The following is a 55,651-nucleotide window of genomic DNA, read 5'->3' as shown; positions in this document are numbered from 1 at the left end:
GCAGCGCTCTTCTGGTTCGTCGGGCGGCTCATCGATATTCTCGGAGCGATAAAGCCCGGGGCCGGCTGGAGCACGCTTCTTGACGCCCATGGCGGCGAGCTTTTCGGCATGCTGGCGCTGATCGGCATCGTCCGCTTCGTCGTTGCCTTCCTGATCGCGCTGATCGACCAGCAGGTCATCACGCCGGGTTTCTACAACATGGCGCGCTGGCAGTCCTATCTGCATGTGTCGCGCCAGTCGCTTGCCTTCTTCCAGAGTGATTTTTCCGGCCGCATCGTCACCAAGGTCTGGTCGGCGGGGCAGGCGACAGGCGATCTCGTGACGTCGCTGATGGAAAGCGTCTGGTTCGTTGGCATCTATGCCGTCACTACCCTCGTTCTGGTGGGGCAGCTCGATTTATCGCTCGCGGCGGTGGTTCTCTTCTGGCTGGTGGCCTTCGGCGTGCTTGCGCGCTATTTCGTGCCGCGCATCCGCTATCACTCGCGCGAGACTGCGGAAGCGGCCTCCCTGCTCAATGGCCGCATCGTCGATGCCTACAGCAATATCCAGACGTTGAAGCTCTTCGCCCGCGACGAAGAGAGCGACCGGTACATGCTCGACGGCTTCAATGCCTACCAGGAAACGGTGCTGAAGTTCACGCGCTTCATCACTGGCGTTCGCGCGTCAATGGCGCTGCTGTCGGGCCTGATGATCGTCACAATGGCAGGCATCAGCGTCGATCTGTGGCTGCGCGGACTGATCAGCTCGGGCGGGGTCGCCTTTTCGCTGACTCTGGTGCTCAGGCTGAACTTCCTGCTCGGGCGATTGATGACGCAATTCAACGGCATCATGCGCAACCTCGGAACCATCCAGAATGCGGCCGAACTGATTTCGCAGCCGCTGCATCTCGTCAACCGTCCCCATGCGAAGGAACTCGTCATCAAGCAGCCGGGCATCCGCTTCGAGAATGTTTCCTTCCATTACGGCAAGGAAAACGCAGTCATTGGGAATTTCTCGCTGACGATCCGGCCGGGCGAGAAGGTTGGTATCATCGGCCGCTCCGGCGCAGGCAAATCGACGCTCGTGAACCTTCTCCTGCGCCTTTACGATATTCAGGGTGGACGCATCCTTATCGACGGGCAGGATATCGCCGCCGTCACGCAGGAATCACTGCGCATGCAGATCGGCATGGTCAGCCAGGATACGTCGCTGCTGCATCGATCCGTGCGCGACAATATCCTGTTCGGCCGGCCAGATGCCGGCGAGGAGCGCCTCGTCGAGGCAGCCAGACGCGCCGAGGCGCTCGACTTCATCGAGTTGCTGCGGGACCAGCAGGGCCGCAAGAGTTTCGATGCGCATGTCGGCGAGCGCGGGGTCAAGCTCTCGGGCGGCCAGCGTCAGCGCATCGCCATTGCGCGTGTGATGCTCAAGAATGCGCCGATACTCGTTCTCGACGAGGCGACGTCGGCGCTCGATTCGGAAGTGGAGGAGGCGATCCAGTCGAACCTCAACCGCGTGATGGAAGGCAAGACGGTGCTGGCGATCGCCCACCGGCTTTCGACGATCGCGGCACTCGACAGGCTTGTCGTGGTCGACCGCGGCAAGATCATCGAAGAAGGCACGCATGATGCGCTTCTGAAACAGGGCGGGCTTTATGCAGAGCTCTGGGCGCGCCAGTCCGGCGGTTTCCTCGCCTCCGACGATGACGATACGCGCTCAGTATTCGCGAACGAAATCGCTGACTAGGCCATAATGGTTCGAGCCGAAGCTGTCTTCCAGCCGGCTCGTCGAGCGGATGAGCAGCGGTGGTCTTGCGAAGATATGGTCGATGCTGATGCCGAACGGCCCGGCGGAGACCGGCCAGGTCGTGGGTTCGGGAAATGCGGTGGTGAGGCCCGAACCGCGCAGTAGTTCCTGAATGGTTGGTGCGAGGATTGCGGAATTGAAATCCCCGGCAACCACCAGCGCACCGGTGCGGGACTGCATGATAGCCTTCAGCTCCACCAGTTCATCGGCCTGAAAATCGTCGAAATAAGGCTTGGTGAGGTGCGGAAACAGAAAATCTACCCAGGTTCCGTCAAAATCGATCTTGATCGAAACCAGCCTCTGCTTCCAGAGAGCGCCGAGATCGTAGACCTTGTGCGCGGCAAATGGACGTTTCGACAGCACGAGCGTATCGCAGGCGTCGCTCGTGTCGCAGCCGATGCGATATGGATAGATCTGTGCCAGCCGCGGCAATTGCGAGAAGACCGGTTGTGCTTCCATGATGTCGACCACATCGGCGCCGGATGCCAGCACGGCGTCGGCGATCTTCTCGCCGTTCCCGAAATTGTCGAACTCGATATTGAAGGACATCAGCCGGAAAAGGCGGGGGGCATCTTCCGCAGGCATTTTGCCGGCGAATTCGCGCAGCATTATGACGCCGTGGATATTCAGGAAGGTCGCCACTGCCAGCATCACGAAGCCGTACCAGTGCCGCTTGAAAAAGAGGGCAACGACCGCGCCAATGGCGCAGATGATGCTGAGATGAATCTGGAAGCTATAAACGAGCGAAAGCAGCCAGAAATCGGTGAAGTAGCGAAGCGAAACGAGAGCCAGAACGATGGTGATGAGGACGCTCAATACGCAGAAAACAGTATGCCTCATCGGCGCAAATCCAAATTCGTATGGCAAACTCACCAGCGCCTAACACGCCCCCTGCTTTGTTGCAATGCAGCAAAGTTGCAAGCCAGTGATTGCCTTAAAAAATTCACTGAAATTTCCCGCGACATTGTGCCCTCATCCCCTTGCCAAGGCTGGACATAATTTGCGATCAAGCATAGAACGCGCCGGATTGGTGGGGAATCTATGGCCGAAATATGTTGTGATAGATTCGCCGCCTCTKGAGGGGCAGGGCGGAATTCCGCGACAATTGCGCAGAGGATGGTTAAGCCGTGAGCGAACACTTAACGACAAGCGAGGCCRCAGAGCCCACTCGCCGTGATTTCCTTTATCTCACCACTGGCATGGCTGGTGCGGTCGGCGCCGTTGCGGTTGCGTGGCCGTTCATCGACCAGATGCGTCCGGACGCGTCGACGCTGGCGCTTGCTTCCATCGAAGTCGATGTTGCAAGCCTTACGCCCGGCATGTCGCTGACGGTAAAGTGGCGCGGCAAGCCAATCTTCATCCGCAACCGCACGCCGGAAGAAGTCAAGGCCGCAGCCGATGTGCAGTTGTCGGACCTCAAGGATCCGATCGCCCGCAACGCAAACCTTCCTGCCGATGCTCCTGCAACGGGCGCTGACCGCTCGGGCGGCAAAGATAAGGAAAACTGGATCGTCATGGTCGGCACCTGCACCCATCTCGGTTGCGTTCCGCTCGGTCAGGCCGGTGAATACAATGGTTGGTTCTGTCCCTGCCATGGCTCGGTCTACGACACGGCCGGCCGCATCCGCAAAGGTCCGGCGCCGCAGAACCTGGCGATTCCGACCTTTTCGTTTTTGTCCGACACGAAGATCAAGATCGGTTGAGGGGAGACTGATTAATGAGTGGCCATTCCAGCTACGAACCATCAACCGGCCTGGAAAAGTGGGTCGATGCGCGCCTTCCACTGCCGCGCATGGTCTATGACAGCTTCATTGCCTATCCGGTTCCGCGGAACCTGAACTACGCTTACACTTTCGGCGCCATGCTCGCCGTCATGTTGATCGTGCAGATCCTGACGGGTGTCACGCTCGCCATGCACTACGCCGCCGACACGACGATCGCCTTCAACTCCGTTGAAAAGATCATGCGCGACGTCAACCACGGCTGGCTGCTGCGCTATATGCATGCCAACGGCGCATCCTTCTTCTTCGTCGCCGTCTACCTGCACATCGCCCGCGGTCTCTACTACGGTTCCTACAAGGCGCCGCGCGAAATCCTCTGGATCCTCGGCGTCGTCATCTACCTCTTGATGATGGCGACCGGCTTTATGGGCTACGTTCTGCCTTGGGGGCAGATGTCCTTCTGGGGCGCGACCGTCATCACCGGCTTCTTCTCGGCCTTCCCGCTGGTCGGCGAATGGGTGCAGCAGTTCCTGCTTGGCGGCTTCGCCGTCGATCAGCCGACGCTGAACCGCTTCTTCTCGCTGCACTACCTGCTGCCCTTCATGATCGCCGGCGTCGTCGTCCTGCACATCTGGGCTCTGCATGTGGTCGGCCAGACAAATCCGACGGGGGTCGAGGTCAAGACCAAGACAGATACGGTTCGTTTCACGCCTTACGCAACGCTCAAGGATGCGCTCGGCGTCTCGATCTTCCTGCTCGTCTATGCCTACTTCGTCTTCTACCTGCCGAACTATCTCGGCCATGCCGACAACTACATTCCGGCCGACCCGCTGAAGACCCCGGCCCACATCGTTCCGGAATGGTACTTCCTGCCCTTCTACGCCATGCTGCGTTCGATCACCTTCAACGTCGGTCCGATCGACTCCAAGCTCGGCGGTGTTCTGGTGATGTTCGGCGCCATCCTCGTGCTGTTCTTCCTGCCCTGGCTCGACACTTCGAAGGTGCGTTCGGCGGTCTATCGTCCGTGGTTCAAGCTGTTCTACTGGCTGTTCGCGATCAACGCGATCATCCTGGGCTGGCTGGGTTCGCAGCCTGYGGAAGGCCTGTACACGACGATCTCGCAGGTCTGCACACTCCTCTACTTCGCCTTCTTCCTGGTCGCGATGCCGGTTCTCGGTCTGGTGGAAACACCGCGCCGCATTCCGAACTCGATCACTGAAGCGGTGCTCGAAAAGCGCAACAAGACTGCTGCGGCCAAGGCCTGAGCGAGCGACGGGAAGGACCAGAAATATGAATAAGCTTGTTGCAAGCATTCTCTCGCTTGCTGTCGTGGCCGGTCTCGGTGGCGTGGCTTTCGCCCAAGAGGCGGCTCCGGCCGCTCACCATGAGGAAAGTGCCACCCCGCACTATCCGCTGAAGGAGCCGAAGGAGATCGACTGGACCTTCGCCGGTCCGTTCGGCAATTACGACAAGGGCCAGCTGCAGCGTGGCCTGAAGGTCTACACTGAAGTCTGTTCCGCCTGCCACTCGATGAACCTCGTGCCCTTCCGCATGTTGAGCGAACTCGGCTATTCGGATGCGCAGGTGAAGACCTTCGCAGCCAATTACGAAGTCCAGGACGGCCCTGATGCCAACGGTGAGATGTTCACCCGCAAGGCGGTTCCGTCAGACCACTTCCCGTCGCCCTATCCGAACGCGGAAGCTGCCGCTGCCGCGAACAATGGTGCGGCTCCGCCGGATATGTCGCTGCTTGCCAAGGCACGCGAAGTCGAACGTGGCTTCCCACAGTTCGTTTTCGACATCTTCACCCAGTATCAGGAAAGCGGTCCGGACTATATCCACTCGCTGCTGACCGGCTACGAAGAGCCGCCGGCGGGCTTCCAGGTTCCGGCAGGCGCGCATTACAACCCGTATTTCCATGCCGCTGCCGTCCTCGCCATGCCGAAGCCGCTCTCCGACGACCAGGTCACCTATGACGACGGTTCGCCGCAGACGGTCGATCAGTATTCCAAGGATGTCTCGTCGTTCCTGATGTGGGCGTCCGAGCCGCATCTCGAAGAGCGTAAGCGCACCGGCTTCATGGTCATGATCTTCCTGCTGATCTTCACGGTACTGATCTACCTGACCAAGCGTTCGATTTACTCCCGGACTGATCACTAAGCGATCTTCATTCCCAAGGAAAAGGCGGCTTTACGGCCGCCTTTTTTATTTGGTTTGGTCCGGCGCAATTGATAGTGTGCGGCGCTTCATGCCCCTCGCAGATACGGATTTTCGATGAACAATACGCTTTCGGAGCTTGCGGCCAGCATCCGCTCCATTCCGGATTACCCCAAGCCCGGCATCATCTTTCGCGACATCACCACGTTGCTCGGCAATCCACGTGCCTTCCGCCGCGCTGTCGACGAGCTCGTGCAGCCCTATGCGGGCTTGAAGGTCGACAAGATCGCCGGCATGGAAGCGCGGGGCTTCATCCTCGGAGGTGCCGTCGCGCATCAGCTTTCCTCTGGTTTCGTTCCGATCCGCAAGAAGGGCAAGCTGCCGCATGAGACGGTGCGCATCGCCTACAGCCTGGAATATGGCGTGGACGAGATGGAGATGCACCGCGATGCCGTTCAGCCCGGCGAGAAGGTGATCCTTGTCGACGATCTGATCGCTACAGGCGGCACGGCTGTCGGTGCAACCCAGCTGCTTCGTCAGATCGGCGCTGAAGTGGTCGGCGCCTGCTTCGTCATCGACCTGCCGGATCTCGGCGGCCGCAAGAAGCTCGAAGATCTCGGTGTCGAAGTGCACACGCTGGTGGAATTCGCCGGCCACTGAGTGGGCCAGGTTAGTCGAATTCCAGCACGCTACTCTCGAAGCGGATGACTGCAATACCATTCTGGTTGACGCCTTCGCAGAGGATGGCGTTGAGATGCCAACCCGGCCGCGACGTGAGCGGCCGGCTGGAGAGAAAGGTCACCGAATAGGTGATCGTCTCGTCGACAAAGACCGGTTTTAGCCATTGCAGCTTCTGGAAGCCGGGCGAGGGACCAAGCTTTGGCGGCTCCATGCCCTGTTCCGACAGCCGGCGCATTTCTGCCATCCAGTGATCCAGAAAGCAGCGCATCCAGGCGGCCACCGTATGCCAGCCGGAGGCGCAGAGGGCGCCGAACATAGTGTCCTCCGCCGCCTGCCTGTCGATATGGAAGCGTTGCGGATCGTATTTCCTGGCAAAGCGGAGGATTTTTTCCTCGGTGAAGACGTAAGCGCCGATCTCGACCTTTTCGCCGGCGGCATAGAGTTCCGACATTCTCATGCGCCTGCCTCCGAAGTGTTGCGCATGCCGAAGATGACGGAATTTTCCGACAGGCAGACCAGTTCGCCGCGCTGGTTTTCCACCTCGTGGCGGAATTTGACGATACCGAGGCCCGGACGCGAGCGCATCGGACGTGCCTCCAGCACCGTCGAATGGCCGGAGAGCATGTCGCCCGCAAGCACCGGTTTGCGCCACTCCATGAAATCGACGCCTGGGGCGCCTTCGCAAAGTGAGTTCAACACGAAGCTGTCGGCCATCATGCGCATGAACATCGCCGAAGTGTGCCAGCCGGATGCCGCGAGGCCGCCGAGGATGCTGGCGCGGCCGGCGGCCTCGTCCAGATGCATGGGCTGTGGGTCGAACTCCGCGGCGAATTCGATGATTTCGGGTGCCGTTACCGCTTTCGGGCCGAGCGGAAATCGACGGCCGGGCTGGAAATCCTCATAGGCGAGCTTTTCTGCAGGCATCAGGGTCCCTCATCATAGGCAGGCCTCATTGCTTACAATAGCATCCGCGCGGGCTCAATGATTCCGTAGGGACGAACCAGGATGGCTGAACTAAGGTCGATACTCGATGAGGCGGCGCGCGAGGGGCTGATTACCACTGAGGCGAGCTCGCGGCTGGCGCCGTTTCTTGAGGCGCGCGGCGTGATCGTCGAGGCGCGTACGGCCGGGCCTTCGGAGCCGGCCTGGTCGGATACCGAGACGCCGCGTTTCGTGCGCGGCTTCCACGATGTGCTGATCACCATCGGCATTCTCATCGCACTTGCAGGACTCTGGGGGATTGCGTCACTCTATGCGGTGCTGCCGGCGATCCTGGTGCTAGCGGAAATCCTCATCAAGCGCCAGCGTCTCGCTCTGCCGGCCGTCGTGCTGACGCTGGCGGTCTTTGCCTGGACCTTCCGGATGATGCTGTCGCTCTATCCGTCCAATGCTGATCTGTGGCTCACCGGTGACGGTATCGACCGATTTATCGTCGCATTCCCCGTCATCATGGGGCTTTTCTATCTGCGCTATCGTGTGCCGCTTGCACTCGCGCTCTCCATCTTCTCCAGTCTTGCCCTCGTGCTGGCTCTTGTCTTCCGGATTCTCCAGTGGGCGAGCGGTGACGATGCCTTCATCCTCAATCATCCCACGCTCGTCTCGATCATCCTGTTTGCCTGCGCCGTCGGCCTGTTCGTCGCCGCACTCGGCTTCGACCTCAGCGACAGGTTCCGCCGGACGACGCGATCGGATGTCGCCTTCTGGCTTCATCTCGTCGCCGCACCCGCCCTGCTTTACAGCATACGGATATTGCTCTCGCTCGACGGCGGCTGGCTGGATATCATGGACGCCAATTCCTTCAAGACGCCTGTCGTCGTCGTAATCGTCGCGCTGCTGATGCTGGTCGGTCTCATCATCGACCGGCGCGCTTTCGTGACGTCCGGCCTGCTGACGCTGGGACTGGCGATCTATGGGATATTCCGGCAGGGGAGTGCGACCGTCGATACCTACATCTTCGGAACGCTTGTTATCGTCGGCGTGATCGTGCTCGTCATCGGTACGGGCTGGATGCCGCTTCGGCGCATCGTGCTGCGCGCCTTGCCCTCAGGCGTCGTGGAAAGGCTGCCGCCCGGCTGAGCGGCAGCTAAAAGCGTGTCGCGATCTTTCAGATCCGTTTCCCACGCTTCAGGCCTTGGTTTTCCGCATGTCGTTATCGCAAAACCGCTCCACAGTTTTGCGCGACATGTTTTGGTCAATCACGTGTTGAAGCGGAAGTGGATGACGTCGCCGTCCTGGACGACATATTCCTTGCCTTCGTCGCGTGCCTTGCCAGCTTCCTTGGCGCCGACTTCGCCGCCGAACTGGATATAGTCGTCGTAGGCGATGGTATTGGCGCGGATGAAGCCGCGTTCGAAATCCGAGTGGATCACGCCGGCGGCCTGCGGCGCCTTGGTGCCGCGCTCGATCGTCCAGGCGCGCGTTTCCTTCGGTCCGACCGTGAAATAGGTGATCAGGTGTAGCAGCTTGTAGCCGGCACGGATCAGGCGATCGAGGCCTGCTTCGTCGAGACCGAGTGCCGAGAGGAATTCCTTGGCCTCTTCATCCGGAAGCTGGGCGACCTCGGATTCTATCGCAGCCGAAATGGTGACGGTTTCGGCACCCTGAGCCTTCGCCATCGCAGCGACGGCCTCGGTATATTTGTTTCCGGTCGCGGCATCGCCTTCGGCGACGTTGCAGACATAGAGAACCGGGTGCGATGTCAGAAGGTTGAGGCCCTTCAGGATGTTGATCTCTTCGGCATCGAGCTTCGAAAGTAGCGTACGGACCGGCTTGCCGTCCTGCAGCAGCGCCAGCGAGGCCTCCATGATCGGCAGCATTGCCATGGAATCCTTGTCTTTGCTGGTGGCGCGCTTTCGCGTCTGCTCGGTGCGGCGCTCGAGGCTGTCGAGGTCGGCGAGCATCAGTTCGGTCTCGATCGTATCAGCATCGGCAACCGGGTCGATGCGGCCTTCCACGTGTGTGATGTCGCCGTCTTCGAAGCATCGCAACACATGCACGATGGCATCGACTTCGCGAATATTGGCGAGGAACTGGTTGCCGAGACCTTCACCTTTCGAGGCACCGCGCACGAGGCCGGCAATATCGACGAAGTTGATGCGGGTCGGGATGATTTCCTTGGACTTCGCGATGTTGGCAAGCTTCTGCATGCGTTCATCGGGAACAGCCACTTCGCCGGTATTCGGTTCGATCGTGCAGAAGGGATAGTTCGCCGCCTGCGCGGCCGCCGTCTTGGTGAGTGCATTGAAGAGGGTCGATTTGCCGACATTCGGCAGGCCGACGATACCGCATTTGAAGCCCATGGCTGAAACCTGCTGTTCTCTGGAAGTCCTTGGTCGTGGCTATGGGATAAAGGAGGGGAGCGGTCAAGTCTTAGAGAGCTTTTCTCGCTGCTCCCTTGCCGACAGGGCGTAGCAGCCTTATTCTTATGATAGTGGGATCCCCCCGGCACCAAGTGTCGAAATTCTGCAATCTAAAAGGTTTAGTTAGATCGAAACCCCTTCCCATGTCATCAACGGGCGGATTTCCGATGGTTGACAACGACATTGCCTTAAAACCCAAGACCAGAACGAAGCTCAAGCTGGACAAGCCGAAGCTTTACAAGGTCATCCTCGTCAATGACGATTACACGCCGCGCGAATTCGTCATCATGGTGCTGAAGGCCGTCTTCCGCATGAGCGAGGACACCGGCTACCGCGTGATGATGACGGCGCACAAGCTCGGCTCGTGCGTGGTCGTGGTCTGCACCAAGGACATAGCGGAGACCAAGGCCAAGGAGGCCATCGACCTTGCCAAGGAGATGGACTTTCCGCTGATGTTCACCACGGAACCTGAGGAATAGGGCCCGAGGAACAGGACGTGCGCGTCTCAAGACGCCCGGCGGATCTGATAGCCGGTCTTGTCCTGCACGAAGCCGCAATTTTCATAGAAACGCAGTGTTGCCGGATTTCTCGATCCGGTCAGCAGCATGATCTTGTAACAGCCGGCTTTCCAAGCTTCCGCAATCGCATGCTGGATGACTTTGCCGGCATAACCTTGCCTGCGGTGGTCGGCGTGGGTGACGACGTTTTCGATCAGCGCGTAAGAGGCGCCATTGCGCGTCAGGTTGGGCACGATGATCAGCGTTACGGTCGCAGCAGCAATCTCGCCGGCAACGCCGATGAAGATCGTCATGCCGGGCTGCGCCAGAATGGCGGAGAAACGTTCGATTGCCACATCAGGCGCGAGGACCGGATCGGTCGGGCTGAGGTGTTGGTAAAGGGTGATCAGGTTCTGCAGATCGCGGACAACCGCAGGTCGGATGCTTAAATCCCCGTCCGCCATGGCGTTCAGTCGCCCTTATTGCCGAACATCTTCTTCAGCATTTCGGCCATGGGGCCGGTTGTCGGAAGCTTCTGCTGGCTCTGATTGCGGGCCTGATGGATATGAGATTTCCCCGCCGGCTTCTTCTCCGGTTTCGGTTTTTCTTCTTCCTCCTTGCCACCGAGCGCCAGCGCGATCTTGTTCATCAGCTGGGAATCCTCTTTGCGGACCAGCATTTCGGCATTGTCGGCGAGCGTGTCGAGAAGCAGCTCCAGCCAGTCACTGTCGACCTTGGCGAAATCGCCGAGCACATGGTTATGCACCAGTTCCTTGACGCCGGGATGGCCGATTCCGAGGCGCAGGCGGCGGTATTCCTTACCGCAATGGGCGTCGAGCGATTTGATGCCATTGTGGCCGCCATGGCCGCCGCCGGTCTTCAGCCGCGCCTTGCCGGCCGGGAGATCGAGCTCGTCATAGATCGCCACGAGATCGGACGGCTGCAGCTTGTAGAAGCGCATGGCTTCGCCGACCGCTTCGCCCGACAGGTTCATGAAGGTCTGTGGCTTGATCAGCAGCACCTTCTCGCCGCCAAGCTCGCCTTCTGATATCTCGGCCTTGAACTTCTTCGACCAAGGCGAAAAGTCGTGGCGGCGGTAGATGGCATCCACTGCCATGAAGCCGATATTGTGCCGGTTGCCGGCATATTTCGCGCCGGGATTGCCGAGACCCGCGATGATCAGCATGGCCGTTTTCCTTGCAAGAGCTGTTGCCGTTCACCACCGCGAAACGGCGTTAAAGTCAAGTGGCAAAGGCGGGCGTGAACGACGGTGCGCCCATCAGTTCAGCAGATGCAGGCCATATTTGAGGAAAATCTGCTTCTGTTCGCCGCTGGCAATCAGCTTGTCCAGCGCGGCCTGCATGTGGCCCAGAAGATCGTCCGGGAAGTTCTTCTCGCAGGCGATACCCATCGGCTGGGAGGAGAGCACCGTTACCATTTCCAACGGCTGGTCGGCCTTCAGCTTGTCGAAATAGAGTTCGGAGATCGGCATCATGTCGATGCGGCCGCCGAGCAGCTTGCGCAGCGTCGCGTTGAAATCGCTGGCGACATCGAGCTTGGTGAAGCCCTTCTCCTTCAGCGTCACTTCCGTGTAATCGTCGCGCTGCGTGCCGATCACGTATTTCTTGGCGTCTTCAAGATTGGCTGCCGAAACGCCCGATCCCTGGCGGGTGATCAGGATGTTACGGTCGATGAGAAGTGGCTCGACCCATTTGAACAGACCGTTACGCGCGGCGTTATGGGCGGTCGCGAATACGCAGGTCATCGGCGTTGCGCGGGCGAGGCTGAAAGCACGAGCCCAGGGCATTACCTCGATCGTATAATCGATGCCAATATCGGCCATGACTTTCTCGACCTGGTCGACGGTCGCACCCTTGATGACCTTTCCGTCGCGGTAGTTGAAGGGGGCGTATTCCTCGGTCACGAAGGCTACCGCCTGGGCTGAAGCAGACGTGGCAAAGCAGGGTAGGGTAAGAAGTGCAAGAAGCAGCAGCTTTTTCATCGTATACCTCCCATATCTCGTCAGTTCATGAAGCACGCGCCACGTTCGGCAGCGAGATGCTCAATTCCTCGATCAGCTTTGCAGCGTTTTGCGGACGGTGGAACAGATAGCCCTGACCATAGTCGAGGCCCATTTGATGCAGTGTGCCGCATTCCTCCTCCGTCTCGATGCCTTCGGCGATGACGGTACAATTCATCTTGTGAGACAGCGTGGTGATGCCTTCGATCAGCATGCGGCTCTTCTGGCGCACGTCGTCGTCTGCATCATTGATGGCGCGGGTGAAGGACTGGTCGATCTTGATAATGTCGACCGGGAAGCGGTTGAGATAGCTCAGCGACGAGTAGCCGGTACCGAAATCGTCAAGAGCAATGCGGCAGCCGAAACGGCGAAGTTCCGTCACGATCATGCGGATCTGCGGGTTGTCGTGCATCAGTACGGCTTCAGTGATTTCGACGACGATACGATCCGGCAGGATGCCATGGCGGCCGAGGATAGCGGCAAGGCGGGCAGCGAGCGCCGGCTCGAACTGCAGCGGTGAGAAATTGATCGCGAGATAGGTGTCCTGCATGCCGGGCAGGCGGGAGATCTTCGCCAGATTGGCGATCGCCTTTTCCATGATGACATTGCCGACGCGGACGATCTTGGCGGTTTCTTCGGCCACGCTGATGATCTCGGCCGGCGGCATGAGACCCTTCTGGGGGTGGTTGAGGCGCATCAGCGCTTCGAAGCCGGCGATGCCGCGGCCGTTCAGGTTGACGATCGGCTGGAGATAGGCCTCGAACCAGTCGTCGGCGAGGCCGGCTTCGATATGGGCTTCGATCTCGGCGCGGCGGCGGGCGTGATCGAGCATGCCGCTATCGAAGATCTGCGCGCCATTCTTGCCGTCACGCTTCTTGGCGTACATGGCCATGTCGGACTTCTGCAGCAGTTCGGCAGCGGTCGCGGCGTGGTGAGGATAGATAGCGATGCCGACAGAGGCGCTCAGATGCATATCCGGGCCGAACGGCGTCTCGAAGATCGAAGCGATCTGGTCGCACATGGCGCGGGCGCGCTTTTCGGCATTCTTGGCCGGCAGCAGGATCGCGAATTCATCGCCGCCGAGACGGGCCGCTTCATCGGAGGGGGCAAGCAGGGTCTTCAGCCGCTCCACGAGCTCGATCAGGGCAGCATCACCGGCAGCATGGCCCATATTGTCGTTGATCCACTTGAAACGGTCGAGGTCGACGAAGAGGCAGGCGAGTTCCTGATCGGCGGCATCGGCGGCAGCAATCTTGCTGTCGAGCACGGCTTCGAAGCCCTGGCGGTTCAAGAGACCGGTCAGATGGTCTGATATCGCCTGGCGATGGTTGCGGTCTTCGGAGGCCTTGAGTTCCGTCACGTCGGTCATGACGGAGAGCGACTGACCTTCCTGTCCCTGGGTCGTGAGCGCCGATTCCATGATGAGGACGTCCATGATGCGGCCGTCCATGCAGACGAACTTGACGGTGACGTCGCCGGTGCCGTTTTCACGCTGGCTCTTGCGCTTGATGAACTTGTCGCGGGTGAAGGGGGTAACGAGATCGCAGAAATTCCGGCCGATGAGCGCGGCGCGATGGTAGCCGGTCGCAAACAGCCAGTAGTCGCTGACGGCGGTGATGCGGTCTTCCTCGTCGAGGGAGAAGAGCATGGCGGGCGTCAGGTTGTAGATGTCGGTGGTGCGGCGATGCGCGAGTTTCAGCTCGGTTTCCTCGTTTTCGAGCTTCGTCTGCATTTCGTTGAAGCTCTGGGCGAGCCGACCCATCTCGTCGTTCGATTGCCAATCGACATGGTGGCGGGAGCCGAGCTGACGTGTCGCCTCGATGGCGGCCGTCAGGCGCATCAGAGGCTGAATGACGAAGATGCGGTTGCCGATGAGAGCGGTCGCGAAAACGGCCAGCACCGCGAAAATGAAGATCGAGATGAAGACGACTTCCTCCTGCTTCAGGCCGGAGAACAGGCCGAGTGCCGGATAGAAGACGGAAATGCTGCCGAGGTTCTTCGGCCCATCGACGGTGTTGTAGATGATGGCTCGGGAAACCTGAACCAGCTTGCCATCGAAGGATCTCGGAATGGTCGACTGGCTCACATCGAGCTCGCCGGACTGGTCGCGGACTTCCACCTTGACGATGGCGCCCTGCGAAACGACCGTCGCGCTGATCTGGGTCACGCTATCGGCATCGAGATCCCAAAGCGGCTTGGCGAGCGCCTGAGCGTTGGCCACAAGAAGAACGGAGATATGGTCGCGTATTTCCTTGTCGGCGCGCTCAGAGGAAAGGAAAAGAAAAAGAACAAAGAGGGGAGCTACAAAAACAAGCAGCGCGCCGCAAACAATCGTAAAAAATCTGTTCTCAACGGAATTATTCATGGTTCCGTTTGCTCCACGGGGTCAAAATATTCTGCGGTCGCGCAGCAGGGCGGGACTTCGCAACCGGCCGGAGCATGCTTCCATGAATGTGTTAAATGTTGCTGAAATGGGCCTTTTTCGGCAATGAAAAAGCCCGCCTTCCTCACGGAAAACGGGCCTTATGCTTTACAAATTGGTAGAAGCGATCAGGCTTCTGCTTCGCCTTCGCCAGCAGCTTCGTCGATGCCGCCAGCCGGAGCAATGATCGTCGCGATGGTGAAGTCGCGATCGGTGATGACCGGCGTTACACCCTTCGGCAGGGTGACTTCCGAAATATGAATGCTATCGCCGATCTTGTGACCGGAAAGGTCGACCGTGAAGAATTCCGGGATCGCGTCAGCCGGGCAGTGAACTTCGACTTCGTGACGAACGATGTTCAGAACGCCGCCGACCTTGAGGCCCGGGGACTTTTCTTCGTTGACGAAGTGAACCGGGATTTCAACGGTAACCTGGGTGTTGCCAGATACGCGCAGGAAATCGACGTGCATCGTGAAGTCGCGGACCGGATCGAGCTGGTAGTCCTTCGGCAGAACCTTGTACTTCTTGCCGTCGACGTCGATGGTCGCAACGGTGGTCATGAAACCACCGGCATGAATGCGCTTCGTCACCTCATTGGTGTTGATAGCGATAGAAACTGGGGCCTGCTTGTCACCATAGATGACAGCGGGAATAAAGCCGTTGCGGCGGAGTTCACGGGCGGACCCCTTACCAACCCGTTCGCGCGCCTCGGCCTTGAGCTCGTAAGTTTCGTGGCTCATGGCTAGTCCTTTCGAGGTTATTTGGAGAGCCCGCGGCGGGCTTGAAGCCTTGTGCCATCGGACCAGAGGCGGGCAAGCCCAACCTCATCCGCGTTGCCTCCAAGGGTGTCTACGCGGACGCGTGGCCTATAATATAAGTGTCATGCAAACGCAAGCGGTGACAGGCCCTGTCGAGAGGACCGATGCCTTTGGCCGTATCCGCTGATCGCGCCTCATTGGTAATACACCCGAAAGATCGCGGAATACAATCCTTGGTATTTTGCAAGTAGTTCCAAAAACCGCTGATAAGCCTTCGTTGTTTGGGCGTTAATCACAAAGTCGAACAGAAGGTTCCACTTTACCTGGAAAGGCGCCGGATTATCCCTTCTTTAACGCGGCAAGACCGATGTCAGTCTTGAAAAGAATGGGTTTTCTCATGTTTGCGATCGTATCCTGCCTGACATACCAACATGACTTTACGCTGGTTCTGGTAGCTGCCGTCCTATGCCTTGTGTCCAATCTCGGAACGATCCTGTTCCTGAGAAGTGCGGGCAGGTCAAAAGGCGCGCCGCGCTGGATATGGCTTTCCGTTGCGGGGGCGGCAGGCGGCTTCGGCATCTGGTCGACGCATTTCGTCGCGATGCTCGCCTATGATCCGGGCATCGTCGTCGGCTACGATCGCGACCTGACACTTATTTCGCTTGGTGCGGCTTTTGCGTCTACCTTTGTGGCCGGCCTTGCCGCCGTGTCACTTGCGGGTTCTCAAGCCAACATTGCCGCAGGCCTGGTTTTCGGTGTCGGCGTTGCAGCGATGCATTTCGTCGGCATGGCCGGTCTGCAGGTTCCGGGCACCGTCGTCTGGGATAAGCATCTCGTTATCGCTGCCCTGATCATATCGGTTGCCATGGCGACCTGGGGATTCACGCTCACAAAGAACTGGAAAGGTTCGAACTGGCGCATTCTTACTGCGGCGTCTGCATTGTCGCTCGGCATCGTGCTGATGCATTTCACCGCAATGGGCGCGTTGTCGTTTATCGAAGGGGGCGCGAACGCGATCGAGCCTCAGGCGCTTTCGAAGCCATTCCTTCTCGTGACCATTCTCGTCGTGTCGATCTCGATGCTCGCATCGGGCATTTCGGCATCGATCATCGCGTTCCAGGCGGCCAAGCAGGCGAATGCGAGCGAAACCAAGTTTGAGCTGCTTTTGCAGGGCGTGACGGATTACGCAATCTATATGCTCGATCCCTCAGGTATCGTGACGAACTGGAATGCGGGAGCCGAACGCGCGAAGGGCTATAGCGCCGCGGAAATCGTCGGCCAGAATTTCACACGGTTTTACTCTGCCGAGGATCAGCAGAAGGGCCTTCCGCAGCGAGCTCTCGAATCCGCTCTCGCCGACGGCAGGTTTGAGGCCGAAGGGCTGCGTTTTCGCAAGGACGGCTCCTCTTTTTGGGCGCATGTGGTTATCCAACCCGTGTATGACGATGGCCACCATCTCATCGGATACGCGAAGATTACCCGCGACATCACACAGGCAAAGATCGACGGGGATCGCATCAAGGAAGTATCGAGGAACCTCGACCTCGCTCTGGAGAACATGAGCCAGGGCATCTCCATGTTTGACGGCAATGAGCGGCTTATCCTCGCAAACGCCCGATACAGTCAGCTCTTCGGGTTCCCGCAGGACTTCATTCGCCCAGGCCTTGCCTATTCCGAGATCGTTCGCAACGGCTATCAGATCGTCTTCGGTGATGGCGATGCCGCAAATTCACGGGCGATCGATCACTATCGCAGGCATATGGCGACCATGCGCTCCGGCCAGAAGACCCTGGTGCATCAGACGACGAGCGGTCGGTCAATTCTTGCGACGTTCAATGTTCTGGCGGATGGTGGCTGGGTCACGACATTCGAAGACATCACCGAACGGCTGGCGCGCGAAGAGAAAATCGCGTTCATGGCCAAGCACGATGCTTTGACTGGTCTGCCGAACCGTCCGACCTTCAATGACTATCTCTCGCATCAGCTGGCGATTGCCAAACGACTGTCAAGCAAGGTCGCGGTCATCGGTATCGATCTGGATAAATTCAAAGAAATCAATGACCAGATGGGCCATGTCGCGGGCGATTTCGTGTTGAGCACATTGGCCGTACGGTTGAACGGCATCCTGCGTGACGAGGAACTCGTTGCCCGGCTTGGGGGCGATGAGTTCGCGGCGGTGAAGCGCTTCAGCGACAGGGCCGAGCTTGACGACTTCGTTGCGAGGCTGGAAGCCACACTCATGGAGAAGATGGATTTCGAGGGGCATCAGATCGTCCCCGGCGCGAGCGTGGGTGTCGCACTTTACCCCGAGGCTGGCGAAAAGGCCGAAACGCTTCTCGCAAATGCGGATTTGGCCATGTATCGCGCAAAACACGAGGTCGGGCGCAACGTCTGCTTCTATGAAGAGTCCATGGATGAAGCGTCGCGGGAAAGGAGAAAGCTGGCTCGCGACCTTTGGGTCGCGATCGAGCGCGACCAGATGTATCTTCACTATCAGGTTCAGAAGTCGGTGGCGACCGGCAAGACGACCGGCTACGAAGTGCTGCTCAGATGGAACCATCCTGAACGCGGAAATATCCCGCCCGTCGATTTCATTCCGATAGCCGAGGAATGCGGTGCGATCGTGCCCATCGGAGAATGGGTACTTCGCGAGGCATGCAGGGAAGCGGTCAGCTGGAAGGACGACATCAAGATCGCCGTCAATATTTCGCCCATCCAGATCGCCCATGCAAACATCGCCGAGCTGGTCCGTTCCGTCCTCCAGGAAACCGGCCTGCCAGCATCGCGGCTAGAGCTTGAAATAACCGAGTCATCGATCATCGTCGACAAGGCCAAGGCGCTGGTTGCGATGCGGGCGCTGAAGCAGCAGGGCGTTGCGATCGCTATCGACGATTTTGGAACAGGCTATTCATCGCTCGAGACCCTTCGCTCGTTCCCCTTCGACAAGATCAAGCTGGACCGAAGCTTCATGAATGAAGTCGAGACCAGTCATGAGGCAAAAGCGGTCATTCGGTCCATTCTGGCGCTGGGACGCGGCCTGTCGATCCCCGTGCTTGCCGAGGGCGTCGAAACCCTGAGCCAGCTCGAACTGTTGACTTCCGAAGGCTGCGACGAGGCCCAGGGCTACTATTTCGGTCGTCCTGCGCGAATGGAACAACAATCGGTTACGCTCAATACTGCAGCCTGACGCCGAGCGAGATCAGGATCGAGAGCGCGCGGGTGAGGCAATATCCGGCAGGGTAGTTTATTCCCTCAGCCGTGATCGCAAAATAACATTTGTCCAAACGTGGCGGGTTGACACCGGAAGATATCCGATCTTCCTATGGCCGCGTTCAAAGCGGCTGAGGAGAGTGCGGATGCGTCTGAAACTTGTCACGACAACGAGCCTAGTTGCCCTATCGCTGTTCGGGGCAGCGCATGGTGCCGAGATCAATCAGGATGGAGCGAACAAGCTTCGTGACAGCCTGACGAGAATATTGCCTGACGATTTTGCAAAGAGCGGTTTTGTAACCGTCAACCCGGCGGGCAACCGCTATGAGGTCATTTATGACCTCGCCAAACTGCTTTCGAAAGTGGACCCGGCCAAGGTTGTCGTGAACGGACTGACGCCCTGGTCGGTTTTTGCCACGCCGCTCGACAACGGATTCTGGAACCTCGAAGGTACCAACAGCTTCAACATCTCCGGCAACTTAAAGGGGCCGGACGACAAGGCCACGGATTTCACCTATTCCATCGCCTCGATGGTCTATAACGGCGTCTTCGATCCGGCGATTGCCTATCTGCGTTCCGGCGATTTCAAAGCCAGCAACATCAGGCTCACCTCGAAGTCCGATACCGACCAGGTCGATGCGAGCTTCGCCGGCATGGACTACCGGCTCGATTCGACCGATAGCGCCAGCGGCAACGGTCGCCTCGATTTCAAGGCGAATGGTTCGCTGTCCGCGCTGTCTGAGACGGTCACCAGCCCGCAGATGCCGCCGGTCAACATCAAGGCGGATTCGATCGACTTCAACGCCAACGTGGCGAGCCTGCCGGCGAAGGAAATCCGCGATATTGTCTTCTTCATCCTGGATCATGTGGATGAGAAGGAACTGAGCAAGGAAGACGGCGAGAAGCTGAAGTCGGTCCTCAAGGCTTCCTTCCCACTGTTCTCCTCCGTCGACGAAACGATTACGGTGAACAATCTGGCGGTGGCCACGGTTGCTGGAAACGGTGGCGCCAAGGCATTCGGCTACAATTTCTCCATCGACGGGCCGAGCGACGCTGTCCGGTTTGCCTTCGGCGTGAATGCCCAGGACGTGACGCTCGATAGCGCTGTGGTGCCGGCGGCCTACCATGGCTTCCTGCCGAAGAGCCTCGATATGCAGATCGCCGTTCCAGACATGGATTTCGCCGCTTTCAGCGACGAGTTCATGAAGATCGATTTCTCGACCAGTGGCAATTCGGAGGAAAGCGGCAGGCAGGCAGCCGAGAAGCTTTTCCATGATGGTGTCGTCGTGGTGGATCTGCCGAAGTTTACTGCGGTCTCCGACGTCTACGATATCGACGTCACCGGCAAGCTGCAGGGCCGTGTCGATACGCAGAAGGACTATTCGGTCCAGGCCTCGGTCCTGGCGCGGGATCTCGACAAGTCGATCGCCGCCATCCAGGAGCTTGCCAAGAGCGACCCCAACCTCCAGCAGGTCTCCTTCGGCATGATGATGGCCAAAGGTTTCGCCAAGACCGATCCGGATGGCCGCTCGCGCTGGGATATCAGCGTCGCCGGCGACGGCTCCGTTGCGATCAACGGCCAGCAGATCAAGGGACCGGATGCCGAGGAGCCGGATCAGGATCAAGATCAGGGGCTGGAGCCAGACCAGGAGCAGGAACCGGATCAGGGTCAGGAACCAGATCAAGGGCAGGACCCGGCGCCTCCGAAGCAGCCTTGAGTTTTCTCAGTGGCGATCAAAGATAAAGGAAGCCGGCCTCGTGCCGGCTTTTTTCTTCCCGCCAGACGGCTCTATTAGGGTTTGTTTTTCAAGAGCTTTTATCGATGCCGCGTGCTTGACATCGAGCGTCATGTTCCGCCATGCGCGCAACTTCAGCGGATGGGGATATTTCGCAGATGCGTCTAAAAATTGTTGCGGTAACGAGCTTTTTATTGCTCTCCGCAATCAGTGCGGCCCAAGGGATGGAGATGCGGCAGAAAGATGCCGACGATTTCCGCGCCGTCCTTTTCAGTTCTAAATCGAAAGAGCCGGTCGAATGCCGGCTCTTTTAGTCGAAGAGGCTGGAGACGGACTCTTCCTGGGCCGTGCGGCTGATGGCTTCGCCGATCAGCGGCGCTGTTGTCACGACGCGGATGTTGTGGGCCGAGAGGACGGCCGTCGTCGGCTGGATCGAATCCGTGATCACAAGCTCGCGCAGCTTCGAGGAGGTGACGCGGGTAACCGCGCCGCCGGAGAGGACGCCATGGGTGATATAGGCGGTGACGCTGGAGGCRCCCTTGGCAAGCATCGCGTCGGCCGCATTGCAGAGCGTGCCCCCGGAATCGACGATGTCGTCGATCAGCAGGCAGTCCTTGCCGGTAATGTCGCCAATGATGTTCATGACTTCGGATTCACCCGGCCGATCGCGACGCTTGTCGACGATGGCCAGAAGACAGTCCAGCCGTTTGGCGAGCGCGCGGGCACGCACCACGCCTCCGACGTCAGGCGAGACGACCATGACGTTGCTGAGGTCATAATGGCTCTTGATGTCGCGCGTCAGCACGGGCAGGGCAAAGAGGTTGTCGGTCGGAATATCGAAGAAGCCCTGGATCTGCCCGGCATGGAGATCGAGCGTCATGACGCGGTCGGCGCCGGCTTCGGTAATGAGGTTTGCAACCAGCTTGGCAGAGATCGGCGTGCGACCGGAGGCACGGYGGTCCTGGCGGGCATAACCGAAATAGGGAAGCACGGCAGTAATGCGGCGGGCTGACGAACGACGCATAGCGTCGATCATGATCAGCAATTCCATCAGGTGGTCATTGGCGGGAAAGGCGGTCGGCTGCACGAGGAAAACGTCCTCACCGCGCACGTTTTCCTGGATTTCCACGAAGATTTCCTGATCGGCAAACCTTCGGACGCTGGCTTTCCCTAAGGGAACATTGAGATAGTTGCAGATCGCTTCGGCGAGTTGCCGGTTCGAATTGCCTGCGAAAACCTTCATCTTGGTCCGCCTGTTATGCGCTGATAGCCGCGCTTTTTAGCCAGCTTCCCGGTGAATGCAAGGGCTAAGGCGTCACATACGTTTATATTTATAAAAAGCTTGTGACTAACCGCCCTGGCTTTGTCGCCAGGATGTGAACTCGGTGATCGTCTTTGAGGCAATCTGCTGCATCACGGAGGCGGGTACGCCGGCCCAGGGATCGGTCGCCGCCGTCGGCACGCTTTCCTGTCCCTGAATGCGGTGCAGGCGGGCGCCGGCATTGTCAAGCACGTCCCAGACATAGACCACGGTGACCTTGCCCTCGTCACTGAAAGCGGAGAGGTAACCCTTCAGAATATAGTCGCTGCTGGTGTCGTTGGAGCTCTTGATGGCAAGTCCGTGCGCGCGGGCCTCCGCGCCCAGTTGACGGGACAGCGGGGTGACCGCCTGTACTGGCGCGCCGATGATCGGCAGGAAACGCACGGTATTGCCGCGTATCGAGGTCGATGAGGAAACCGTGGGATCAAGCGCTGCTGTCTGCGTCGGCTGCTGCGGCGCCGGTGGCTCAGCGGCGGAGGAGGGCGGTGCGAGTGACTGGCCCTCGATCGGTCCGGACGCGCCCGGCGAGGAGCCGTTGCGGGAAAGCGCATCGGCCTGGGCCTGCATCGTCGTCGGCGGAGCGCCATTGCCGGGACGGTAGGCCTGTGCCGGATAGTTCGGCTGGGTCGGGTAGGTCTGCTGGCTGTAGGCGGGCGTATAGCCGTTTTGACGAGGTGTCGCCGGGAAGGTCCGTTGTGATGCTCCTGCCATGCGCTCGGCTTCGCTCTGCGTCACCGGTGTGGATGAGCGCTGACCCATCGAGGAGTCGCCGATTTCCATCGGCGGCGTCAGCGTCAATGCATCGGTCGTGTTGCAAGCAGAAAGCAAGGCAAGACAGATCAGGAGCGTGGGCGCAGTCGCAACTCGCGTCATCCCTCGGTTCGTCCTTCCCACATTCGCATCAGCCCCGTGCGAATTTATGCGGGTAGGGGGACCTGTCTGTCAATTCTGGATTCTTGCCGGTGATTGCAGAGACTTAGAGACCGATGAAATCCAGCTGATGTCGTGAGAGCGCTCGCGGTGCTTCACCTGTCGTGAGATAGGTCTGGCCGAGCGTCATGGCGGTTCCGGTATCGGAATCGGCAATGATCATATGCACGAAGAGCGACATGTTCGGTTCTATCGGCTGCGGGTTGCCGGCATGGAACATCTGGTGCTCCATCCWGGACGGCGAGAAACGCGCCCCGAGCGAATAGCCGCAAGCATTCAGGCGATGGCGGGCAAGGCCGCGCTCGTCCATGATCCTGGCATGCATATCGAAGACGTCGCCGAAACTATGGCCGGGCCTCAGCACGGTCTCGATCGCCTGGATGGTTTCGAGGCAGGCATTGTAGAGCTCGCGGTGGCGGTGCGTCGGCTCGCCGATCACGATCGTGCGCATCATGGCGGCATGATAGTGTGCGTAAGCACCGGCCCATTCGAGGGTGAGCTGATCATTGGCGTCGAGCTTGCGACGGCCGGCCTTGTAGCGGCAGAGCAGGGCATCAGCACCGGAGCCGATGATGAACTCGTTGGCCGGGTAGTCGCCGCCGCCGGAGAAGATGGCACCCTGCATGGCCGCGAGAATATCGGATTCATCGGCACCCGGTTTCGCTATTCGGACGGCGGCATCAAGCGCGTCGTCTGCCAGCGCGGCGGCATGCTCGACATAGGCGACCTCGGTCGGGCTCTTGATGAGGCGCAGGCGGCTGACGAGGTAGGAGGCATCGCTGATCTGGCCGAAGGTCGTCAGTTGCGCATCGAGCATCCGGGCGACACGGCCGGTCATGCCATGCGTGTCGTATTCGATGCCGATGCGGGCACCGAGCAGATCCATTTCGACGAGCAGGTTCTTCAGATCCATCGTCGGGTCGGCGTTGACGCGGTCAACCCAGACGTGGATGTCCTCGATAACGGAGGTGTGCCGGGCCTGACGCAGATCGGCTGAGCGGGTGAGGAGCGCCATGGTGCCGTCAGCCTTGACCACGAGCGTCTGGAAGAAGCAGTAGCCGAAGGTGTCGTAGCCGGTCAGCCAGTACATGCTTTCCTGCGCAAAAAGCAGCAGGGCGTCGAGCTTCTCTTCCTTCATCTTGTCGGTAAGGCGGGCAAGCCGGCTTGCGAATTCTGCCCGTTCGAAATGAAGTGCCATGCTGCTTACATCTCCCTGATGCTGATCGCCGAAATCTGGCGGCCGTAATCCGGCTCCTTTTTATGTGTGGTCCGGCGGTAGGAAAAAAAGCGCTCGCTGTCCGGATAGGTGCAAAGGCCGAGACTTTCAGCGCGCACGCCTGCTTTTTTAAGCCGTTCGACAGTCAGTCCCGGCAGATCGAACATGGCGTGCCCCGATGTCGGGGAGGGGATGAAATAGCGTTCGTAGGCCGGATCGTAGGCGAGGAAGCGCTCGACGAATTCCGGGCCGACTTCATAACTTGCCTGGCTGATGGAGGGGCCGAGGCAGGCGACGATATTGCCCCTGTCAGCACCAAGGGCTTCCATGGCATCGATGGTGTTTTCAAGCACGCCGGTCAGCGCACCCTTCCAGCCGGCATGGGCCGCACCGATCACGCGGTTTTCCGGGTCGGCGAAGAGGATCGGTCCGCAATCGGCGGCGAGAACGCCGAGTACGATGCCCGGCGTTGCGGTGACCATCGCGTCCGCCGGCGGCCGCGCGCCATCATAATCAAGCCCGACGGTGACGACATCAGGGGAGTGGACTTGATGGACGGTCGCCAGCCGCTCAAGCGGCAGATCGAACCAGGCGGCGACGCGCCTGCGATTTTCCTGCACGTTTTCGCGCTCGTCATGCGAGCCGAGGCCGACATTCAGGCCGCGATAGATGCCTTGCGAAACGCCACCGGCGCGGGTGAAATAGCCGTGGTCGATAGCGCCGCCGGCCGCGTCGTTCAGCAGCGCGCTTTCGATCGGTGCGGGAGAGGCCGCGTCTGTCATCTGATATTCCGGTTTTTTTGGAGAGGGATCGACGTCATCCTGGCCGGATCTCGTCCGGCGAAGCGTTGTCATTTTGCGGCAGATGTTGGCGAGCGTAAGGCTATCTGTCAATCCACCGGACGGAACGGCATCAGGTCGATCGCCGGATAGGAGACGGCGAGCACCTTGAAGAGTTCGCCCATCCGGCCTTCGCCTGCACCGGCGAGCCGATCGACGGCGCTCTGGATGATCTGCTGCGTGTGCGGCTCCCTGTCGCGGCCAAGGGCTGCGGCACGCTCCAGAATGCCGAGACCGGTCAGGAAGTCACCCTGATGCAACGCGCCATTGATGTGGACGCCGTCAGCCGCTGCCGTTTCCGCAAGCTGCTGGAAATCGACATGGCTCGTCAGGTCCGCTTCGCCTGGATGGGCAAGCGGCGGATCGAACTCGTGCATGCGCACAGCCTGCAGCGTGTCGCCAAAACCGGTGACGAGGTGTCCGTAGTCGATTGCGAGCGCCGTACCGCCGAAGGCCCGCAACCTCTCGCAGATGGCACTCATGACTGCCTGACGCGCAGGCGAGATCTCGAACAACGTGCCAACAGGCACGTTCTGCGTAGGCTCCGGCAGCAGTGCCGGATCGATGCCAGCGACACCCGCCGCAAAGGTCAGTTCCGCATCTGCATCGAGGCCCACCATGCGTTCGCGAAAACCGGTCTGCGTGCGCACGAACTGGCGGATCGGGATCGCGTCGAAGAGTTCGTTGGCAACGATCAGAGTGAAGCCCGATGGCACTTCGTCGAAGCCGGCATGCCAGCTGATCTTGCCTTCACAGGCTTCGAGCGTCTGGCTCTGGACATCACGAAGGCGTTCGCTGGTCTCGACGAGATGGATCGTCATGTTGTCGAAGAGCGGCGGGGCGATGCGCGAAATCACGCGCAGCATGTCGGCCATCATCGTGCCGCGGCCGGGGCCGATCTCGACGAGGCGAACGCCGGCAGGCGTTCCGTGCCGCTGCCAGGCATGGACGACGAAGACGCCGATCATTTCGCCGAAGAGCTGGCTGACCTCGGGTGCAGTGACGAAATCGCCTGAACGGCCGAAGGGCTCGCGGGTGCGGTAATAGCCGTGTTCGGGATCGGCAAGGCACAGCGAGAAATAGTCGGTGACGCTGATCGGCCCGTTTGCCTGGATGATCGTCTTGATCTTTTCGCTTAATGCGGTGGTCATAGCGGTCGTCCCGGTGGCTTCAGTGCTGCAGGGCAGCAGCCTGACGGCGGGCGCGGAAGATCGCCCAAAGGCCGAGCAGGATCATGGGGAAGGACAGAACCATGCCCATCGTCAACCAGCGGGTACCGAGCAGGTAGCCAAGCTGCGCATCCGGCTCGCGGAAGAATTCCACGAAGATGCGCGACAGCGCGTAACCGCAGACGAAGACGCCGGTGATGAGGCCCGGGCTCTTCAGCGCCTTGGCGCCGTACACGAGGGCGGCAAGGACGAGCAGCAGGACGATGCCTTCGAGGCCGGCTTCATAGAGCTGGCTCGGATGGCGGGCGAAGGGGCCTCCAGTCGGGAAGACGACTGCCCAGGGCACATCCGTCAGCCGGCCCCAGAGCTCGCCGTTGATGAAGTTGGCGATACGGCCGAAGAACAGGCCGCAGGGCACGACCGTCGCGACGATATCGAAGAGGTTCCAGATCGGGACGCGGTTGCGATGCGCAAAGAGGATCATGGCGATCGTCGTGCCGGCCAGGCCGCCATGGAAGGACATGCCGCCATTCCAGATCTGCACGGCGCGGATCGGGTTTTCGATAATGGCGCCGAGATCGTAGAAGAGGATGTAGCCGATGCGGCCGCCGAGAACGATGCCGAGGGCTGCCCAGACGATGAAGTCGTCGAGCTGCGTCCTTGATATGGGCGAGGTATTGTTCGGCCAGAGTGCATCGTTTGCAGCAATGCGGCGGGCATAGGCCCAGCCGAGCAGGATGCCGGCGACATAGGCCAGGCCATACCAATGAATCGCCAGCGGGCCGATCGAAAAAGCGATCGGGTCGATATTAGGGAAAGGCATTATAGCAAGAAGATCAGCAGCTATCGGCAAGGTTTTCCCACCCGTTGAGATGCGCGGAACATGGCGCCGCGATCTTTGGCGGTCAAGTGCATTGTTCGTCACGGCCCCGTGCGCAAGGGCTTATCCCGTGCAAAGCGCTTGCATCCTTAACGGCGAAGCCCTACCTCAATTTCAGTGGCCGCAAGGCCTGATATTCACGTCGTGCGAAGGGAGAAATACGCCATGACGACCGGAACGAACCGCATCATGGATGAATTCGCCAAGCTGATGACCGATGCCGCGGGTGCTGCGCAGGGCGTGCGCAAGGAGGTCGAGACCGCCTTCAACGCTCATGCCGAGCGCTGGCTGAACAGCATGGACGTCGTCAAGCGCGAAGAGTTCGAAGCCGTGCGCGAAATGGCCATCAAGGCCCGTGACGAAAACGAGGCGCTCGCCGCTCGCGTTGCCGCGCTCGAAGCCAAGCTTGCCGCAAAGGGCAAGTGATATCAGCTTAAAGAAGATGCTGTATAAGGTGCGGCGTGGCTCATATGTAACATGCCGCATCCTGGAGAAAAAAATCGGGTGTGATTTTTCACCTGTGGAAACTGCCAAAAAAGCCAATGGGCAGAGTCTTTTACCTCCCCCGCYGAATCTGATTCCATAAGTGCTTTCCACAGCAGGTCCGGCCAAATTTCCATGAAGGGGGCTGGCAGGCCGTGAGGGGCATTATAGACTGATTTTACATGATGATTCGAAGCGAATTGGTAAGCTCCAGGCAGGTTCAGTGCGTTAGTCTGGCAGCGGTTCAGCGATCATCCCAAGTGATGGTTTCCGGTATTGCGTGTGTCTTGTTTTGTGTTCGTTCACGAAGTTAGGCCGCATTCATTCCGGTCAAGAAGGTGCTGCATGAGCCTTATGGAATTGGAAGTCGAACGCCAGTCGAACCCGGTCGACATGATCGAGTACGTGGCTTCAAACAATGACTGGGCCTTCGAGCGCTCCGGCGAAGACGAGATCGCGATGACGGTCGAGGGGCGCTGGACCGACTATCACGTCTCCTTCTCATGGATGGAGGAATTCGAAGCGCTGCATCTCGGCTGCGCCTTCGACATCAAGGTTCCCGAAATCAGGGTCAACGAGGTGGTGAAGCTGCTCTCGGCGATCAACGGCCAGGTGCTGATGGGTCACTTCGACCTGTGGCGACAGGAAGATGTCGTCATCTTCCGCCAGTCGCTGCTGCTTGCCGGCGGTGCTGAGCCCACCAACCGTCAGGTCGAGGTGCTGCTTTCCAGCGCGCTCGATACCTGCGAAGCCTATTATCAGGCCTTCCAGTTCGTCGTATGGTCCGGTATGGAAGCCAACAAGGCGATGGAAGTGGTCCTCTTTGAAACCGTCGGCGAGGCATAACATGCCTGTGACCACCTTTTCCGCGGCAAATCCGGTGGTTCTCATCGGAGCCGGCAATATGGGCGGAGCCATGCTCTCCGGCTGGCTGAAGAGCGGAGTTCCGGGCTCTGCCGTGGTCGTGGTCGATCCCGGCCCGTCGCCGGCGATGCTTTCCACTATTGCCGATGCGGGGGCCTCCCATGTCACCACCGCTCCTGCCGGTCTCGAGGCCGGGGTACTGTTCCTTGCCGTGAAGCCGCAGGTGATGGAGGCGGTGCTTCCGGCGGTGAAAAGCTTGGTGGGGCCGCAGACGGTGGTGGTTTCGGTCGCTGCAGGCAAGACGCTTGCCTTCCTCGAAAAGCATCTCGGAGAGGCTGCCATGGTGCGCGCCATGCCGAACACGCCTGCCATGATCGGGCGCGGTGTGACCGGTGCTTTCGCCAATGAGCGCGTCAGTACCGAACAGCGTGATGGCGTCAACGCTCTTCTTGGTGTGTCCGGTCCTGTCGAATGGGTGCCTACCGAATCCGATATCGATTCGGTGACGGCGCTCTCAGGCAGCGGACCGGCCTATGTGTTTTATCTCGTCGAGTGTATGGCAGAAGCAGGTCGTAAACTTGGCCTGCAGGCGGACCTTGCCATGCGTCTTGCGCGGGAAACTGTCGCGGGGGCTGGTGAGCTGCTGCACCAGTCCCCCGACGACGCTGCGCGCCTGCGCCAGAATGTGACTTCTCCTGGTGGTACGACCGCGGCTGCCCTTTCCGTGCTGATGGCCGAAGACGCCATGCAGCCGCTGTTCGACAAGGCGCTCGCGGCTGCCCGCAAGCGCGCCGAAGAGCTCGCCGGCTGAGAAAGACTGTTATGGCTGAAGAGATCACTTTTGCCGATTTCGAGCGTGTGGATATCCGTGTCGGCACGATCATCGAAGCAAATCCCTTTCCGGAAGCCAGAAAGCCGGCGATCAAGCTTCTGATCGATTTCGGCTCCGAGATAGGCGTCAAGAAATCCTCGGCGCAGATCACGGTGCACTATTCGCCGGAGCGGCTTGTCGGGCGACAGGTGCTCGCAGTCGTCAACTTTCCGCCGCGCCAGATCGGGCCGTTCCGCTCGGAAGTGCTGACGCTCGGTTTTGCCGATGAGGCGGGCGATATCGTGCTTGCCGCGGTCGAGCGGCCGGTGCCAAACGGCCAGAGGCTGATGTAGGCCGCTAAGGTTGCCGATCGCAGACAGATGCCCAGGGATGGGCTTCAGTGAATGTCGCGCGAGAGCGGATCGCTCAATGTGAAATCAGTAAAGACGGCCTCGAAGCCGGCGCGTTGCGGCGAACAGAAGACGGGGCCGACCAGCACCTCTTCGAAAGCCGGATCGAACCAGGMGAGGCGAGCCATGCGCCATTCGTCCATCGTATCCGTGCTGTACTGGATGAACAGGGCATCGCCATTGCGGGTGGCGCGGACCGAGATGGCATCAAAGTCATGGCCGATGCGGAAGGCCGACCAGTCGGAATTGCCATTGGTGACCACGACGCTGAAATGCCTGGCCCCATCGGTATATTCGATGCCGCATTTCACCCAGTGCTTCTCATCGGCGCGGATCATCAGTCCGGCCTGATCGTAGAGCGCCTCATAACTGCCGGAGAAGGTGACTTCGGCGGTGAAGTCGCCCTTTCGGCTTTCGTGCAGGAAGTGGCCATCGTCGTGGTGGAAGCCGTAGTAGGTGCCCTGCCAGAAATCGGCCTTCTCGCCGGAGCGGACGTGAAGGGCGCCGTCGCGTTCCTCGAAGAAGGGCGGCGCGTTCAGCCAGGTCATATGTTTCATGCTCAGATCTCCCGCAGGAACGGATTGCTCCGCCGTTCGTCGCCGATGCGGCTGCCGGGGCCGTGGCCGCAAATGAAGCCGACTTCGTCACCGAGCGGCAGTACCTTGTCTCTGATGGAATCGAGAAGCTGGCGATGATTGCCGCCCGGCAGATCGGTTCGGCCGATCGAGCCGTTGAAGAGCACGTCACCGAGATGGGCGAAGTTCTGGGCGCGGTTGAAATAGATGACGTGGCCCGGCGCATGGCCGGGTGTGTGATAGACCTCGAACTCGTGGGAGCCGAAGGAGATCTTGTCGCCGTCCTTGAGCCAGCGGTCAGGCGTGACGTTCTGCAGGCCCTGTATCCCATACTTCTCAGCCTGGGTCTCGATGCGTTGCAGGAGCGGCAGGTCGTCCTCATGCGGGCCGACGATATCGACGCCGAGCTTTTCCTTCAGCTCCCTGGCGCCGCCGGCATGATCGAGATGGCCATGCGTCAGCCAGATTTCCTTGATTTTGAGGCCATGCTCTTCGATCACGCCCGCAATGACCGACACGTCGCCGCCGGGATCGACGACCACGCCTTCCTTCGTGTCGGGGTCGAAGAGAATGGTGCAGTTCTGCTGGAAGGGTGTCACCGGAATGATGCCGGCCTGGAGCATGCCCATGAATGCCTCACTTCGCGTCTTTCAATACCTGTCTCTATAGGCGCAAATACACTCGAAGGCAGCCGGAATTTTTGGCCGGCTCACGCGGAAAAGACAGACTGCAACAGGAATTTATCGACTTCCGGAAATGGGCGGGCCATCGCCATGCTGTGTATTTTCGTTGTTGTTTCAGTCGCTTGCTGGCCTCTCCCTTGTGCCGCTCCTCAGCCACGCCGTGCGCGGCGGAACAACGACGAAAACCGTGCGTTGTCAGCCCATTGCAACAAGGAGACTTACGATGACCTTGAAGAGAAACATTCTGCTGGCGGGCGCCATTCTGGCTGCGAGTGCCGGCTTTGCCCAGGCGGAAATGGTGGCGACGTCCATCAACGACCTGAACATTCGCTCCGGTCCCGGACCGCAATATCCCTCTGTCGGCGTTGCTGCGCGTGGCTCGACTGCAGTGCTTGACGGATGCATCGAAGGCAGCCGCTGGTGCCGGGTCGATGTTGGCGGCGTGCGAGGCTGGGTCTATGCCGAATACCTGCAGGTCGATCAGGGCGGTTCGCCCGTCGTCGTCGAACAACATCGCACCGATCTTGGCGTACCTGTGGTGACCTATGAGACCACGGCAAGCGTGGTGCCGGGTGAGCCGACGCCGGCGCCCGGCGATGAGCTGATTGGTCCGGTCGGCTCGGTTGATGCGATCACACCGCCGGACGAAGTCCGCACCTATATCGACACGACGCCAGGGCAGGCGGTACAGCTTGGTGGCGACGTGGTCGTTGGCGCCGAAGTACCCGGCGACGTGACGTTCCAGACGATCCCGGACTATCAGTATCGCTATGTCCGTATCAACGACCGGCCGGTCCTGGTCGATCCGGGTACGCGCCGCATAGTCTACGTCTATCAATAAGCCATTGAGGAAGGCGGCCTTCGGGCCGCTTCCACTCGGCGTCATTCGCTAGTGCTGCGGGCGGTGATATTGGAGATAAAGCCCCGGGCGTGTCGGGGCAGGCCCATCCGTGCGAGCCGGCTTCCTCTCGCATGAGTTGCTATATTCCTCTACTTCTCCTCTGAAATATGATAATATTCTAACATGCCATCAGGCGATGGCATGAGTCGGCGATCGGGGAGATCGCCATAGGAGGGAATGATGGAAGCACTACTTCCGCTCATCACACAATTGGTTGCGGGTGCTGTCGGCGGCAACGTCGCAAGCGCTGCGCTCAAGCAGCAGGCGATCAACGTCGTTGCCCGCACGGTCGCAGGCGCTATCGGCGGTATCGGTGGCGGCATGCTGCTCAGCATGCTCGGCGGCGAAGCGGCAATGACCGGTCTGATCGCAGATGGTATCGGCGGGCTGATCGGCGGCGGCATCCTTTCGACGCTCGCCGGGCTGGTCATGGCCAAGGCACGCTGAAGGTTCGGACGCGGCGGATGCTGGACAGTCTGCCTCTCTGATATCGTCGAGGGCGTGAAGCGATGGGAGCCGATCTCGGACACGGGATTTCCGCGGCCGAGCGGGTCGGGAAGCATTCCGAGAAGCTGCTCAGCTCTTCCGGGAGGATTGCCAGTTCGACGGTTTCGATACCACGGCGTCTGGCGGGTGATGCCGTTCAGGAAGCAATCCGGAATCGGCGTGTGAATGATGCTGTGCTCGACGAGGAAGATGCGGGCGCCGCTCGCCTCGGCTATCTGACCGCGATAGTCGAGCATCATCGTATCGGCATGGCCCTTGGCTTCCGCAGCAGCTTGGAAGTGGTGCAGATCAAAAGACCGCTGCCTCGGAGGCTCACGGCGCCGTCTTCGGATTGGGGCGGAGATATTCCGCGATGTCGAACGGATGTTCTTCAGCTTTTCAGCCGGATTGAAGCAGCTGCCCCACTGCCAGACGGCGATCACCACGTTGATGCGATTCGCCCTGGCGGACACATTCATCATTTCGCTGCCGCGCCATGCGATCGGCTACACGTAGGCTTCCGATAAGCCTTGGCGCTTTAGAAGTTCGATCGCCGCCGCATCCCTCGACGGAGCAGGGCACCTTGAAGCCGAGGACCTCGGTCGCCTTGTGCAGGCGCTGATTATACTTGGTAAGCTGGAAGACCCTGCCTCCTCCGGTGCGTTTGCGCCATGCCTGTTGATTGTTGTCCCCATTACGTTTTATCCACTGACGCAAGGGGAAATTGTGTGTTGCGTTGGAGATTTGCCGGGCGGGCTTTAGTTTCCAGGGAAAGAACGGTCCGGGCGGGGCTCCCGCAAGGTTTGCGGACGCTGCCGGCGACGCAAATTTGCGTCAATAAAGTTGACATATTTGCGAAAGTTTCGCTGATATCGCGCACAGAGAGAGGAAATGCCGAGTGCCACGACAGACCAGCTCGAAAGCAGGCAAACCTGAGCCGCTGGCCACGCCGATGGAAGATATCGGGATCATCGATTTCGAAATCATCGAGCTCTTCTTCTTCGCCTATCGCGATTTCGTATCCGATCCCGATGCCATTCTCGAAACAAGCGGCTTCGGGCGGGCGCATCATCGCGTCGTGCACTTCGTCAACCGCAATCCGGGAATGACCGTCGCGGATCTGCTCGATACGCTGAAGATCACCAAACAGAGCCTTGCAAGGGTGCTGAAACAACTGATCGATTCAGGCTATATTCGGCAGGTGGCCGGCCCGGAGGATCGCCGTCAGCGCAAGCTCTACCCCACCAAATCTGGCAGGGAGCTGGCGCTGGCGCTCGCCGAGCCGCAATCACGCCGTATTGAACGGGCATTCGAGGGAGCTACCCCGGAGGCGCGAGAGGGCGTAAAGGCATTCCTCAGAGGCATGCGAGACAGACAGAAGGCGGATTAAATGGCGGTGAAGACAGGCATTTCCGATGACGCGGCGCATCTTCTCGTCGTCGACGACGATACCCGTATCCGCGCGTTGCTGAACCGCTACCTGACGGAAAACGGTTTTCGGGTGACTATTGCGTCTGACGGGGCGGAGGCACAGCGCAAGCTTGCGGGTCTCGATTTCGACCTCATCATCATGGATGTGATGATGCCGGGCGAATCCGGCATCGATGTAACGCGCGGGCTCAGGGCTGTGAAGAATGTGCCGATCATCATGCTGACGGCGCTTGCCGAATCCGACAACCGCATCGCTGGCCTTGAAGCCGGCGCCGACGACTATCTCTCCAAGCCTTTCGATCCGCGTGAACTCGTCCTGCGTGTCAACAACATCCTGCGACGCAACGTCGGCGGTGATACGCTGAAGATCGAGCAGATCATGTTCGGCCCCTATACTTTCTCGCTGACGCGCAGGGAGCTGAAGAAAGCGGCGGAAGTGATCCGCCTGACGGATCGCGAGCAGGAGATCATGCTACTTTTCGCCCGACGGGCAGGTGACACGATCCCGCGGCACGAACTGATCGGAGACGATGCGGAAGTCGGGGAACGTACCATTGACGTGCAGATCAACCGTCTTCGCCGCAAGATCGAGGATGATCCTGCCAATCCCGTCTGGCTGCAGACGGTGCGCGGTATCGGATACAGGCTGAGCATCGACTGAAACGACAGGTTCGGGACCGGCGCAAATGGTGACATTCGACAGCTTGCGGCGGGAAGACCGCTCTCCTGCGCCCGGCTGGCGCTGGTTCATCCGCTGGCTGCGGCGGCGATTGCCGACAGGGCTCTATACGCGTTCGCTGCTTATCATCATCATTCCTATGGTGCTTCTGCAGTCGGTCGTTGCCGCAGTCTTCATGGAGCGTCATTGGCAAATGGTGACGGAACGGCTGTCGCTCGCCGTGACCCGCGATATCGCCGCCATCATCGAGATCATCAACACCTATCCGCAGGATACGGATTATAGCGACGTAGTCCGCATTGCCCGCGACCAGCTCAACCTGCAGATTTCGGTCGAGCCGGATGGAGATCTGCCGCCGCCGCGCATCAAGCCGTTCTTTTCGATCCTCGACGGCATCCTCAGTGATGAGATTACCGAAGAAATCCGCCGGCCGTTCTGGATCGATACGGTCGGCAACTCCAACCTCATCGAGATCCGGATCAAGCTCGATAACCGCATCCTGCGTGTGATCACCAAACGCAGCCAGGCCTATGCATCGAACACGCATATTTTCATTCTCTGGATGGTCGGTGCCTCACTGGTACTGATCGCCATCTCGATCCTTTTCCTGCGCGGCCAGATCCGGCCGATCCTCAATCTGGCCAGGGCGGCGGAAAACTTCGGCAAGGGACAGAAGGCCGACAGTTTCTATCCGCGCGGCGCCGACGAAATTCGCCGGGCCGGCCTTGCTTTCATTCTCATGCGTGAGCGTATCGAGCGGCAGATGGAGCAGCGCACGGCGATGCTCTCAGGCGTCAGCCACGACCTCAGAACCATCCTGACGCGCTTCAAGCTGCAACTGGCGCTCGCCGGGGACAACCCTGATCTTGCCGGGCTCAACGAAGACGTCAACGACATGCAGACCATGCTGGAGGCCTATATGGCCTTTGCCAAAGGCGAGGTGGAGGAGGATGTCGGCGAGCTGAAGCTGAGCGAGATCTTCGAGAAGCTCGAGATCGATTTTGAGCTGCACGGCAAGACCCTGACCTATTCCATCGATGGCGAGGACCATATCTCGGTGCGCCCCAATGCCTTCCTGCGGCTTGTGACCAATCTCGCCTCGAATGCAAGGCGCTATGCGGATGCGCTCAACATCGAAGCCAAGCATGGTGCGAAATGGCTGACCATCATCTTCGACGACAATGGTCCAGGCATTCCCGAGAAGTACCGGGAGGATGTGTTCAAGCCGTTCTTCCGGCTGGACAGCGCACGCAATCTCGATGCCTCGGGCACCGGCCTGGGGCTTGCCATCGTCAGAGACATCGCCCGCAGCCACGGCGGTAACATCACGCTTGGCGACAGCCCGCTCGGCGGCCTCAGAGCGACGGTGCGTATTCCTGCCTGAAGCAATTCCAGCAAAAGTGTGCAGCGGTTTTGCGTCCGGACTTGCGTAAAACAAAACCCTAGCGTTCGGCCACCGGTTTGACGGGGTCGAACTCATTCAGGTGGACGACGATCCAGCGCCAAAGCGAGACGACCTGCGTCAGCAATTCGCGGCCAAGCGGGGTCAGCTCGTATTCGACGCGCGGGGGTACCTGCGGATAGAGCGTGCGGATGACGAGGCCGTCGCTTTCGAGCGTGCGCAACGTCTGCGTCAGCACCTTCTGGCTGATGTCCTCCACCCGCTCCAGCACTCTTGAAAACCGCAGGGGGCCATCGGCTTCCGAAAGCACGTGCAGGACGCGCAGCGGCCACTTGGCTGCGGCGCGCTCCAGCATCTGCCGCGCCCGTGCATCCTGCTCGTCGCTCATGTTACGGCAAAAGTCGAAGATATCGTCTTTCATCTAAGTTACTTTCAGGTGCGTATAGATCGATAAGGTACCTTCTTTCCAAAAGAAACAATAGCTCCTAAATGAAGCGAGAACCGAAAAGGAGGTTTCCATGTCGAAGGTTTGGTTGATTACAGGAAGCTCGCGCGGCCTCGGGCGAGCGCTGGCCAATGCCGTGCTTGAGGCCGGTGACAAGCTGGTTGCGACGGCGCGCGATCCCGGCCAGCTTGCCGATCTCGTCGAAGCGTATGGCTCAAGCGTTCTCGCGCTGCCCCTTGATGTGACGGATGAGGTTGCTGCAGAAGCGGCGGTGAAGACCGCGGTCGAAACATTCGGCCGGCTCGACGTTCTGGTCAACAATGCCGGTTACGGCAATGTCGCGCCGATCGAGGACACGAGCCTTGCGGATTTTCGGGCACAGATAGAGACCAATCTCTTCGGCACGATCATTATGACCAAGGCGGCTATCCCGGTCATGCGCGCGCAGGGGGCAGGGCATATCATCCAGTTCTCTTCCGTCGGCGGCAGGATCGGACCCGTGGGCCGCGCGCCTTATGCGGCGGCGAAATGGGGCGTCGAGGGCTTTTCCGAAGTGCTCTCCAAGGAGGTCGGGCCACTCGGCATCAAGGTCACAGTGATCGAACCTGGCGGCTTCCGCACGGATTTCGCCGGCTCGTCGACGGCGATCTATCAAGGCCGCCCGGAATATGCCGACACGGTTGGAGCCATGGCAGATTACCAGCGCAACTATAACGGCCGTCAACCCGGCGACCCGGCCAGGGCGGCCGCCGTGGTGCTGCACATTGCTTCGCTCGATGCGCCGCCGCTTCGGTTGCTGCTTGGCAGCGATGCGGCTGCGGCGGTGGAAAAGGCGGATGCCGCGCGCATGGAAGCCGATCGCGCCTGGCGTGTTCTCACCCAGTCGACCGATTTCGAGCAGGGAGGGGCAGAGCCCATGCCTTGGGAGAAGAAGGCCGGCTGAGGTGTGGACAAATGAAAAGCGCCGCTCGGCGGCGGCGCTTCTCATCAGAATGGTGTCAGCCTATCAGCTTGCGACGCAGAAGTGGTCGCGGCCGTCATTGCCGAGATAGGTGCCGGTCCGCGGATCGAAGCTGCGGTAACGGTAGGAGCAATAACGCTGCCATTGCGGGCTCCAGGGCTCCATTGCACTGACCGGGCGGCCGTACACCGGACGGCCATAGACCGGCTCGGAATAAACGGGCTCGGAGTATACCGGACGCGGCGCGCGGTAAACCGGCGGCGGAGCATATTCCGGCTCATAGACTGGCGGGTCGATGTAGCGGCGCTCTTCATAAACAGGACCGTTATTGGCATTGGCTATGGCAGAGCCGACGATCAGGCCGGTGGCAAGGCCGACAGCGCCACCAACCAGTGCATCGTTGCCGTTGTCGTGGCCATGACGCCAGTAGCGGTCACGTGCGGACGCTTCGCCGATGGCCGAGAGGGTCAGGGCAGCGGCGGTTGCCGCCAGAAGAATGGTCTTTGCAAGCCTGTTCATGGCGTAAAATCCCGGTATCTGGAACCAAGAAGCGGTCCCTTCTCAATGGTTCTGAAGCTAGCGGCGTCATGCTGAATGAAGGCTGAACGACAAAACCCGGCATCGCTGCCGGGCTTCAACTCGAATTCCACGCCTAGGCGAGGATATCAGCCTGAAATCTGAAGATTGACAGCTTTCGGGCCTTTGCCGCGGCGATCTGGCTCCGTGTCGAAGCTTACTTTCTGATTTTCCGTCAGACCGGCCAGGCCGGAAGCCTGAACGGCAGAAATGTGAACGAAGATATCGGCGCCACCCTTGTCCGGCTTGATGAAGCCGAAGCCCTTGTCGGTATTGAAGAATTTTACAGTGCCAGTCTCGGCCATGCCTCAGGTCCTTTTGTCTCCACCCGCCATCCACACGGGCAGCATTACGCTATTGCCTTCTCGCGAAGGCGCTGGCAGGCAATCTTGAAATGTGAGAAAAAGGTCCCCTCTACCTCCGCCGGCTCCAGACAGGACTTAGCGCCTGCTTTCTTGGAACTGGCTGACCGGAATATCAGCGTTTCCGGCTCGCAAATTCTTAAGGACTTCCCATGCTCGCAAAATGCCCGAACGCGCGAAGATTGCTGCGTTTAGGTTTTTTTGGCAAGCAAAAGTTTTTTAACGTGTTCCTAAGAACACACCCGCAGATTTGGCCTGTTTTCGCGAAAGCGCAAAAAATCCTCCGTTAAGAGCAAATGATTAACGTTTTGTATCGTCTGCAATATAAGTTCCGGGCAGATTTTACCAAAAATGCAACGATAGCGCGTCTTATCGATTGCTTAAAAAAAATTCTAGATGGCTCTAACGCCCCACAAATGGACGCGTGTTCAGGCCTGTTGCGAGCGGCGGCGGGTCATTTCAGGCACAAGTTCGACTACAAGCATAGCGATAAACATCAGCGCGCAACCGACATAGCCGAGCGGCGGCATGCTCTCACCCAAAAGCAGTGCGGCGAGCGTGGCGCCGAACAGCGCCTCGGCGGAGAGGAAGATCGCTGCCTGTGACGGCGTGGTGTAGCGCTGGGCGACGACTTGCAGCACGAAGGCGACACCCGAAGAGAAGATGCCGACATAGAGGATTTCCGGTGCAGCCGCGCGAATATCGGCCAGGCTGACTGGTTCGGAAATGGCGGCGATGACGAGCGCGCAGACTGCCGTAACCGCAAACTGGGCGCTGGACAGGGCGAGCGGCCGGCCGGTTTCGCCAACCGTCGTTCCGGCAAGCGTGATCTGTATCGACCAGAAGACAGCGCAGACGACCGTCAGCAAGTCGCCTGTGGTCAGGGACGAGAGCTTGCCGCCCGACAGCATGTAGATGCCGCTGACCGCCATGATGGCGCCCGGCCAGATGATCCAGTGCGGCGAGCGGCGCAGGAAGAAGACGGCAATCAGCGGCACGAAGATCACATAAAGACCGGTGATGAAGCTGGAATTGGTGACGGTCGTGGTCTGCAGGCCTATCTGCTGTGTCGACGCGCCGCCGAAGAGCGCCAGGCCGATCATCAGATAGAGACCGAGGTGTCTGCGGCTGGTTGCATCCTTTGCCTTGCGGGCTTCGATGAGCGTGAAAGGCAGGGTGGCGAGTGCAGCGATGGCGAAACGCAGGCCGATGAACCAGAACGGGCCGATCGCCTTCATTGCCGTCGACTGGGCGACGAAGCCTCCGCCCCAGATGGCGGCTGCAAGCAACAGAAGGAGGTTCGCCTGAATACGCGTCATTTCCACTCTCGATGTTGGGGAAGCGTCTCGGAGTTTTGTTCAGCGGTTAGCAGTTGCATTTCTTTTCGGCAAGGATGAGGCTCGTCCTTATGGTTCGGGGGATGCGAATGAGTGGAATTGGGATTGCTGCTGTTATGCTGGAACAAGCGGTCGCATCGCCCGAGGTCGCGAAATGACGGCAGGATATTCCGGCACGCCGCTCTCGAAGAAACTGGGGCTGAAGCCGGGACAGACGGCCCTTCTGATCAATGTTCCCGGGAGGCTAATTGAGATCGGCGGGTTCGACGGTTTTGCTTCGGTCGATCGCGCCTTGCCGGCAGTTGCTCAACGACAATTCGATTACATCCATGTCTTCGAAACGCAACGCCCGGTATTGGAAGAGTTGGCGGCGGCGCTGTTTTGCGTGGTCAGGCCTGACGGCATGATCTGGATCTCCTGGCCGAAGAAGAGTTCTGATGTGCCGACCAGCATCACTGAGGATGCGCTACGCGAAATCCTGCTGCCGACCGGACTTGTCGACGTCAAGGTCTGCGCCATCGACGAGACATGGTCGGGGTTGAAATTCATGATCCGCAGGGAATTGCGAGGCCCGCTTTAGCCGGCCCGGTTATCGGCGCGAGAAACCCGGAGCAACTCGCCGTCATCCTCGTCGGTCACCATCAGGAGTGCCCCATCGGGGGCGACGATGACATCGCGGATTCGGCCATAATCGCCTTCGAACATGCGCTCCTCGGCGGTGAAGGCGCCGCTCGCATCCCGCTGCATGCGCGACAGCAACTGGAACTTCAGGGCGGCGACGATGAAGTTGCCGTTCCATTCCGGAAACATCTTGCCGCGATAGATGGCGAGAGCGCCCGGAGCGATCGACGGATCCCAGTAGTGGAGGGGCTGTTCAAGTCCCCGCTTGGCGGTTCCTTCGCCGATCTTGGCGCCGGAATAGTCGCGGCCGTAGGTGATGATCGGCCAGCCGTAATTCTTGCCGGGCTCGGGATTGTTGATTTCGTCGCCGCCGCGCGCGCCATGCTCGACCGTGTAGAGCTTGCCGTCGGCGCTGTCGAAAGTGATACCCTGCGGGTTGCGGTGGCCTTTGGACCAGATTTCCGGCAGGGCCTTGCGGCCGTCCTTGAAGGGATTGTCGGCGGGTATGCTGCCATCGGCATTGAGGCGGACGATGGAGCCGGCGTCATCCTTCCAGTCCTGCGAACGGTCGCGGTTGCCGCGATCGCCGATGCTGATGAACAGCGAGCCATCGCCGGCGATCGCGATGCGCGAGCCGTACTGGATGTTGCCGCGGGTAAAGCGCCGCATGGTGAAGATGGGCGTGACGTTCTCCAGGCTTTTTTCGTCTGATGACAGCGTGGCGCTGAACACTTCCGTACCGGAACCTCTGTTGCTGGTGGTTGCTGCGGTCAGATAGAGTCTGCGGCTGGTGGCGAAATCCGGGGCAAGCGCGACATCCATGAGACCACCCTGACCGCGGGCGCTGACCTGGGGCACGCCGCTGACCGGGTCGGAGATCTTGCCGTCGCGGATAATGCGCAGCCGTCCCGGTCGCTCCGTGACAATATAGCTGCCGTCAGGCAGGACCTCGACTGCCCAGGGGTGTTCCAGTCCCTCGGCGAGCTTCTCGACACGAACCGAGACTTCCTGCGTCTTTACGATATCCCCGCTCTGGGCAAGGGCGGGACCTGCAAAGGTGGCGAGCAGCGCGGCAAAACGGAATGTCGAAATGGCGTCCATCATAATCCCCGTCGTCAATTCCATGAGAAGGTGGCGCGGGGCATGGGACGCTTCAACCGTATTGGGGAGCCCATAACGGTTTTGTGTTCTCGGGTTGAATGAGAGGAGGTCAGTTGGTCACACGGGGAGGGAAGCGGGTATCGAAGTCAGCATATTGCAGCTCCGCACTCATCATCCTTTGTGTGACGAAGCCGGTGCGCTTCGCTTCAGCCTTCAGGAAAAGCCCGCAGCCGATCAGCGCCATGCCGTAGAAGGCAAGGCACACGATGCCGACGGCGACCAGTTTCTCGATGATCGAAAGTCCGGGGAGGCGGGGTCTCTGCGGTGCTGTCGGCGTTTCGTGGGCCACCGCGGCAGCCATGGCAAGCTCCATGTAGGTCGGCAGCGGCTCGAACACGTCTTCATCATCGTTCCAGCTTGTCCGCCGCGATTTACCGGGCATCGCGCTTGCCTCCGGAAACAACGAGACCCTTGATGCGCCGCAGCCAGATGGCAAAACCGTTCGCGGCGACGAAAGCGGCAAAAAGTACAGTCAGGCCCTGGGTGATCGTCTGGTCGGCATGGCTTGGCTGAAGGGCGCTGGAGGCCATGGGCGGTGCTGCTTCGGCGACTGAAAAAAGGCCGAACGTCGCAACGACGCAGCATGCGAAAGTAATGACTGCCACCATCAGCGACAGGGAAACCCGGCTTGCGCGCAGGCGTCCCGCAGCGCGCTCGTCTTCCAGAAACATGGCATACCCTCAATGACCAATGTCGGATGGTGGTAGAATACCGGTTTGATCTCGGCGCTCTCACGACCGAATTGCGGCATGCCGCAGCATTTGTTGCGGCTTAATCGTGGCAAATGGTAAACGGGCGATAACCTTGATTTTAAGGAATAAAACAGAGCCGGCTTCAGAAACTGATTCAAGTTCTTCAGACGCTGAGCGAGCCGACCGCATACGGTCGGCGAAGGCCGGTTCAGATTTCAGGGTGCAGCTGAGGCAATTGATCAATAAGAATCATTGTCCCCATCACGCCTTTGCGCTTGAAATGATGTCATACATTGGACATAGAGCTTAGCGCAGAACTCCGGTCCCGGCCTTCTGCCCGTTTCAACCTTGTAGGACCGATATCATGGCCTTCCTTGCCGATGCCCTTTCCCGCGTGAAGCCTTCAGCCACCATCGCCGTCGCCCAGAAAGCGCGCGAGCTGAAAGCAAAAGGACGTGACGTGATCGGGCTTGGCGCCGGCGAGCCGGATTTCGATACGCCCGATAATATCAAGGAAGCAGCGATCGACGCGATCCGCCGCGGCGAAACCAAGTACACGCCGATCTCGGGTATCCCGGAACTGCGCAAGGCGATTGCCGCCAAGTTCAAGCGCGAGAACAATCTCGACTATAGCTGGGAGCAGACGATCGTCGGCACCGGCGGCAAGCACATTCTCTTCAACGCCTTCATGGCGACGCTGAATGCCGGCGACGAAGTGGTCATCCCGACACCCTATTGGGTTTCCTATCCCGAGATCGTTGCCCTTTGCGGCGGCACGCCGGTTTTCGTCGCGACGACGCAGGAGAACAACTTCAAGCTCCAGGCTGCCGATCTCGAAAAGGCGATCACGCCGAAGACCAAGTGGTTCATGTTCAACTCGCCGTCSAACCCGTCGGGCGCTGCCTATACGCATGACGAGCTGAAGGCRCTGACGGACGTKCTSGTCAAGCATCCGMATGTCTGGGTGCTGACCGACGACATGTACGARCACCTGACCTATGGCGACTTCAAGTTCGCGACCCCGGTGGAAGTCGAGCCGTCGCTTTACGATCGTACGCTGACGATGAACGGCGTCTCCAAGGCCTATGCCATGACCGGCTGGCGTATCGGTTATGCGGCCGGCCCGATCCAGCTCATCAAAGCGATGGATATGATCCAGGGCCAGCAGACCTCGGGCACGACGTCGATCGCCCAGTGGGCAGCCGTCGAGGCGCTGAACGGCCCGCAGGACTTCATCCCGGCCAACAAGAAGATCTTCGAAGGTCGCCGCGATCTSGTSGTYTCCATGCTRAAYCAGGCCAAGGGCATTTCCTGCCCGGTTCCGGAAGGCGCCTTCTACGTCTATCCGTCGTGCAAGGGYCTGATCGGCAAGACGGCKCCGTCSGGCAAGGTSATCGAGACCGACGARGACTTCGTCACSGARYTGCTGGAATCGGAAGGCGTYGCCGTSGTTCACGGYTCGGCCTTCGGCCTCGGCCCGAACTTCCGCATCTCCTACGCGACCTCGGAAGACCTTCTGGAAGAAGCGTGCCGCCGCATCCAGCGCTTCTGCGGCGCCTGCAAGTAATCGGCGACTGCCAGTCTCATTGAAAAAGCCCGCCGGAGATGGTGGGCTTTTTGTTTGCCTGACCTTCTGGTTTAACGCGCTGCGAAAATGAATCCGCTTGTCGCGTTAAGTCGCTGATTTCAGATTCAAAGTCCGATCGCCGTCAGCATGATGAAGGTGGCGAAGAGGATGAAATGGGTCATGCCTTCGATGGCATTCGTCTCGCCGTCGTTGAGGTTGATGGCGGCGGCAATCAGAGTAATCGCCACCATCACGGTCTGCACCGGCGACATGGCCATGACGAAGGGCTGGCCGGTATAGAGCGCGATCGCTTCCATGACAGGTACGGTGAGAATGACGGTCGACAGCGAAGCGCCCATGGCGATGTTCACGGTCGCCTGCATGCGGTTGCGGAGTGCTGCCCGCAGCGCTGTCAGGATTTCCGGTGCGGCAGAGATTGCCGCAACGACAATGGCGGTCACAGCGATCGGTGCGCCGGTGTCCCGCAGGCCCTCGGTCATGAAGCCCGACATGAATTCGGCAAGCGTGCCGATGATGACGACGCCGATGAGAATGATCGTGATCGAGGTCGCGACCGAACCTTCTTGATGGTGTTCGTCGGGATGTTCCTTTTGCCGTTCCGAGCGCGGATAGCTGTAGGAGAAGAAGTAACTGTGCTGACCGACCTGCATACGGAGGAACAGGCCATAGAGGGCGATCATCGCTATGATGGTGAAGCCGGAATAATAGTGCCATTTGTCATGAGGCACGAATTCCGGAACGATCATCGAGATGCCCATGGCCGTCAGGATCATCACGCCATAGGTCTTGCCCGAGTTGTCGTTATAGGGCTGCTCGCCATGCTTAAGGCCACCGAGCAGAGCGGCAAGGCCAAGAATGCCGTTGATATCGAGCATGAGCGCCGAATAGATCGTGTCACGCACCAGGGTCGGCGAGCTATCCTCGCTGTTCATCATGATGGCGAGGATGATCACCTCAACGGCGACGGCCGAGAGTGTCAGGATCATCGTACCATAGGGATCGCCAACCTTGACGGCCAAGAGCTCGGCATGGTGGGCGACGCGCATGGAGGCGAGAACGATGGTCGCAATCAGCGCCACCGCCGCAGCAAGAGCGATCCCCCTGCCGCCCTCCATCAGCGCATGTTCCAGCAGGTAGGCGATAACCGCGACGACTGCGGCCACGATCAGAAATTTTTCTTCTTTAAGGTGCAATGCCATTTCCGCCACCAGTGCCGATTTTGATTCTTCTGCGAAATCTAGGCCGATGTATTTTCTTCGCAAGCACACCCGTGGTCGATGAAATTTGCAGTCTTCAGCGTTTAATGGAATACTGCCTGTCATACGGCAGCCGGCAAACAGATCGCGGCGTCCTCGAAATCTTCTCAAGCGACCCGCGCTGGAACCGGAGCCGATCCGGAAGCGGACGGATGCGCAAGAAGAAGAGGAGAGACATGCATGGTCAAGGTGGTCTACGAAGTCGTGCCGCATGACGGCGGCTGGGCCTACAAGCTCGGAGACGTCTATTCCGAAGCATTTCCGTCCCATGCCGAAGCGCTGGAGGCTGCCCGTATCGTCGCGGCCGAGCAGCAGGTCGGCGGCGATTCCGCCGAGATCAGCTGGCAGGACGCCCAAGGCAAGTGGCATGAGGAATATGCCGAAGGCGGTGATCGTCCGGAAACAGAGGTCGTGGACGGGGTTTCGAAGAGCCACCCCCCCGAGGTTTCGCCCGAGCCCTGATAGTGTCGTCGGCCTTGCGGCCTCATCGGATGTGTTGTCAGACGCGCGCTTCCGTGCATGACCTGATATAGTTCAGCAGCCCCTTCACCAGCGCGTCGAAGGTGACGCGGCAGCGGGGAGCGGTCTTGAGGCTCTCGTGCATCGCGACCCATGTGCCGAGCGGGATTTCGAATTCTTCAGCCAGAATGTGGACGAGATCGGGGTTCGGACGGACAAGTCCCGTCTGGCAGATACCAATGCCTATACCGGCGCGGATGGCGGCCAGATGCGCGAGATGGTTGCTGGTGCGGAAGGCATAGGTGAGTTCATCCGCCAGCGGGTAGAGTTTGCGCATCATGCGGATATAGGCCGTCTGCCGGTCGAAGCCGATGAGGCGATGGCCGGCGAGCTCGGACATGGTCTGAGGCGTGCCGTGGCGCTCCAGATAACGGCGATGCGCGTGAAAGCCGAGCGGGATATCGCCGATGCGGCGCACCAGCAGCGCATCCTGCTGTGGCTCGGCCATGCGCACGGCAATGTCCGCTTCGCGATTCATGAGGTCTTCCAGCGTATCGGAGGCCGACAGCTCCACCTGCAATCCGGGATATGCTTCCTGCAGATCGGCGATGATCGGCGGCAGCACTTCGATGCCCATCACCTCGCTGGCGCTGATGCGCACGGTGCCTTCCACCGTGTCGCGCCGGCTGGATGCCGTGCGCAGAAGTGCAGCGGCTGTTGTCGCCAGTGTTTCCGCATAGGGTTGCAGATCGAGCGCCACGTCGGTCGGCAGCAGGCCGTTTGACGAGCGGATGAAAAGCTCGGCGCCGACCGCTTCTTCCAGAGCATCAATATGGCGACCGATCGTCGGCTGCGTCAGACCGAGCTCGCGAGCCGCAGCCGAAAGCGATCCGTGGCGGAGTACGGTGAGAAAGGAGCGGTAGAAATCCCAGCTTGGTTCGGTGTCCATATAATTATGTATAGCTATGCAACTTATTTCGTCAATTTTGTTTATCTGCTCATGGACGCATAGTCGTCTCATCGAACAAGGAGATGATCATGAGCAGCGAATATCAGGACAGGAAGCTGGCGCTTGTTCTCGGCGCTACCGGCGGCATAGGCGGCGCCGTCGCCCGCAAGCTGCAGGCGCGCGGCTGGAAGGTGAGGGCGCTCAACCGAAACGCTGCGAAGGGGAGTGAGCAGGGTTTCGAGTGGGTGCAGGGCGACGCGATGAACGCGGCCGATGTGCGCAAGGCCGCGGAGGGCGCAAGCCTGATCGTCCATGCCGTCAATCCGCCAGGCTATCGCGACTGGGAGAAGCTGGTTCTGCCGATGCTGGACAATACGATTGCCGCGGCCCGCGCCGTCGGCGCCCGCATCGTGCTGCCGGGCACGGTCTATAATTTCGGGCCGGACGCCTTCGGCGTCGTGACCGAGGACAGCCCGCAGCATCCGGTGACGAAGAAGGGCAAGATCCGTGTCGAGATGGAGAAGCGATTGAAGGCAGCTTCTGAAACCGGCATCGGTGTCATCGTCGTGCGGGCAGGGGATTTCTTCGGACCCGGCGCCACGGGCAACAGCTGGTTCTCCGCCGCTTTCGCCACGCCGGGCAAGCCTGTTGGTATCATCAAAAATCCGGCAATGCCCGGCATCGGGCACCAATGGGCCTATCTGCCCGACGTCGCCGAGACGATGGTGCAGCTCGTCGAGCGGGCCGAGCGCCTGCCGGCTTTCGCCTGCTATCACATGAACGGCTTCTGGGATGGTGATGGCCGGCAAATGGCGGAGGCGGTCAGGCGCGTTGCCGGCGGCAAGGCGAGGGTCAGCCGTTTTCCGTGGTTCATCGTGCCGCTGCTTGCTCCCTTCATGACTGTCATGCATGAATTGAAGGAGATGCGTTATCTCTGGAAAGTATCGCTGCGCATGAGAAACGACAAGCTGGTCACCGAACTCGGAACCGAGCCGCACACTCCTATCGACGAGGCCGTTCAGGCCACGCTTATCGCACAGGGATCCCTGCCGGAGGCACGTTCAACGACGACGGCGGCGCTTCTCTCCCATGGCGAGAAGGCAAGTTAAGCGAGTTCGGCAAGCGCGATGCGGGCGACCGTCAGAGGCTTTTCCGCCGAGACGTGGTCATCATCTTCGAGGAACCAGGCGGAGGAAAGGCCGGAATAGGCGACGATCCACTTGAGCAGCCTTGATGGCTCGATATCGGCCCCCTCGGAGACGATCGGAAGCTGACGCCTCAGACGGGCAGGATCCGTTGTGGTCGGCAGGTCTTCGTTGGCAAAGATATTGGCAAAGTCGTAGCCACGTTCGCCATAAAGACGCTTGGGATCGATCGCCAGCCAGCCCCGTTCGCCGAAGTCGAGGATGTTGCGGTGGTGGATGTCGCCGTGAAGAATGCTGAGCTGCTGTGGATCGGCCAGCAGGGCGCTTGCGATCTTCCAGCACTCGGCAAAGGTGCCGCTGTGGGTGAGTGCAGCTGGCTCCAGATCGCGGAACCAGCGCTTTAACGGCGTGGAGTCGTGAAGGGGTGTCGGGCGCGGCGTATGCAGCTTTGCCGCTGTGCGGACCATGATGCGGCTTGCCTCGTCATCCTCGCCGTTCATTGCCATCTGCAGCAGTGAGCGTTTATCCGCAGCGCGTTCCAGCAGCACCGCGTCATCCTCCTGGGCATAGACGTGAGCCGCGCCATCGCCGTTCCACCACTGCATCAGCAATGCGCCTTCGCGCTCGCTGCTGTGAGTTGCGACTTTCAGCATGGCTCTATTGTCCCGCCAGATGACCGGCAGGAGGCGGCTTGAATGGGTGATGATGGGTTCGCCGTCTGTTGTCAGCGACCAGCGTTCGAGATAGGGCGAGAACATGAGCCGCATGCTAGCGGTGACTCGCAGAAATGGAAATCCCGCCGGATGGCGGGATTTCGTTTCGTGAAAGATCAGGCGACCTTTTCGAGCAGCGGATAGTCAATATAGCCCTTGGCGCCGCCACCGTAGAAAGTGGACTGATCCGGCGTGTTGAGCGGCAGGTTCTTTTCCAGACGCTCGACGAGGTCAGGATTGGAGATGAAGGGCTTCCCGAAGGCGACGAGATCGGCCTTGCCGGTTTCGACGGTTTCGATCGCCATGTCCCTGACATAGCCGTTGTTGACCATCCAGGCAGCTTTGCCGCCGGCCTTTTCATAGGCAGCGCGCAGCGCCTTGTAGTCGAAGGACGGGTTGTCGCCCTGGCGATAATCGCGCTCGCCTCCGGTCTGGCCTTCCACGACATGGATATAGGCTAGGTCGTACTTGGCGAGGCCTTCGATAACATGGGTGAAGAGCGCCTGCGGGTTGGAATCATAGGATTCGCCCGAGGGCGTGACCGGCGAAATGCGGATTGYGGTGCGGCGGGCGCCGATTTCCCTGGTTACTGCCTCGACGACCTGGAAGGTGAAGCGGGTGCGGTTTTCGATCGAGCCGCCATATTCGTCGGTGCGGTCGTTGACGCCGTCGCGCATGAACTGATCGAGCAGGTAGCCGTTGGCACCGTGGATCTCGACACCATCAAAGCCAGCATCGATCGCAGCACGGGCCGCCTTGCGATAATCCTCGATGATGCCGGGGATTTCAGAGGCCTCGAGCGCGCGGGGCTCGGAAGTATCGGCGAAGGCGCCGGTGCCATCAGCGTTGACGAGATAGGTCTTCGCCTTGGCGACACGGTTCGTCGAGGAGACCGGCTTGCCGTTATCAGGCTGCAGCGTGGTGTGGGAAATACGGCCGACGTGCCACATCTGCACGACGATCTTGCCGCCTTCGGCATGGACTGCATCCGTCACGCGCTTCCAGCCGTCGAGTGCTTCCTTGCTGTAGAGGCCGGGAACATCGGCATAACCCTGGCCCTGATGCGTGATGGCGGTCGCCTCGGTGATGATCAGGCCAGCAGTGGCGCGCTGGCTATAATATTCGACGTTCACGTCATTCGGGATTGCGCCCGGCGAGCGGTTACGGGTGAGCGGCGCCATGACGATATGGTTCTTGAGGGCAATATCGCCGATCTGCGTCGGCTGGAAAAGCTTGGCCATGAAAGGTCCTTTCTTCTTGGGGGGATTACTCGGCGGCAGCGGGGGCAGTCTGCGCCCGGCCGGAGAGATAGGTGAGAACAGTGGCGGTAAGGCCGATGAGGGCCATGGCGGATGCGGCGAGGGGAACGCGGGTGAGATCGAGGCCGGCATCGATGACCATGCCGCCGACCCAGKCGCCAAGAGCATTGCCAGTGTTGAAGGCGCCGATATTGATGGTCGAGACGAGATTGGGCGCATCCTTGCCGAAACCCACCACGCCGACCTGCAGGGCGGGCACGGCTGCAAAGCTTGCCGCTGCCCACAAGAAGAGGGTGATTTCCGCCGGGATAAAGAAGCGGCTCGTATAGAAGAAGACTGCGGAGGTGAGGGCGATAGCGGCAAAGACGCCGGCGAGGGTGGCGCCAAGACGCCAGTCCGCCAGCTTGCCACCGATAAGATTGCCGACCGTCAGACCAAGGCCGATCAGGAACAGTGTCCAGGTGACACCTTCAGGCGAGACGCCGGTGACGTCACGTAGCAGCGGGGCGATATAGGTGAACAGCGTGAACATCGACGCCGAGAAGAAGACGGTGACCGACAGCGCCATCCAGAGGCGGCCATTCCGCAGTGCGGCGATCTCTCGCAGGATGCTGCTCTGCTCTTCCTTTTTGTCTTTTGGCAGGATTGCGATCAGGCCGGCGATGGTGACGATGCCTATGACAGTGACCACCCAGAAGGTGGAGCGCCAACCATAGGCCTGACCGATCGCGGTGCCGAGCGGGACGCCCAGCACATTTGCCAGCGTCAGGCCGGTAAACATCAAGGCCACGGCGCGGGCCTTACGGTCTTCGCTGACGAGATTGGCCGCCACGATCGAACCAATGCCGAAGAAGGCGCCGTGGCAAAGGGCGGTAACGATGCGAGCGATCATCAGCACCCAGTAGTTAGGGGCAATGGCGCAGAGCAGGTTGCCGGCGATGAAGAAGGCCATCAGCATGATAAGGGCCGAGCGACGCTTCAGCTTGGCGGTCGAGACTGCCATGATGGGCGCGCCGAGTGCGACGGCCAGCGCATAACCCGTCACCAGCCAGCCGGCCTCAGGGATCGTGACAGAGAGGTCGGCTGCGACTTCCGGCAGAAGGCCCATGATGACAAATTCGGTGGTGCCTATCGCAAAAGAGCTCAAGGCAAGAACGAGCAGGGCAAGGGGCATGATTACAGATCCTGCGTTAGCTGCTGGAGGAAGGTCGCGATCGTTTCTTCATTGCGCTTGTAGAAGATCCATTGGCCGACGCGCTTGCTGGTGACGAGGCCGGCGCGGTGAAGGGTGCCCAGGTGCGCAGACACCGTGGACTGGGAAAGGCCGCAGCGTTCGAACTGGCTGGCGCAGACGCCCATTTCAAACGGGTGTTCCTGCGTCGGAAAGTGCTCTTCCGGGTTCTTGAGCCAGTTGAGGATGTCCATCCGGGCAGGGTTGGCCAGCGCCTTGAGAATCTCGTCTTTGTCCATCGTCGTTCATCGAAGTATAAATCGGATTTTCTCGATATATGGATCGACGATTTTCGATATGCAAATCACGGAGGCGTGAGCTGGAGTTTTTCTCAGGCTGCTAAAAAAACGGGCAAAAAAAGAGGGYCACCGGAAAAACCAGGGCCCTTTTAAGTGTGAAGGTCAAAAACCTCCAGAGGGGAACAGCCAACGCGGTGGCACTGGGAGAGAAACCACCAAATGCATCAGCTATGTGCGATATGGTGCTTCCTTGTGCAGCTTTCAATAGTTTTTTGTGCATGCCAGCTATGCACTGCACAAATTTTTCCGCATTGCGGTATCTGCCGACAAAAATTGAGGCAAAAGGTAAAATTCAGGCAAAAAAAGAGGGCCACCGGAAAACCAGGGCCCTTATAAGTGTGAAGGTCAAAAACCTCCAGAGGGGAACAGCTAATGCGGTGGAACTGGGAGGAAAAGCCACCGTGTGCATCAGCTATAAGCGATATGGTGCTTTAATGAGCAAACGGCAACCCTTTTTTGTGCATGTCAGTCATGCGTGGGCTGCATGATTTGAAATTCATTCCGTAAAAGTGGAAATCAGAAGTTCCAGTTGCGGGCCTTGCTGACGATGAAATCGCGGAAAGCCTTCAGCTTGGCGGCGTTCTTGATCTCGTCCGGATAGCAGAAATAGGTATCGAAGGAGGGAACGTCGGCATTGATCGCCAGCTGGATCAGACCCGGGTCTCGGCCGACAATATAATCCGGCAGGCAGGCAATGCCGATGCCAAGCAGGCAGGCGCGCTTGATGGAGGTCTGGCTGTTGATCTGCAGGTGCGGAATGCGCTTGTTGTCCGACGAGCGGCCGGCGATTTCCAGCCAGTTGACGTCGAGCAGGTAATTCGGCGCCGGTTCGCCGAAGGTGATGATGCGGTGGTTGTCCAGATCCTCAATCGTCTGCGGCTCGCCGTGGCGATTGATGTAGGAGGGGGCCGCATAGACGTGCATATGCACGGTGAAGAGCTTGCGCTGGATGAGATCGGACTGCTGCGGCTGGCGAAGGCGGATGGCGCAATCGGCATGACGCATGTTCACATCCACTTCCTCGTTGTCGAGGATGAGCTGGATCTGAACGTCAGGATAGAGCTGCAGGAATTCCTGGATCTTGTCGGTCAGCCAGCCCTGGCCGAGACCGACCGTGGTGGTGACGCGCAGCTTGCCGGACGGCGTTTCCGTCGTCTCGGTCAACTGCATCTTCACGGTTTCGAGCTTCAGCAGCACGTCATGGGCGGTGCGGTAAAGCAACTCGCCCTGTTCGGTGAGGATCAGGCCGCGCGCATGGCGGTGGAAGAGCTTGGTACCCACATCCTGCTCGAGCGCGCTGACCTGACGGCTGATCGCTGACTGGGACAGATGAAGCTTGTCGGCCGCATGCGTAAACGATCCGGCTTCGGCAGCTGCGTGAAAAATACGCAGCTTGTCCCAGTCCAATGGCATTCCCCCACCCCTCATGCCACTATTACTCCGCTGCTACGGCAACGGGCATATGGCCCGTCAGATAACGTTCTGCCTCGAGGGCGGCCATGCATCCCAAGCCTGCGGCGGTGATCGCCTGGCGGAATGTATCGTCCGTCACGTCGCCTGCGGCATAGACACCCTCCAGGCTGGTCGCAGTCGAGTCCGGTGCGGTCCAGAGATAGCCATTGTCCTTCAGCTTCAGTTTGCCCTTGAAAAGTTCGGTTGCCGGCGCGTGACCGATCGCCACGAAGACGCCGTCAATGACGACATCGGTGACGACACCGGTGCGCGTATCGCGCAGGCGAGCACCGGAAACGGACGGCGGCATGGGGGGCTTTGCCGGCGTGCCCGTGATCTCGGCGACCTCGGTATTCCAGAGAATCTTGACGTTCTCCTTGGAGAAAAGGCGTTCCTGCAGGATCTTTTCCGCGCGGAAGCCGTCGCGGCGATGCACGACGGTGACCGACTTCGCGATGTTGGAGAGATAGAGCGCTTCCTCGACGGCGCTGTTGCCGCCGCCGACCACGATCACATCCTTGTTGCGATAGAAGAAGCCATCGCAGGTGGCGCAGGCAGAAACGCCAAAACCCTGGAAATGCTGCTCGCTTTCGATACCGAGCCACTTGGCCTTGGCGCCTGTCGCGATAACAAGCGTATCGGCGGTCCAGACCTGGCCGCTATCGGTGCGGGCAACGAAGGGGCGCTGGTTGAGATCGACTTCGGTCACGAGGTCGTTGACGATTTCGGCGCCGACATGCTGGGCCTGCTGCAGCATCTGATCCATCAGCCAGGGACCCTGTATGGGGTCGGCAAAGCCCGGATAGTTTTCGACGTCGGTGGTGATCATGAGCTGGCCACCCTGTTCGAGACCGGCGATCAAAACCGGTTTCAGCATGGCGCGCGCGGCATAGACCGCTGCCGTATAACCGGCAGGTCCGGAGCCGATGATGAGCACCTTGGTATGGCGGGCAGACATGGAATTTCCTTTCGACTGGCAGGATGCGGCGGCTAAGAGGCGAATAAGGCCGTTTCGCGATCCCATCGCCATTTATGAACGACCAATGCTTTTATTCAAGGGCAGCCTTGCATTACCAACAAGGCAAATACAGGCGATGTGCAAGATTCCGTCATCCGACTGAAACTTTCTTGCGTATTCCGTGGCTTTATATAGAAGCTGCGCGCGGGGAATTAAAGAAAGGCCTAAGCGTGGTTCGCGCTGAACTTGACGTCATCGACATAAAGATTTTGCGGGAACTGCAGTCAGATGGCCGCATGACCAACGTTGAGCTTGCCGACCGGGTGGGAATTTCAGCGCCGCCCTGCCTGCGCCGGGTGCGCAAGCTCGAAGAGGCTGGTGTCATCGAAGGATACCACGCGATGCTGAACAGCCCGAAGCTCGGGCTCGATCTCGTCGCCTTCTGCATGGTCGGCCTCAAGCATCAGTCCGAAGCCAATCTAAAGGCCTTTGCCGCTGCCACCGCCGAGTGGTCGCTGGTGCGCCAGGCGTGGATGGTTTCCGGCGACAGCGATTTCCTGCTGCATTGCGTGGCCCAAAACCTCACCCGTTTCCAGGATTTCGTTATCGAGGTACTGACGGCCAACGAGCATGTCGATACCGTTCGCACCATGCTGACGATCCGACAGGTGAAGAAGCTCGGGCTGGTAGAACTTTAAAAGCATTTCCAGGAAAAGTGTGAAGCGGTTTTCCGTCGGGAATGCGCATCAGAGAATAACGAGAGCATGCCGACTTAAATCGGCACGCTCGACCCGCGCCAGGCCTCGCTCAGCCACTCTGTATTGCCGATGCGGCGATACCATTTCTGTCCGCCGCCCTCAAAGGCCTCGCTCATTTTCGGATTGCCGGCGAAGACGACGATCTTTGCGCCCGGCGGCAGCTCAGGATCGCGCCAGAAGCTCTGGATATTGTGCGGTACGCAGGCGTTCTTGAAGCTCACGCACCATTCGCGCGGCCAGTATTGCAGATGTCCATGCGCTGCGAGCTGTGCGCTCTGGAACTGCTGGGAAATCTCGTAGTTCGACATGGCCGCCACCGGATCGGCGACGTAGGTGTCGAGAATATAGGCGTGGGCGCCGATCTCGTAGCGGAAGACCGAGCTGTTGCCGACTGAGGCCAGGAATTTGTCGCGGGTGGGTTTGAGTTTGCGCAGTGGCTTTGGCCGGAAAAGATCGTCGTCGCGGATGATGAAGAATTTGCCGGGATGCTGGAAAAGCGGCTCCAGATCGTCGACGATGACGAGGTCCAGATCGAGGAAGAGGGCGATGCCCCTGAGATCGGCAAGCTCGCGGCGGAAGAGCGCAAGCTTCTGCCAGCGGCGATCCTTGGCGCCCGCGGGCAGACCAAGCTCCGGCAGGGGGAAGGTTTCGATACCCGCGTCGAGGCCTGCCGCATTGTCGGTGAAGCAGACGTAACGATGCGGACGCTTCAGGTGCCGTTTGACGCCGCGATAGAGATTGTTGACGTATTCGGCGCCGTAGAGCGTTCCCCACTTCATGCAGAGCACGTTGACCAGGGTTTCGTTATTGTTTGCGGTCGATATCACCGTGTCCCTGCCTGCCTGATATGTCTGTTGTCACTCACGAACGGCTTACGCGTCGAGAAGCTGCTGGTAAATCCGGTTGATCGCCGTCGCTTCCTTTTCCAGCGCGAAATTTTCCTGCACGTGCCGCAGGGCTGTCTCACCCTGTGCAGCGGCGAGGGTGGGATCGGCAAGATAGGTGGCGATCGCTGTCGTCAGGGCGTCGCCATCGCCTGATGGTACGATGATGCCGTTCTCGCCGGACGCGATCATTTCGGCATAAGCGCCGGCGTCAGAGGCCACAACTGCTGTTTTCGAAGCCATGGCCTCCAGCGGCGTCAGGCCGAAGCCTTCGTTGCGGGAGGGGGCGACATAGAGCGTCAGGCGGCGATACCAGACCTTGATATCAGGCACTTCGCCGAGGAAGACGATGCGGTCGGTAAGACCGGCTGCAGCAATGTCTGCCTTCAGTTTGTCGGCGAATGCCGTATGTTCCGACGTGACGCGGCCGGAAATGACGGCTGTCCAGTCCGGATGCTGCGGCAAGAGCGCGATCATCGCCTGGACGAAAAGGTCCGTGCCCTTCTGATGGCGCACGCGGCCGAAGCAGCCGACGAGGTAACGGCCGGGCAGGCCGGTTGCGGCTATCGTGTCGTCAGCCCCCTCGGGCGGATGGAAAAGTTCGAGATCGACGCCGTGCTGGATGACTGTGTGCGGCACCTTGAGGAAGGAGCCGGAACGGCTGCTGGTGGCGATGACCGCATCCATCTGGCGGATAAGCCAGCGGGTATAGGACGTGTGGCGGCGCTGGGCGGCTGAGGTGAAGACGAGCTTCAGCGGCATGCGCAATACCTGCCGCATCAGGATACCCGCCGCCATTTCATTGTTGCGGCGCGCATGCCAGACGCGATGGCGGCGCCCGGCGGGCGCACGCCAGAGGCCTGATAGCTGCGGCCATTTCAGGCGCGGAAGCTGTGGCGGAAGACCGGGGCCGAGGGCTGCGATCCTGATCCCCAGCCGGATCTGGCAGGGGATCAACTGAACAATCGTGGACGTAACGCCGGAGAGCCGGCGTTTCAGGTTGGGCGCGATGATCTCGACGTCACTGATATCCGGCACTGGCTGCTCTCGCGGAGAAAGGCGCGGGCGATCAGCCCCAGGAAACGGAAAGGATTTCGTAGGCCTTCGAACCACCAGGGG

At 59.7% G+C, this 55,651-nt stretch carries 59 protein-coding genes and 1 pseudogene (1 of these 60 cut by a window edge); 25 read left to right on the top strand and 35 right to left on the bottom strand.

Annotated elements, in window-relative coordinates; all coding sequences use genetic code 11:
* A protein-coding gene (locus AC1D35_RS15210; RefSeq protein ID WP_113308855.1) for an ABC transporter ATP-binding protein crosses the window boundary here: on the top strand, positions 1–1,725 show its 3' portion. The gene continues 174 nt to the left of window position 1, outside the view; the window shows 1,725 of its 1,899 coding nt (coding positions 175–1,899); its start codon lies beyond the left edge, outside the window; it ends in the stop codon at positions 1,723–1,725.
* Here the strand turns inward: AC1D35_RS15210 and AC1D35_RS15205 are convergent.
* Positions 1,696–2,625: an endonuclease/exonuclease/phosphatase family protein gene (locus AC1D35_RS15205; RefSeq protein WP_113297564.1), complete on the bottom strand. Its 930-nt coding sequence runs from the start codon at positions 2,623–2,625 to the stop codon at positions 1,696–1,698. The genes AC1D35_RS15210 and AC1D35_RS15205 overlap by 30 nt on opposite strands.
* 287 nt (positions 2,626–2,912) lie before the next feature.
* Between AC1D35_RS15205 and petA the strand changes: the two genes are divergently transcribed.
* The 4 genes from petA to AC1D35_RS15185 all read left to right on the top strand — a co-directional run bounded on the left by petA (position 2,913) and on the right by AC1D35_RS15185 (position 6,323).
* On the top strand, positions 2,913–3,488 hold the full coding sequence (petA, locus tag AC1D35_RS15200; protein ID WP_477938849.1) for a ubiquinol-cytochrome c reductase iron-sulfur subunit: 576 nt from the start codon (positions 2,913–2,915) through the stop codon (positions 3,486–3,488).
* Between the two features lie 14 nt (positions 3,489–3,502).
* Complete coding sequence (locus AC1D35_RS15195; protein ID WP_477938847.1) at positions 3,503–4,771, top strand: cytochrome b; 1,269 nt, start codon at positions 3,503–3,505, stop codon at positions 4,769–4,771.
* A 25-nt stretch (positions 4,772–4,796) separates the two neighbouring features.
* Positions 4,797–5,666, top strand: a complete 870-nt coding sequence (locus AC1D35_RS15190; protein ID WP_113297567.1) for a cytochrome c1 — start codon at positions 4,797–4,799, stop codon at positions 5,664–5,666.
* A gap of 114 nt (positions 5,667–5,780) precedes the next feature.
* Positions 5,781–6,323 carry an adenine phosphoribosyltransferase gene (locus tag AC1D35_RS15185; RefSeq protein WP_113308808.1) on the top strand — a complete coding sequence of 181 codons (543 nt, stop codon included), beginning with the start codon at positions 5,781–5,783 and terminating at the stop codon, positions 6,321–6,323.
* Between the two features lie 10 nt (positions 6,324–6,333).
* Here the strand turns inward: AC1D35_RS15185 and AC1D35_RS15180 are convergent, their stop codons facing one another.
* Positions 6,334–6,801 (bottom strand): MaoC family dehydratase, encoded by a 468-nt coding sequence (locus tag AC1D35_RS15180; protein ID WP_113308809.1) that lies wholly within the window; start codon positions 6,799–6,801, stop codon positions 6,334–6,336.
* Entirely contained in the window at positions 6,798–7,268 is a 471-nt protein-coding gene (locus AC1D35_RS15175; RefSeq protein ID WP_113297570.1) for a MaoC family dehydratase, read from the bottom strand. The genes AC1D35_RS15180 and AC1D35_RS15175 overlap by 4 nt, the downstream gene beginning before the upstream one ends.
* Positions 7,269–7,349: 81 nt before the next feature.
* On the opposite strand from AC1D35_RS15175, the gene AC1D35_RS15170 reads away from it, so the two are divergent.
* Entirely contained in the window at positions 7,350–8,420 is a 1,071-nt protein-coding gene (locus AC1D35_RS15170) for a hypothetical protein (protein ID WP_113308810.1), read from the top strand.
* Between the two features lie 119 nt (positions 8,421–8,539).
* Here AC1D35_RS15170 and ychF read toward each other — a convergent pair whose 3' ends face one another.
* Positions 8,540–9,643 carry a redox-regulated ATPase YchF gene (ychF, locus tag AC1D35_RS15165; RefSeq protein WP_113297572.1) on the bottom strand — a complete coding sequence of 368 codons (1,104 nt, stop codon included), beginning with the start codon at positions 9,641–9,643 and terminating at the stop codon, positions 8,540–8,542.
* A gap of 227 nt (positions 9,644–9,870) precedes the next feature.
* Between ychF and clpS the strand changes: the two genes are divergently transcribed.
* Complete coding sequence (gene clpS / locus AC1D35_RS15160; protein ID WP_113297573.1) at positions 9,871–10,182, top strand: ATP-dependent Clp protease adapter ClpS; 312 nt, start codon at positions 9,871–9,873, stop codon at positions 10,180–10,182.
* A gap of 26 nt (positions 10,183–10,208) precedes the next feature.
* Here the strand turns inward: clpS and AC1D35_RS15155 are convergent, their stop codons facing one another.
* From AC1D35_RS15155 to AC1D35_RS15135, 5 genes are all read right to left on the bottom strand, one after another.
* The gene (locus tag AC1D35_RS15155; RefSeq protein ID WP_477852514.1) at positions 10,209–10,664 is read right to left on the bottom strand and encodes an N-acetyltransferase family protein; all 456 of its coding nucleotides are present in this window, start codon (positions 10,662–10,664) and stop codon (positions 10,209–10,211) included.
* Positions 10,665–10,669: 5 nt separating this feature from the next.
* On the bottom strand, positions 10,670–11,386 hold the full coding sequence (gene pth, locus AC1D35_RS15150; protein WP_113308812.1) for an aminoacyl-tRNA hydrolase: 717 nt from the start codon (positions 11,384–11,386) through the stop codon (positions 10,670–10,672).
* Positions 11,387–11,479: 93 nt separating this feature from the next.
* Complete coding sequence (locus AC1D35_RS15145) at positions 11,480–12,202, bottom strand: transporter substrate-binding domain-containing protein (RefSeq protein ID WP_113308813.1); 723 nt, start codon at positions 12,200–12,202, stop codon at positions 11,480–11,482.
* 25 nt (positions 12,203–12,227) lie between these two features.
* Positions 12,228–14,585: an EAL domain-containing protein gene (locus AC1D35_RS15140; RefSeq protein WP_113297577.1), complete on the bottom strand. Its 2,358-nt coding sequence runs from the start codon at positions 14,583–14,585 to the stop codon at positions 12,228–12,230.
* A 185-nt stretch (positions 14,586–14,770) separates the two neighbouring features.
* A complete protein-coding gene (locus tag AC1D35_RS15135; RefSeq protein WP_113297578.1) occupies positions 14,771–15,382 on the bottom strand; it encodes a 50S ribosomal protein L25/general stress protein Ctc in 612 nt (203 codons plus the stop codon).
* Positions 15,383–15,797: 415 nt separating this feature from the next.
* On the opposite strand from AC1D35_RS15135, the gene AC1D35_RS15130 reads away from it, so the two are divergent.
* Together AC1D35_RS15130 and AC1D35_RS15125 are read left to right on the top strand one after the other, a co-directional pair.
* Positions 15,798–18,587 carry an EAL domain-containing protein gene (locus AC1D35_RS15130; protein WP_162748480.1) on the top strand — a complete coding sequence of 930 codons (2,790 nt, stop codon included), beginning with the start codon at positions 15,798–15,800 and terminating at the stop codon, positions 18,585–18,587.
* Positions 18,588–18,756: 169 nt separating this feature from the next.
* Positions 18,757–20,328 (top strand): hypothetical protein, encoded by a 1,572-nt coding sequence (locus AC1D35_RS15125; RefSeq protein ID WP_113308815.1) that lies wholly within the window; start codon positions 18,757–18,759, stop codon positions 20,326–20,328.
* Positions 20,329–20,656: 328 nt separating this feature from the next.
* Here the strand turns inward: AC1D35_RS15125 and AC1D35_RS15120 are convergent, their stop codons facing one another.
* The 6 genes from AC1D35_RS15120 to lgt form a co-directional block, all read right to left on the bottom strand.
* Positions 20,657–21,589, bottom strand: a complete 933-nt coding sequence (locus tag AC1D35_RS15120; protein WP_477938841.1) for a ribose-phosphate pyrophosphokinase — start codon at positions 21,587–21,589, stop codon at positions 20,657–20,659.
* A gap of 105 nt (positions 21,590–21,694) precedes the next feature.
* Positions 21,695–22,540, bottom strand: coding sequence for a PAT1 family protein (locus AC1D35_RS15115; RefSeq protein WP_113308816.1), 846 nt, complete (start codon positions 22,538–22,540; stop codon positions 21,695–21,697).
* 103 nt (positions 22,541–22,643) lie between these two features.
* Positions 22,644–23,795 carry a M24 family metallopeptidase gene (locus AC1D35_RS15110; RefSeq protein ID WP_477938839.1) on the bottom strand — a complete coding sequence of 384 codons (1,152 nt, stop codon included), beginning with the start codon at positions 23,793–23,795 and terminating at the stop codon, positions 22,644–22,646.
* 5 nt (positions 23,796–23,800) lie between these two features.
* On the bottom strand, positions 23,801–24,595 hold the full coding sequence (gene pgeF, locus AC1D35_RS15105) for a peptidoglycan editing factor PgeF (protein ID WP_113308856.1): 795 nt from the start codon (positions 24,593–24,595) through the stop codon (positions 23,801–23,803).
* Positions 24,596–24,702: 107 nt separating this feature from the next.
* Positions 24,703–25,803 (bottom strand): class I SAM-dependent methyltransferase, encoded by a 1,101-nt coding sequence (locus tag AC1D35_RS15100; RefSeq protein ID WP_113308818.1) that lies wholly within the window; start codon positions 25,801–25,803, stop codon positions 24,703–24,705.
* 19 nt (positions 25,804–25,822) lie between these two features.
* Positions 25,823–26,674 (bottom strand): prolipoprotein diacylglyceryl transferase, encoded by an 852-nt coding sequence (gene lgt / locus AC1D35_RS15095; protein ID WP_113297585.1) that lies wholly within the window; start codon positions 26,672–26,674, stop codon positions 25,823–25,825.
* Between the two features lie 192 nt (positions 26,675–26,866).
* Between lgt and AC1D35_RS15090 the strand changes: the two genes are divergently transcribed.
* From AC1D35_RS15090 to AC1D35_RS15075, 4 genes are all read left to right on the top strand, one after another.
* On the top strand, positions 26,867–27,127 hold the full coding sequence (locus AC1D35_RS15090) for an accessory factor UbiK family protein (protein WP_113297586.1): 261 nt from the start codon (positions 26,867–26,869) through the stop codon (positions 27,125–27,127).
* A 402-nt stretch (positions 27,128–27,529) separates the two neighbouring features.
* Positions 27,530–28,030 (top strand): type III secretion system chaperone family protein, encoded by a 501-nt coding sequence (locus tag AC1D35_RS15085; RefSeq protein WP_113297587.1) that lies wholly within the window; start codon positions 27,530–27,532, stop codon positions 28,028–28,030.
* A 1-nt stretch (position 28,031) separates the two neighbouring features.
* Entirely contained in the window at positions 28,032–28,859 is an 828-nt protein-coding gene (gene proC, locus AC1D35_RS15080) for a pyrroline-5-carboxylate reductase (protein ID WP_113308819.1), read from the top strand.
* 11 nt (positions 28,860–28,870) lie between these two features.
* Entirely contained in the window at positions 28,871–29,212 is a 342-nt protein-coding gene (locus tag AC1D35_RS15075; protein ID WP_113297589.1) for a tRNA-binding protein, read from the top strand.
* Positions 29,213–29,256: 44 nt separating this feature from the next.
* Here AC1D35_RS15075 and AC1D35_RS15070 read toward each other — a convergent pair whose 3' ends face one another.
* A complete protein-coding gene (locus AC1D35_RS15070) occupies positions 29,257–29,826 on the bottom strand; it encodes a DUF1349 domain-containing protein (protein ID WP_477938834.1) in 570 nt (189 codons plus the stop codon).
* A 2-nt stretch (positions 29,827–29,828) separates the two neighbouring features.
* Positions 29,829–30,473 carry an MBL fold metallo-hydrolase gene (locus tag AC1D35_RS15065; RefSeq protein ID WP_113308821.1) on the bottom strand — a complete coding sequence of 215 codons (645 nt, stop codon included), beginning with the start codon at positions 30,471–30,473 and terminating at the stop codon, positions 29,829–29,831.
* A 277-nt stretch (positions 30,474–30,750) separates the two neighbouring features.
* On the opposite strand from AC1D35_RS15065, the gene AC1D35_RS15060 reads away from it, so the two are divergent.
* Positions 30,751–31,368, top strand: a complete 618-nt coding sequence (locus AC1D35_RS15060; protein ID WP_113297592.1) for a DUF1236 domain-containing protein — start codon at positions 30,751–30,753, stop codon at positions 31,366–31,368.
* 240 nt (positions 31,369–31,608) lie between these two features.
* Entirely contained in the window at positions 31,609–31,875 is a 267-nt protein-coding gene (locus tag AC1D35_RS15055) for a hypothetical protein (protein WP_113297593.1), read from the top strand.
* Between the two features lie 236 nt (positions 31,876–32,111).
* Here AC1D35_RS15055 and AC1D35_RS15050 read toward each other — a convergent pair.
* Positions 32,112–32,171 (bottom strand): annotated as a pseudogene (locus AC1D35_RS15050) (hypothetical protein); the annotation flags it as partial.
* 641 nt (positions 32,172–32,812) lie between these two features.
* On the opposite strand from AC1D35_RS15050, the gene AC1D35_RS15045 reads away from it, so the two are divergent.
* From AC1D35_RS15045 to AC1D35_RS15035, 3 genes are read left to right on the top strand one after another with little or no spacing between them, the layout of a single operon-like run.
* Positions 32,813–33,304 carry a MarR family transcriptional regulator gene (locus AC1D35_RS15045; protein WP_113297595.1) on the top strand — a complete coding sequence of 164 codons (492 nt, stop codon included), beginning with the start codon at positions 32,813–32,815 and terminating at the stop codon, positions 33,302–33,304.
* Positions 33,305–34,006, top strand: a complete 702-nt coding sequence (locus AC1D35_RS15040) for a response regulator transcription factor (protein WP_113297596.1) — start codon at positions 33,305–33,307, stop codon at positions 34,004–34,006.
* 25 nt (positions 34,007–34,031) lie between these two features.
* A complete protein-coding gene (locus AC1D35_RS15035) occupies positions 34,032–35,408 on the top strand; it encodes an ATP-binding protein (protein ID WP_113297597.1) in 1,377 nt (458 codons plus the stop codon).
* 58 nt (positions 35,409–35,466) lie between these two features.
* On the opposite strand, the gene AC1D35_RS15030 is transcribed toward AC1D35_RS15035, so the two are convergent.
* Positions 35,467–35,847, bottom strand: coding sequence for a winged helix-turn-helix transcriptional regulator (locus tag AC1D35_RS15030; protein WP_477852517.1), 381 nt, complete (start codon positions 35,845–35,847; stop codon positions 35,467–35,469).
* Positions 35,848–35,944: 97 nt separating this feature from the next.
* Between AC1D35_RS15030 and AC1D35_RS15025 the strand changes: the two genes are divergently transcribed.
* Positions 35,945–36,814, top strand: coding sequence for an oxidoreductase (locus AC1D35_RS15025; RefSeq protein ID WP_113308822.1), 870 nt, complete (start codon positions 35,945–35,947; stop codon positions 36,812–36,814).
* Between the two features lie 63 nt (positions 36,815–36,877).
* Here the strand turns inward: AC1D35_RS15025 and AC1D35_RS15020 are convergent, their stop codons facing one another.
* The 3 genes from AC1D35_RS15020 to AC1D35_RS15010 all read right to left on the bottom strand — a co-directional run bounded on the left by AC1D35_RS15020 (position 36,878) and on the right by AC1D35_RS15010 (position 39,089).
* Positions 36,878–37,351 carry a BA14K family protein gene (locus AC1D35_RS15020; RefSeq protein WP_113308823.1) on the bottom strand — a complete coding sequence of 158 codons (474 nt, stop codon included), beginning with the start codon at positions 37,349–37,351 and terminating at the stop codon, positions 36,878–36,880.
* Positions 37,352–37,497: 146 nt separating this feature from the next.
* Positions 37,498–37,713 carry a cold-shock protein gene (locus AC1D35_RS15015; RefSeq protein ID WP_007824341.1) on the bottom strand — a complete coding sequence of 72 codons (216 nt, stop codon included), beginning with the start codon at positions 37,711–37,713 and terminating at the stop codon, positions 37,498–37,500.
* 485 nt (positions 37,714–38,198) lie between these two features.
* Positions 38,199–39,089, bottom strand: coding sequence for a DMT family transporter (locus AC1D35_RS15010; protein WP_113297600.1), 891 nt, complete (start codon positions 39,087–39,089; stop codon positions 38,199–38,201).
* 172 nt (positions 39,090–39,261) lie between these two features.
* Between AC1D35_RS15010 and AC1D35_RS15005 the strand changes: the two genes are divergently transcribed.
* The gene (locus AC1D35_RS15005) at positions 39,262–39,687 is read left to right on the top strand and encodes a DUF3052 domain-containing protein (RefSeq protein ID WP_113308824.1); all 426 of its coding nucleotides are present in this window, start codon (positions 39,262–39,264) and stop codon (positions 39,685–39,687) included.
* On the opposite strand, the gene AC1D35_RS15000 is transcribed toward AC1D35_RS15005, so the two are convergent.
* The 3 genes from AC1D35_RS15000 to AC1D35_RS14990 form a co-directional block, all read right to left on the bottom strand.
* Positions 39,684–40,829 (bottom strand): PQQ-dependent sugar dehydrogenase, encoded by a 1,146-nt coding sequence (locus tag AC1D35_RS15000; protein ID WP_113308857.1) that lies wholly within the window; start codon positions 40,827–40,829, stop codon positions 39,684–39,686. The genes AC1D35_RS15005 and AC1D35_RS15000 overlap by 4 nt on opposite strands.
* A 109-nt stretch (positions 40,830–40,938) precedes the next feature.
* Positions 40,939–41,271 carry a sortase gene (locus AC1D35_RS14995; RefSeq protein WP_113297602.1) on the bottom strand — a complete coding sequence of 111 codons (333 nt, stop codon included), beginning with the start codon at positions 41,269–41,271 and terminating at the stop codon, positions 40,939–40,941.
* A complete protein-coding gene (locus AC1D35_RS14990; RefSeq protein ID WP_113308825.1) occupies positions 41,261–41,560 on the bottom strand; it encodes a hypothetical protein in 300 nt (99 codons plus the stop codon). Before AC1D35_RS14990 ends, AC1D35_RS14995 begins: the two co-directional genes overlap by 11 nt.
* Before the next feature lie 385 nt (positions 41,561–41,945).
* Between AC1D35_RS14990 and AC1D35_RS14985 the strand changes: the two genes are divergently transcribed.
* Positions 41,946–43,148: a pyridoxal phosphate-dependent aminotransferase gene (locus AC1D35_RS14985; RefSeq protein WP_477938828.1), complete on the top strand. Its 1,203-nt coding sequence runs from the start codon at positions 41,946–41,948 to the stop codon at positions 43,146–43,148.
* 125 nt (positions 43,149–43,273) lie between these two features.
* Here the strand turns inward: AC1D35_RS14985 and AC1D35_RS14980 are convergent, their stop codons facing one another.
* Entirely contained in the window at positions 43,274–44,368 is a 1,095-nt protein-coding gene (locus tag AC1D35_RS14980; protein ID WP_113308827.1) for a calcium:cation antiporter, read from the bottom strand.
* Between the two features lie 237 nt (positions 44,369–44,605).
* Between AC1D35_RS14980 and AC1D35_RS14975 the strand changes: the two genes are divergently transcribed.
* Positions 44,606–44,887, top strand: a complete 282-nt coding sequence (locus tag AC1D35_RS14975; protein WP_113297606.1) for a DUF2188 domain-containing protein — start codon at positions 44,606–44,608, stop codon at positions 44,885–44,887.
* A 37-nt stretch (positions 44,888–44,924) separates the two neighbouring features.
* On the opposite strand, the gene AC1D35_RS14970 is transcribed toward AC1D35_RS14975, so the two are convergent.
* The gene (locus AC1D35_RS14970) at positions 44,925–45,833 is read right to left on the bottom strand and encodes a LysR family transcriptional regulator (RefSeq protein WP_113308828.1); all 909 of its coding nucleotides are present in this window, start codon (positions 45,831–45,833) and stop codon (positions 44,925–44,927) included.
* Between the two features lie 89 nt (positions 45,834–45,922).
* Between AC1D35_RS14970 and AC1D35_RS14965 the strand changes: the two genes are divergently transcribed.
* A complete protein-coding gene (locus tag AC1D35_RS14965) occupies positions 45,923–46,942 on the top strand; it encodes an NAD(P)H-binding protein (protein WP_113308858.1) in 1,020 nt (339 codons plus the stop codon).
* Here the strand turns inward: AC1D35_RS14965 and AC1D35_RS14960 are convergent.
* From AC1D35_RS14960 to AC1D35_RS14945, 4 genes are all read right to left on the bottom strand, one after another.
* Positions 46,939–47,736 carry an aminoglycoside phosphotransferase family protein gene (locus AC1D35_RS14960; protein WP_113308859.1) on the bottom strand — a complete coding sequence of 266 codons (798 nt, stop codon included), beginning with the start codon at positions 47,734–47,736 and terminating at the stop codon, positions 46,939–46,941. The genes AC1D35_RS14965 and AC1D35_RS14960 overlap by 4 nt on opposite strands.
* A gap of 71 nt (positions 47,737–47,807) precedes the next feature.
* The gene (locus AC1D35_RS14955; RefSeq protein ID WP_477938824.1) at positions 47,808–48,932 is read right to left on the bottom strand and encodes an alkene reductase; all 1,125 of its coding nucleotides are present in this window, start codon (positions 48,930–48,932) and stop codon (positions 47,808–47,810) included.
* A 25-nt stretch (positions 48,933–48,957) separates the two neighbouring features.
* The gene (locus AC1D35_RS14950; RefSeq protein ID WP_477938822.1) at positions 48,958–50,124 is read right to left on the bottom strand and encodes an MFS transporter; all 1,167 of its coding nucleotides are present in this window, start codon (positions 50,122–50,124) and stop codon (positions 48,958–48,960) included.
* 2 nt (positions 50,125–50,126) lie between these two features.
* The gene (locus tag AC1D35_RS14945; RefSeq protein ID WP_113297611.1) at positions 50,127–50,420 is read right to left on the bottom strand and encodes an ArsR family transcriptional regulator; all 294 of its coding nucleotides are present in this window, start codon (positions 50,418–50,420) and stop codon (positions 50,127–50,129) included.
* Positions 50,421–50,575: 155 nt separating this feature from the next.
* Between AC1D35_RS14945 and AC1D35_RS14940 the strand changes: the two genes are divergently transcribed.
* A complete protein-coding gene (locus AC1D35_RS14940) occupies positions 50,576–50,968 on the top strand; it encodes a hypothetical protein (RefSeq protein ID WP_162748481.1) in 393 nt (130 codons plus the stop codon).
* A gap of 28 nt (positions 50,969–50,996) precedes the next feature.
* Here the strand turns inward: AC1D35_RS14940 and AC1D35_RS14935 are convergent, their stop codons facing one another.
* Entirely contained in the window at positions 50,997–51,893 is an 897-nt protein-coding gene (locus AC1D35_RS14935; RefSeq protein WP_112543602.1) for a LysR family transcriptional regulator VtlR, read from the bottom strand.
* 22 nt (positions 51,894–51,915) lie between these two features.
* Positions 51,916–52,890: a thioredoxin-disulfide reductase gene (trxB, locus tag AC1D35_RS14930; RefSeq protein WP_113297612.1), complete on the bottom strand. Its 975-nt coding sequence runs from the start codon at positions 52,888–52,890 to the stop codon at positions 51,916–51,918.
* Positions 52,891–53,120: 230 nt separating this feature from the next.
* Here trxB and AC1D35_RS14925 point away from each other — a divergent pair, with 230 nt between their 5' ends.
* The gene (locus AC1D35_RS14925) at positions 53,121–53,588 is read left to right on the top strand and encodes an Lrp/AsnC family transcriptional regulator (RefSeq protein WP_113297613.1); all 468 of its coding nucleotides are present in this window, start codon (positions 53,121–53,123) and stop codon (positions 53,586–53,588) included.
* Positions 53,589–53,662: 74 nt separating this feature from the next.
* On the opposite strand, the gene AC1D35_RS14920 is transcribed toward AC1D35_RS14925, so the two are convergent.
* Together AC1D35_RS14920 and AC1D35_RS14915 are read right to left on the bottom strand one after the other, a co-directional pair.
* Positions 53,663–54,475, bottom strand: coding sequence for a hypothetical protein (locus AC1D35_RS14920; protein WP_477852520.1), 813 nt, complete (start codon positions 54,473–54,475; stop codon positions 53,663–53,665).
* A gap of 45 nt (positions 54,476–54,520) precedes the next feature.
* Positions 54,521–55,570 carry a glycosyltransferase family 4 protein gene (locus AC1D35_RS14915; protein ID WP_113308831.1) on the bottom strand — a complete coding sequence of 350 codons (1,050 nt, stop codon included), beginning with the start codon at positions 55,568–55,570 and terminating at the stop codon, positions 54,521–54,523.
* Positions 55,571–55,651 lie beyond the last annotated feature (81 nt).

It is taken from the genome of Rhizobium sp. P1_E6 (assembly GCF_056405875.1).
This window is presented reverse-complemented; position numbering and strand designations above follow the sequence as displayed.

Coding starts and splice junctions, on each gene's coding strand:
- AC1D35_RS15205 (WP_113297564.1), bottom strand. CDS start 2,625: ATGAGGCATACTGTTTTCTGCGTATTGAGCGTCCTCATCACCATCGTT.
- AC1D35_RS15190 (WP_113297567.1), top strand. CDS start 4,797: ATGAATAAGCTTGTTGCAAGCATTCTCTCGCTTGCTGTCGTGGCCGGT.
- AC1D35_RS15185 (WP_113308808.1), top strand. CDS start 5,781: ATGAACAATACGCTTTCGGAGCTTGCGGCCAGCATCCGCTCCATTCCG.
- AC1D35_RS15180 (WP_113308809.1), bottom strand. CDS start 6,801: ATGAGAATGTCGGAACTCTATGCCGCCGGCGAAAAGGTCGAGATCGGC.
- AC1D35_RS15175 (WP_113297570.1), bottom strand. CDS start 7,268: ATGCCTGCAGAAAAGCTCGCCTATGAGGATTTCCAGCCCGGCCGTCGA.
- AC1D35_RS15170 (WP_113308810.1), top strand. CDS start 7,350: ATGGCTGAACTAAGGTCGATACTCGATGAGGCGGCGCGCGAGGGGCTG.
- ychF (WP_113297572.1), bottom strand. CDS start 9,643: ATGGGCTTCAAATGCGGTATCGTCGGCCTGCCGAATGTCGGCAAATCG.
- clpS (WP_113297573.1), top strand. CDS start 9,871: ATGGTTGACAACGACATTGCCTTAAAACCCAAGACCAGAACGAAGCTC.
- AC1D35_RS15155 (WP_477852514.1), bottom strand. CDS start 10,664: ATGGCGGACGGGGATTTAAGCATCCGACCTGCGGTTGTCCGCGATCTG.
- pth (WP_113308812.1), bottom strand. CDS start 11,386: ATGCTGATCATCGCGGGTCTCGGCAATCCCGGCGCGAAATATGCCGGC.
- AC1D35_RS15145 (WP_113308813.1), bottom strand. CDS start 12,202: ATGAAAAAGCTGCTGCTTCTTGCACTTCTTACCCTACCCTGCTTTGCC.
- AC1D35_RS15140 (WP_113297577.1), bottom strand. CDS start 14,585: ATGAATAATTCCGTTGAGAACAGATTTTTTACGATTGTTTGCGGCGCG.
- AC1D35_RS15135 (WP_113297578.1), bottom strand. CDS start 15,382: ATGAGCCACGAAACTTACGAGCTCAAGGCCGAGGCGCGCGAACGGGTT.
- AC1D35_RS15130 (WP_162748480.1), top strand. CDS start 15,798: ATGTTTGCGATCGTATCCTGCCTGACATACCAACATGACTTTACGCTG.
- AC1D35_RS15125 (WP_113308815.1), top strand. CDS start 18,757: ATGCGTCTGAAACTTGTCACGACAACGAGCCTAGTTGCCCTATCGCTG.
- AC1D35_RS15115 (WP_113308816.1), bottom strand. CDS start 22,540: ATGACGCGAGTTGCGACTGCGCCCACGCTCCTGATCTGTCTTGCCTTG.
- pgeF (WP_113308856.1), bottom strand. CDS start 24,595: ATGACAGACGCGGCCTCTCCCGCACCGATCGAAAGCGCGCTGCTGAAC.
- AC1D35_RS15100 (WP_113308818.1), bottom strand. CDS start 25,803: ATGACCACCGCATTAAGCGAAAAGATCAAGACGATCATCCAGGCAAAC.
- AC1D35_RS15090 (WP_113297586.1), top strand. CDS start 26,867: ATGACGACCGGAACGAACCGCATCATGGATGAATTCGCCAAGCTGATG.
- AC1D35_RS15085 (WP_113297587.1), top strand. CDS start 27,530: ATGAGCCTTATGGAATTGGAAGTCGAACGCCAGTCGAACCCGGTCGAC.
- proC (WP_113308819.1), top strand. CDS start 28,032: ATGCCTGTGACCACCTTTTCCGCGGCAAATCCGGTGGTTCTCATCGGA.
- AC1D35_RS15075 (WP_113297589.1), top strand. CDS start 28,871: ATGGCTGAAGAGATCACTTTTGCCGATTTCGAGCGTGTGGATATCCGT.
- AC1D35_RS15065 (WP_113308821.1), bottom strand. CDS start 30,473: ATGGGCATGCTCCAGGCCGGCATCATTCCGGTGACACCCTTCCAGCAG.
- AC1D35_RS15060 (WP_113297592.1), top strand. CDS start 30,751: ATGACCTTGAAGAGAAACATTCTGCTGGCGGGCGCCATTCTGGCTGCG.
- AC1D35_RS15055 (WP_113297593.1), top strand. CDS start 31,609: ATGGAAGCACTACTTCCGCTCATCACACAATTGGTTGCGGGTGCTGTC.
- AC1D35_RS15040 (WP_113297596.1), top strand. CDS start 33,305: ATGGCGGTGAAGACAGGCATTTCCGATGACGCGGCGCATCTTCTCGTC.
- AC1D35_RS15035 (WP_113297597.1), top strand. CDS start 34,032: ATGGTGACATTCGACAGCTTGCGGCGGGAAGACCGCTCTCCTGCGCCC.
- AC1D35_RS15030 (WP_477852517.1), bottom strand. CDS start 35,847: ATGAAAGACGATATCTTCGACTTTTGCCGTAACATGAGCGACGAGCAG.
- AC1D35_RS15025 (WP_113308822.1), top strand. CDS start 35,945: ATGTCGAAGGTTTGGTTGATTACAGGAAGCTCGCGCGGCCTCGGGCGA.
- AC1D35_RS15020 (WP_113308823.1), bottom strand. CDS start 37,351: ATGAACAGGCTTGCAAAGACCATTCTTCTGGCGGCAACCGCCGCTGCC.
- AC1D35_RS15015 (WP_007824341.1), bottom strand. CDS start 37,713: ATGGCCGAGACTGGCACTGTAAAATTCTTCAATACCGACAAGGGCTTC.
- AC1D35_RS15010 (WP_113297600.1), bottom strand. CDS start 39,089: ATGACGCGTATTCAGGCGAACCTCCTTCTGTTGCTTGCAGCCGCCATC.
- AC1D35_RS15005 (WP_113308824.1), top strand. CDS start 39,262: ATGACGGCAGGATATTCCGGCACGCCGCTCTCGAAGAAACTGGGGCTG.
- AC1D35_RS15000 (WP_113308857.1), bottom strand. CDS start 40,829: ATGGACGCCATTTCGACATTCCGTTTTGCCGCGCTGCTCGCCACCTTT.
- AC1D35_RS14995 (WP_113297602.1), bottom strand. CDS start 41,271: ATGCCCGGTAAATCGCGGCGGACAAGCTGGAACGATGATGAAGACGTG.
- AC1D35_RS14990 (WP_113308825.1), bottom strand. CDS start 41,560: ATGTTTCTGGAAGACGAGCGCGCTGCGGGACGCCTGCGCGCAAGCCGG.
- AC1D35_RS14980 (WP_113308827.1), bottom strand. CDS start 44,368: ATGGCATTGCACCTTAAAGAAGAAAAATTTCTGATCGTGGCCGCAGTC.
- AC1D35_RS14975 (WP_113297606.1), top strand. CDS start 44,606: ATGGTCAAGGTGGTCTACGAAGTCGTGCCGCATGACGGCGGCTGGGCC.
- AC1D35_RS14970 (WP_113308828.1), bottom strand. CDS start 45,833: ATGGACACCGAACCAAGCTGGGATTTCTACCGCTCCTTTCTCACCGTA.
- AC1D35_RS14965 (WP_113308858.1), top strand. CDS start 45,923: ATGAGCAGCGAATATCAGGACAGGAAGCTGGCGCTTGTTCTCGGCGCT.
- AC1D35_RS14960 (WP_113308859.1), bottom strand. CDS start 47,736: ATGTTCTCGCCCTATCTCGAACGCTGGTCGCTGACAACAGACGGCGAA.
- AC1D35_RS14945 (WP_113297611.1), bottom strand. CDS start 50,420: ATGGACAAAGACGAGATTCTCAAGGCGCTGGCCAACCCTGCCCGGATG.
- AC1D35_RS14935 (WP_112543602.1), bottom strand. CDS start 51,893: ATGCCATTGGACTGGGACAAGCTGCGTATTTTTCACGCAGCTGCCGAA.
- trxB (WP_113297612.1), bottom strand. CDS start 52,890: ATGTCTGCCCGCCATACCAAGGTGCTCATCATCGGCTCCGGACCTGCC.